The organism is Amycolatopsis sp. cmx-11-12 (assembly GCF_046269425.1).
GTDB lineage: Bacteria > Actinomycetota > Actinomycetes > Mycobacteriales > Pseudonocardiaceae > Amycolatopsis.
In genome coordinates this window covers 1-54,767 of record NZ_JADNQM010000001.1, presented here as the reverse complement: position 1 = coordinate 54,767, position 54,767 = coordinate 1, and the positions used below count along the sequence as shown (strand labels likewise).

Here is a 54,767-nt window from a genome sequence, read left to right as displayed (position 1 = left end):
CTCGAACGAAGCCGTCACTTCCAGTCCTTGTTCTTCCAGTCGCCGATCACCGGCGGTGCCACGATCTCGTCGGCGGCGAAGAAGGATGGGTCGTCGGATTCGACGTAGTCGGCGACCTTGTGCTCCTTGTCCTCCTGGCCCTGCCCCTTGCCCGCGCCGGGCGCCATGCCGCCACCCATCGGGCCCATGGCACCGGGGGTGCCCGCCTTGCCGGAACCGGAACCGGCCCCACGGGCCGCGGCCGCTTCGGCGTCCATCGCACCCGCGGCGCCGCCCATGCCGAGCGCGCCTGTCGACCTTCCGGCGCCGCCGAGACCGCCGGCGCCCGAGCCACCCGCACCGGTACCGCCGGTGCCACCGCCGCCGAAGCCGCTGGTACCACCGATTCCGCTACTGCCGCCACCGCCGGGGATGTTCGGCATGCCGATCTTGGGCGGGGTGTAGGGCGTGGGCTTGTACGACGAGCCGGTGTCCGGGAACGTGGGGCCGCCGAGCCGCTCGCCGATGCCACCAGGGCGCGGCATCGGCGGGATCTTCGGCATGACCGGACCCGGCCCGCCGTTGGGCCCCGGGATGTTCGGTATCCCGATGTTCGGCGGGGTGTACGGGAGACCGCCACCGGGCCGCGGACCGCCGACCTCGGGAAGGGGGATGTTCGGCGGGCTGAACGACGGCGGCGTCACGGACGGCGGCGTGTAGCCCGTGGTGCGCGTCCCGTCGTCGATCTTCGGCATGTTCGGGGAATAGGGCGACGACGACGTCCCGGGGCCGGGACCACCGCCTGCCGGGAAGTTCGGGGCGTTGATTTCGGGCCGGTACTGGTTCGAACCGGGCCCGCCACCGCCAGGGCCGCCACCAGGGAAGCCTCCGCCGGGAAAACCACCGCCGGGGAAACCGCCCGGTTGGCTGCCACCAGGGCCACCACCGGGAACGCCGCTACCAGGACCGCCGCTACCAGGAACGCCACCGGCGGGCCCGTTCGGCGAGTTGAACGGCGACACGCCGCCGGGTCCGCCCTGCGGCGTCCCATCCACCGAAGCGGCGATGCCGTCCGGACGCGTCCTGTCCGAGCCCACGTCGAAGGGGCTGGGCCGCTGCGTGCCGTCCGGGTTCTCGGGCGACTTCTTGTCGCGAAGGGTGTGGGAAGGCGAGCCCGCGCCACCGCCGCCGCCGGACATGGGGGTGCCCCGCAACATCGGGGTCGCCTGCGCCGTCGGCAGCTTCGGCGGAGCCGGGAACGCCGGGGTGGCGATCGCCGAGCCGACCGTGCCGTCGAAGTCGGTCATCACCTTCGCGGCCTGGTCGCGCGCGTCCTGCTGCTTCTTGAAGGTCTCGAGGTCCTTGCCGAGCTGCGACATGTACTGCTGCGGGTCTGTGATCGTCTGCAGGTTGGCGTTGGCCTCCTGCACGCTGAACGCCACCGGCGGGTTGGCCTTCATCAGCTTCTGCGTCTCGTTGAGGGTCTGCGAGTGGATCTGCTGCTGCCGACCGGTCAGCGTCGCGCCGTTCGCGGTCGAGCCGAGCCACTTGCCGACACCGGCGAGGTGCTCGCGGGCCGCGTCGCCGCCTTCACCCTCCCAGTTGGCCGTGCTCGCGTTGATCGCCTTCGCCAGGTTGCGCTGGTGCGTGGCCAGGTCATTGCCGACCCGGACCCATTCTTCGGAGGTCTCACCGACCGCGGCCGGATCCGCGTTGCCCGCGATCGCGGTCTGCATCTGCTCGTGGGTGGCGTTGCTCCACACCGTCGACGGCGGCTGGCCGGGCTTGCGGATCTCCAGATTCTTGTCGAGACCTTCGCGCGCCTTCTCCAGCTGCCCCTCGTACATCTTCTGGGTGAACTGGTCCTTGAAGCCGTTGAGCGCGGTGTCACCCCAGCCGAAGAGGCTGAACAGGACATCGGTCCCGACCGTGGCCCCGGCCCGGATCTCGTCACCGGACGCGGCCTTGTCAGCCAGCGGCCCGACGTAATACTCGGACGACGAGTCGGCCGTGACGTCGTAGTGCGGGTCGAGCTTGTCGTAGTCGGGCGAGCTGGGGTCGGAGACCTGCGTGGTCTTCTCCGCGGATTCGGTCACGGGTCTCTCCTCTAGATCTCGGTGTCGATCCGCTTCAGGTCGCGCTGGTTGTCTTCGTCGCGTTCACGGTAGTTCTTCTTGGCGAGTTCGATCGCCTCGACGTAGGTCGGGAACTCGGCGCGAGCCGCTTCGAGCTGTGTGAGCAGGCCCTGCGCGTCGGTCGCGGTGCCCTGCATGTGCTGGGAGACCCAGCGCGCGGTCGCGGTGTCGCTCATCTGCGGTGACTTCTGCAGCTTGGTCAGCGCGCTCCAGCGCTCTTCGAGGCTGTCGATCACACCCTGGAGCGAGCGGATCATCTCCTGGCCGGTGCTCTCGTCGACGGCGAAGCTGCCCTGCTTGGCCATCAGCTTCAGCTGTCCGCCCGCGAGCCCGACCTTTGCGGAGGTCCACTTCGCCGCCTTCAGTTCTTGTGCTTCCTCGGTCAACGGAGGCTCCTCTCACCGGGGGTCAGGAAGTTCAGTAGATGTCCGCGATGGCGTTCTTGATCGCGTTCGCCACGCCCGACTGACTTGCCGGGTCGTAGTGTCCGATCACGGCGCCAGAGGCTTCGTCGGTCTCGGTCCAGACCAGGTACCGGCCGTCTTCCGTGTCGAGCCAGCTCAACGGCGTCGACCGGAGCCGCTCGCCGTGGCGGCCGATACCGCTCACGATGATGTGCCCGCCGCCGAGGCGGGTCCCGGACAGCACCTTCTCCAGGACCTCGAGGTCGCTCTCGTCGTTGCGCGGGGCCGGAGTATCGGTCCTGGCCCGGACGACGCCGGTGAACTGGAGGTTGCCGAACGCGTCGGTCTCCTCCTCGTCGAACTCCGCCTCGGCCTGGCGGCGCGCGGCCATCGCGGAGACGGCGCGCTCCTCCTTCTGCACGATCTTGCGGCGGCCGGTCGACGCGGGCCGCATCCTCGGCAGGACACCGGACAGGACCTCGACCAGTTCTTCGTCCGAGAAGAGGGCGAACTGCAAGAGGTCTTCCCCGTGGGCCTGCGTGATGCCGAGCGCCTGCCTGCCGTCGGTGAGGGTGAGGACGGCGATGTCCTGGCCGATACCGTCGATGCCGTTGACCGAAACGGTGATCCGGTGGTTCGCGAGCAGTGCGAACGCGGTGCGGATGGCGGGGTTCAGCTCGCCGTTGACCGACAGGCGGCGCTGCTCGAGATCGGTGTAGACCTTCCGGATGACCGCGGTGTAGCGCTCCGGGTCGATCGAAGTGTTGCGGACGCGCAAGGGAAACAATCGGACATCGACGCCAAGCGCCTGCCCGACCACAGTCGCCTCTGCCGTCCCCAGCGCGAAATCGGCTCGTTCAGCCATGCTTCTGCGCTACTCCCTCACGGGGGTCGGACCCCGTCCCGATCGGCTGACCTGCATAGAGGGGGCCGACTTTGTTAATGGCCAAAACAAACTAGCACAGCGCATGACTGTACGGAACCATACGAACACCGCAGAACCCGATGGAATGGATCACCATGCCCGATCGGGCACTTTTCTTGCCCCTAAAGGAATAACGGCCGTTCACCGGGATGTTACCGGTCGATCGCCGCCGGTGCGTAGGTCGACATCCGGCGGGCCACGTCCGTCCGCGATCGGGCCCCGAGTTTCCGCAGGACTTTCGCGACGTGTTGTTCCACGGTGCGCGGAGAAAGGAACAGTCCGTCCGCTATCTCCCGATTCGTCCGGCCGTCGGAAAGCATCCGCGCGACCTCGAGTTCGCGGGGCGAAAGCTCCTGGCCGTAGCCGCGGCGCCCGCGTTGCGAGGGCGCCCACGCGCCGTGTTCCCGCAGCTGGTGGCGGCACCGGCCGGCGTCCCGGGTGGCGCCGAGCCGCTCGTAGGCCTCCGCGGCCGCCGCGAGCTCCTCGATCGCGGGGCGGTCATCCGCGGTGAGACGACCTGCGTTGAGGCGGCACAGCGCCGCCCGTTCCCGGGCGCCGATGGCCTGGTACGGCATCGGCAGCGCCTCGTAGCCCGCCGCCGCCTCGTCGAAAACCGTTGCCGCGGCGGGGTGTTTGCCGCGCGCGTCGAGCAGGATCGCCCGGCCGGCGAGCAGCGCGACCCGGGAGACCGGCGAGTCCTTGCCGTCGACGCCGCGGGCGAATTCCTCGACGACGGCGTCCGCCTCCGACCAGCGTCCGGCCCGCGTGTACGCCTCGGCCGCGGCGGGGACCAGCCCCGCCGCCCACACCCAGACACCTTTGCGCCGGGCCGCCGAGACGGCGTTGTCGGCCGCCGCGCACGCCCCGTCGACGTCGTCCGTCGCGAGGAGCACCCTGATCAGGACGCCCGCCGCCGAAAGGACGACGGGGATGGGCCCGTGTTCCGGGGCGTGCACGCTCGCCGCGGTCAGATGTCGTTGCGCGGCGGCGAATTCCCCGCGGACGGCGGCCAGCCCGCCGAGGACGAGCGAGGACTCCATGACGATCGGGCCGAGGTCGGGGTAGCTGTCGCGGAGCTGTTCGGTGGCCTCCGCGAGCCCGGACCAGTTGCCGCGCACCCAGTCGAGCCGGACCCTGGTGCCCTGCGCGAGCCCGGCGGCGTAGAGCGCGCCGGCGTCGGTCGCGCGGCGGATCCCTTCCGTGACCAGCTTTTCCGCCCTGCTCAGATGTCCGGCCCAGGACTGCGCGTCGGCGAGGTTGCACCACAGCCGCGCGAGCTGGACGCGTTCGGCGACACCGCTGCCCTGGTCCGGCAGTTCGGTGAACTCGGTCCACGCCGAGCCGTCGCCGATATGCGCCTGGGTGGAGATCCGGTCGCCGAGGAGCGCGAGCCGCAGCTCCGGGTCTTCGATCCGGTCGAAGACCTCGCGGGCGCGTTCCATCCAGACCTCGTGCCAGGACAACGGGGTCAGGCCGTCGATCGGCTGGGCGAGCAGGTTGATCCCGCGGGCGGCCAGTTCCGGCTCGTCGACCAGTTCGGTGATCGCCTGCTCCACCTCGACCCGGCCCCGGCCGAGCCGTCCGATCGTGCGGACCAGCAGCATCCCGAGGCTGAGCCGGATCGTCCCGCGCACACTCGGCCGCAGTTCGGTGAGGTCTTCGAGGATCCGCTCCAGTGTCTCGATGACGTCCGGGCGGAATCCGCGCAGCGCGACCTGGCTGAGTTTCGTGGCGAGCCGGGCGATGTCGTCCTCGCCGAGCCCGGCCTCGGCCAGGACGGACTGGAGCAGATCGATCGCGCGGGACGTGTCACCGTGGGCGATGGCCTCGTCGGCGGCGGCTTCGGCGTAGTGGCGCCACTGTTCGGTCCGCCCCGCCGCGCGGGAGTGGTTCGCCAGCAGGGTCAGCGGGGGAACCGGCTGCTCGGCGAGCACCTGGATGGCGCGTGAATGCAGCAAGGTCCGTTCCGGACCGCTGACGGTGTCGTAGACGGCCTTGCGGGCCAAGGGATGCCGGAAGCCGTAGCGATCGCCGCCGAGTTCGCCGAGGACGCCGCCGTCCAAAGTGGACAGCAGGGCCGAGCGGAGCGCGTCGCCGGTGAGGCAGGCGAGTTCGCCGATCACCGACGGTTCGGACGGGACGGCGAGCACCGCCGCCGCACGGGCCAGCCGGACCGCGGGTTCGGGCAGCCCTTCGAGTCGTTCGGTGATGGCTTCGCGCAGGGAGATCGGGACTTCGAGGCTCTCCAACAGCCGGTCCGAGAGTACGTCGCCGATCGGCAACCGTCCGGCCGCGTCGCGCAGCGCGCGCAAGGTCTCCTCGACCACGAACGGGATCCCGGCGGTGCTTTCGTGGAGTTTCGCGGTGAACGGCGCGGAAACCCTCGGCAGGTCCAGCAGTTCCTCCGCCAGCTTCCCGACGGCTTCGACGTCGAGCGGGCCCAGCGTCACGCGGGCGGTCTGGACGTTCGGCGGAGTACGGAACGGGATGCCCGCGCCGCCGTTCCTCGACGGTGAGCCGGTCCGGTAGGCCGCGACGACGGCGAGTTCGGCCGGCATGGCCGCGGCGAGGAACCGCATCAGGTCACGGGTGCCCTCGTCGGCCCACTGGAGGTCGTCGATCAGGACGAGCGCGGGCCCGCAGGCGATCAGGAGTTCGCGGACGGCGCGGAACTGGCGGTGCCGTTCCGCGCACGGGTCGGTGAGCGGTTCCGGTTGGGGCGGAAGGCTTTCCGCGAGTTCGGGCAGCAAGGGTCTCAGTACCCCGGCGACCGGGCTGAGCGGGCCGAGCGGCCGGTCACCTGCCGAACGCAGCGCTTCGAGCACCGGTCCGAACGGGAACGGTTCGCGCATCGGCTGGCAGGCGCCGGTGAGTACCCGGCCCGCCGCGAACTCACGGCGTCCGGCCAGCTCTTCGAGCAGCCTGCTGCGGCCCATCCCGGGTTCGCCTTCGATCAGCACGGCGGCGGGACGGCGCAGCAGGATCTTCACGATCGCCGAGACCTCGACGTCGCGGCCCACGAGTGCCGTCGATCCGGCGCGGACCGAAACCGAGGTCGGGCGAGGGGTGGCAAGCCACATCATGCGCTCCTCGGTTGGGAGTTCCCGCTGAGCCCGACACGATCTTGTGCGTTGTCCTGCGGAGCCTAAGCACTGCCTACCTGGTCGTAAACCACCCAACACGGACAGCACGGGCACCCCGTTAGGCCGTCCGCGAACGCACCGTCACCGGTTGGCTGACGGATCGTCGGTTGGAAAATCACTGGACGCCCGAAACATCGGCGAGAAACCCGATCCGGCGATTCATCCCACGTTCAGGGGGGCGCCATGACTACGCAAGGTATTCACAGGAATCCCTACTTACGGACGTGCCCGTACGGGTGCCGTCTCTAGGTGAGCGCCCTTGGAGCAGGGGATTCGGTCCCCGAAGAATGGGTATACCTATCCCGCGCCGACCCGGATTGCGGGCTTCGCCCGGTTCCAGAACTCTCACCCGTCAGGGGAGGCAATCGCATGGCGAACCGGAGCCGTGCGTGATGACGAGGGAGAAGCATGAAGATCACGAAGCTCCTCGGTGTGGCCGCCACGGCAGCACTGGCCACCGGCGCGCTCGTCACGGGTACCCCCGCGGCAGCGTCCTCGGACACCCTGCTCAACCAAGAGATGGTTCCCGCCCTGCAACGGGACCTCGGACTGACCGCCGGACAGGCACTCGCCAGGATCCAGAGCGAGACCGCCGCCGGCGCGCTCGAAGAGTCACTCGCCTCGGCGCTCGCCGGCAGCTTCGGTGGCGCGAGCTACAACGAGGCGACCGGCAAGCTCCGCGTCGGCGTCACGGACGCGGCGAAACTGGGCCAGGTCCTCGCCAGTGGCGCGGAAGCGGAACTCGTGCGCTTCTCGGAAACCCAGCTCGATTCCACTGTGGACAAACTGAACGCGGGTGAGCGCGCGGCGGACGGCGCGATCACCGGCTGGGGCGTCGACACCAAGACCAACCGTGTGACGCTGAACGTCCTGCCGGGCAAGAGCGGCGTCGTCGACTCCTACCTGGAGAAGACCGGTGTGGACAAGACCGCCGTCTCGGTGGTCGAGACCACTTCGGCGCCGACGCTGAAGTACGACGTCCGCGGCGGCGACGCCTACTACATCAACAACTCTTCGCGCTGCTCGATCGGATTCTCGGTCAACGGCGGCTTCCTCACCGCCGGGCACTGCGGCCCGGGCACGGTGACCGGCTCCAACCGGGTCGCGATGGGCTCGTTCGCCCGCGCCAGCTTCCCCGGCAACGACTACGGCCACGTCCGGGTCAACAGCAACTGGGTGCCGCGCGGCATCATCAACAACGGCACCCGGGTGAGCGGCTCGAGTGAGGCCTCGACCGGCGCTTCGGTCTGTAAGTCCGGTTCGACCACCGGCTGGACCTGCGGCACCGTCGGCGCCAAGAACCAGACCGTCCGCTACGCCGAGGGCACGGTCTACGGCATGACCGCCACCAACGTGCGTTCGCAGGCCGGCGACTCCGGCGGCTCGTTCATCGCGGGCAACCAGGCGCAGGGCATGTTGTCGGGCGGCAACAGCTCGGTGACGTACTTCTTCCCGGTCCGGCCGGCGTTGTCCGCGACCGGGACCTCCCTGGTCCTCGGCTGACCCTGAACACGACGAAGGGCGGGCCGAGTGCCTCCAGAGCACTCGGGCCGCCCTTCGTCTGTACCGCGGGAGCGGTGGCTAGACGTTGCTGATTTCTTCGATCAGCGCCTCGACGTCGAAGTACTCGCTCTCGGAGCCGAGCTGGACCAGCTCGAAGGTCGATCCGAGGAAGGACTCGACGTCCTCGCGCTCGAGCTCGAACGACGCATAACCGTCGGGTGACTCGATTTCCAGCGTCAGCATCGCCTCGTCCTCGGAGAGGTCGGGGCGGACGCGGACGTCGCCGAGCCCGGCGGGGTCGGTGAGACCGGCGGCGAGCAGCTCACGCGCGAAGGTCCACTCGACCCACCGGCCGCGCTCGGTCCGGAACGCCACGGTGACCGCGTACGGCTCCGCGACGTGGAAGGACAGGCGGGAGAGAACGGGCGTGCTGCTGTTGTTCAGCAGAACGAACTGGCTCTGGTGAATTGCGTCGGTGTGCACGGCCACTCCTCGGTGCTCGTGGTTCGCGCGGCGCGAACTTTTTCGTCTCGGCAAGGAGATGGCCGGGCTGACGTGGGATGACGCGACTGCGACGACGTTCACGCTATCGGCTGCATATGTCCATAGTGGTGTAACGCCGGGCACAGACCCCTTGCGTTCGGGCGGACACCGGTGGTGACGAGGTCCGGATGTCCTTTTTGGACGCCGGATTTCCCGGTCAGGGCTCCAGCGGCAGCGTCAGCCCCGTCTTGACCCGGTCCATCGCCACCGACGTCGTGAAGTGCCGCACGTTCGGGTTGTCGAAGAACATCCGCCGCGTGAACGCCTCGAAGCCCGCCATGTCCCGGCAGGTCACCACGAGCACGAAGTCGGCGTTGCCGGTGACGTAGTAACACTGCTGGACGTTGTCGTCCGCGAGCACCTGCCGCCGGAACCCGTCGAGGACCGCGAGGCTCTCCCGTTCCATCTCGACCATCACCACGAACGTCATCGACAGCCCGAGCGCCTGCGGCGACAGCACCGCCACCTCGCGTTCGATCACCCCGGTCTCGCGTAGCCGCTTGATCCGCCGCTGTACGGCGGCGGCGGACAGGCCCACCTTCGCGCCGATGGACTCGGCGATGGTGCGGGCGTCCGCTTGCAGGCAGGAGAGGATGGCGACGTCCATGCGGTCGAGGTCGGGTGTGTGCACCAGGTCAGGCTAACCGGGCGAGTCGTCCGAATGCCCGATCTTCGGTCGTGCCGTCACGCGGTGTGGATCACGCCACCCTCGAACCCGGTTCTGCCAGGTCAGTCGCTGGTGACGCCGGTCAGGCACAGTGCGCCGGGGAAAGGTGAGGATTCTTTGAATTGTGACCCGGAACACAACTGACGGGTCTACTGAATGGTAGCGCTTACAAGTGAATGGCAGACCCCTCTTTTTCCGCGCGAAAGGATTTCTTGGTGCCCTCATCTCAGGCGGCCGTTATCGCCGGTCTCGGCTCGTGGCTGCCTCCGCGCGTGGTGGGCAACGAGGAGATCGCCCAGCGGCTGGACACCTCCGATGAGTGGATCCGCTCGCGGACCGGCATCGCCGAGCGCCGGGTCGTCGACCCTGGGACGTCCACTGTGGACCTCGCGGTCGAAGCGGGGCGCCGGGCGCTGACCTCGGCCGGGGAGGGCGCCGCGGACGCCGTCGTGCTCGCGACGTCGACGGCCGACCAGCTGTGCCCGGCCAGCGCGCCGCAGGTCGCGACCAAACTCGGGCTGAACGGCGTCGCCGCGTTCGACGTCAACGCCGTGTGCAGCGGGTTCATCTACGGGCTCGCCACCGGCGCCGGGCTGATCGCCGCCGGCATCGCGCGCCGCGTGCTGGTGATCGGGGCGGACGTCTTCACCTCGCTCGTCGACCCGGACGACCGCGGCACCGTGCCGATCTTCGGTGACGGCGCGGGCGCCGTCCTGCTGCGCGCGGGCGAGGAAGACGAACTCGGCGCGCTCGGCCCGTTCGACCTGCACAGCGAGGGTGAGCTCGCGGAGCTGCTGTGGGTCGAGGCCGGTGGCGCGAAGAACCGCCGGTCGGACGACCCGCGTGACCACTACCTGGTGATGCAGGGCCAGACCGTCTTCCGCCACGCCTGCGCGCGGATGGCCGAATCGGCACGCGCCGTACTGGCGTCCGCGGGCTGGATGGTCGGCGACATCGACCGGTTCATCGGGCATCAGGCCAACATCCGGATCCTGCAGACCTGCGCGAAGCAGCTCGGGCTCGCGAACGACGTGATGTACTCGAACATCGAAAAGGTGGGCAACACGAGCGCGGCGTCGATCCCGATCGCCCTGGCCGACGCGGCCAAGGAGGGCGCGCTCCAGCCGGGGAACCGCGTCGTGATGGGGGCCTTCGGCGCCGGGCTCACCTGGGGCTCGACGCTGCTGCGCTGGCCGGACGTCATTCCGGGCTGAGCGCGCTCGCCTCCCAGGCGTGCGTCGGCTCCTGGCGCCCGCGCAGCTCGAGTTCCGCGTACGGCTCCCAGTGCGAGCGCTCGCTCTCCAACGCGGCCTTGAGCACCGCCTCGCTCGCCAGGATCCGGCCGTCCGCGGCTTTCGCGTACTCGGTCAGGCGCGCGGCCTCGTTCACCGCGTCGCCGATGACGGTGTACTCGAACCGGCTGCTCGTACCGAGCTGACCGGCGAAGACCCGTCCGCTCGCGACCCCGATGCCGAGGTCCAGCTCGCCGGTCTTCTGGACGGCGTCCCGGATCGCCCGCGCGGCCGAAAGCGCCGCCGTCGGCGCGTCCGCGAGCCGCGTCGGCGCGCCGAAAACGCAGAGCGCGGCGTCACCCTGGAACTTGTTGACCAGCCCGCCGCGTGCCCCGACCGCGTGCACCACGCTGGTGAAGAACCGGTTGAGCATCGTCACCAGGTCCTCGGGCGGGGTGCGGCCCGCCAGTGCCGTCGAATCGACGACGTCGACGAACAGGGCCGTCACCTCGCGCACGTCACCGGACAGGGAGGCGCCGTACTCGAGCGCGTGCCGGGCGACCTCGTCCCCGACGTGCCTGCCGAACAGGTCCCGCATCCGCTCCTGCTCGCGGAGCCCGGCGGCGAGGTCGTTGACCGAGGTCTGGAGCAGGCCGATCTCACTGGAGTCGTCGACGTCGACGACGATCTCCTTGTTGCCGCGCGCGATCTCGTCGAGCGCGACCCGGAGCCGGTGCAACGGGGTCGCGACGGCCTTCGCGAGCAGGCCCGTCCCGATCGCGCCGACGCTCAGCCCGATCACCGAAAGCATGATCAGGCTCGCGACGTGGTCGCCCTGGCCGAGGTCCGGCGGCGTGGCCACCAGGAGCACGCCGAGGAACGGGACCCCGCTCGCCAGCGACCAGGTGACGACCACCCTGGTCCGCACGGTGACCCGGAGTGTCCCCGTCGGCGGCGTCACCTTGAGCGCGATCGTCATCACCGGCCGCGCGACCCACTCCGCGGCGAGGTAGGTGAGGCCGACCGTGGTCAGCCCGCCGAGCCCGATGACCAGCGCCATCCCGAGGGCGTCCATCCACGACCCGAGCACCCTGGCGAGTGAGCCGAGCACGATCGTGCCGATCAGCCAGAGCGTCCCGCTCACGATCCCCATGTCGACCGGGAGCCGGAGCGCCCGCGCGGCTTCGGCGCCGGTCGGCGGGCGGCCGAAGACGAACCAGACCGCCGTGCGCCGCTGCAACCACGCCGTCCACAGGGTGCCGACCACCAGCGACAGCGCCACGATCCCGGCCGCGGTGACCCCGAGGATCCAGCCGCGGTCGCCGACCTCGCTCGGCAGACCCTGGAAGAGCAGCAGCAACGCCACCACCCCGGCGCCGCACACACTGGAGCCGATGCCGAGCGCGGCGAAACCGAGACTGGTCCTGAGCACCAGCCGGAACCGGCTCGACATCGTCTTCCCACGCACCCGGTGATCGTATGACCTCCGCCGGAAAACGGTTCGCCAGTTCTCGCGTGCGATGGCTACCGTGCCGGTATGGAACCGCTGGGCCAGGACGAGATCAGGGCGTCCTTCGTGAACTGCACGCGTGGCTGATCGTCAAGGTGCCCACCCACCGGACGAGATCCCTTGGGAGAAAAGGGAATTCCTCGGCTGGCGCGATCCGAAGGCCGCCGCGCGGGCGTATCTCGTGCTGCCCTATCAAGGGGAAACCGTCGGACTGTCCCTTCGCGCCGCGCCCCGGCCGAAAGGCCGTGTCCTGCTGAGCAACATGTGCGGCCTGTGCACGACGACACATCCGCTGTCCGACATCGCGCTGTTCTCCGGCCGCCGCGCGGGGAAACCCGGGCGGGAGGGGAACACGCTCGGCATCTACGCGTGCGCGAACCTCGCTTGCAGCCAGTACATCCGCGGCGAGCTGAAGTCGGACGTGCCGCAACCGTTCGAGTCCTTGACGCTGGAGGAGCGGGTGTTCCGGCTGGAGGAGAAGCTGCACCGGTTCGTGGAGCGGGTACTGGAATCCCGCTGACGCACCCGGTCCCGCTCGCGTTTAGCCCGCTAAACGCGACGGCGCCTAGAACCGGAATCGCAGGATCCGCCCCATCTTCTTGAACGCCGGGAACAGCCCCGCGAACCACAACTGCGCCCGCATCGACCCCGAAAGCCGGTCCTTCACCTCAGGCGTCGCGTAATCCGTCGAGTCGAGCTTCGAGACCAGCGTCAGCCCGAGCCGTTCGAGCTCGGCGATCTCGTCGATACCCCAGTACAACGTCGCTCCGGCCTTGCGCACCACGGGATTCAGCTTCTGCAGCTTGATCCCCAGCCTGCTGAAGATGTCGAAGACCATCTCGCCGCCCTGCGGGAAACGCGCGATCAGCCGCCGCAGCAATTCCTCGCCTTCGGACGGCTGGAGGTACATCGTCAGCCCCTCGGCGATCACCAGACCGGGTTTGTCCGACGGGATCTCGTCGATCCAGCCGAAATCCGTCACCGAAGACCCGATGGTCCGGTATCCGTCCCGCGCGGGGTAGATCCGGCCGCGCAGGTCGACGACCTCCGGGTAGTCGACGTCGAACCACCGCACCGACGGTGGCGGGTCGAGGCGGTACACGCGGCTGTCCATCCCGCAGCCGAGTTGCACGACGGTCGCGTCCGGGTGTTCCCGGAGGAAGGCCACGGCCCACTCGTCCATCGGTTTGGCCCGCAGGGCGACGGTCAGCCCGAGCTGGCCGTCGACGCCGAGCGAACCGAAGTCGTAGTCGATCCGCTTGACGGCCTCGTCGGCGGCCTTGTCGCCGAGGATCGGCCGGTCACTGCGGGCGTCGAGCGCCCGGCCGTACAGCGTGGCCAGCATCGTCGCCTTCTCTTCGGTGAACCGGACCTTCTCCACCGCACACCCCCATCAGAAGTTTCACAACCTTCTGAAAAGAATACTCGCGCCGAACCGGTCCCGCCGTCAAGGAAACGTCAATCCCGTGAGGTGTAGTCGTGGACGTAGGTCTTGGCGTCGAGCAGATGCCGCCGGGTGATCTCCCGTGCGGCCGCCGCGTCCGAACGGCGGATCGCTTCGAGGATCGCGCGATGTTCGTCGACGGCCTTGCGGATCTGCCCCGGCAGCCGCAACGCCGCCCGCCGCTCCTCGCCGACCAGCGAGAGCACCGAACGCAGCAGATCGGTGACGTCGTCGTTGCCCGCGTTGCCGGCGATCACCCGGTGGAATTCCGCGTCGGCCGCGATCACGCGCAGCATGTCGTCGTCGGCCGCGGCCTGATCCATCTCGTCGACGGTGCTCTCCAGCCGCTCGAGCACCCGCGGCGTGTGATCGAGCGCGAGTCGCTCCGCCAGGGTCGGCTCGACGATCGTCCGCAGGTCGAACAGCTTCTCGACCAGCTGCTCGTGTTCGGAAAACCAGCTGCGCAGCGGCTTCTCGTCGATGTTCTCGCGGACGTACGTGCCCGAACCCGGCCGCACCTGCACGTAGCCGATGGAGTCCAGCACCCGCAACGCCTGCCGCAGCGAACCGCGGCTGATCCCGAGCTGTTCGCAGAGCGCCCGTTCGGCGGGCAGCCTCGACCCGGCGGGGAGCCTGCCCGAGTCGATCATCGCGCGCAGATGATCGACGGTCGCACTCCACACCTGCTCGCGCTCGTCGTCGGCCACCGCCCCATCCTCGCAGGTCCGCCCGCCCGCCCGGGATTGTCGGTGGCCGGTGTCATCATCGGGTGATGACTGGGGTGGCAGGACTGATCAAGGCATGGGTGCACGGGTGGGCGCTTTCCCGCGGCGTCGGGCTACCGGTGGCCGAACCGGACGGCTACCGGCTCGACGTCGGGCGTCCGGGGCATCGCGTGAGATACGTGCTGGCGGACGCCGGATCGGTGGCGCGGCGGGCTCGCGCGCTCACCGAACCCGGGACGTGGCTGAAGGTGAGCGGTTCGCGTGAAGAGGTGGCGGAGACGGTCCCGCCGAACTGGACGGTCGGCCCGCCGGAGTACCTGATGAGCACACCGCTCGCGATGCGGCCCGTCATGGCCGCGCCCGAGCCGTACCGGGCGGAACTGGTCGGTGATGGCGTCGTCACCGACGTCGTGGTGCGTGCGCCCGACGGTTCGCGCGCGGCCACCGGCCGGGTCGCGATCGCCGGCGGTACGGCGGTGGTCGATCAGGTCGTGACAGAGCCCGAGCATCAGCGGCGCGGGCTTGGCCGGTTCGTCATGCGCCGTCTCGACGAGGTGGCGGTCGCCGCCGGGGCGGACAAAGCGGTCCTGGTCGCGACGGAAGAGGGGCGGGCGCTGTACCTGGCGCTCGGCTGGACGGTGGACGCGGAGATCACCGCGGCCCACCTGCCAGAGGCCGAAAAAGACATAACGGTCAGTTGAATGTTCGACTAGACACATCCAGAGCGCGAAAGGAGGTAACGGTGCTTAGGGTGCCGAAGTGAGCGCTTTATGACGTGGTGGCACGCGATCCTGATCTTCGTCGCGGGGCTCTGGGCGGGCACCATCAACACGGTCGTCGGCTCGGGCACGCTGGTGACCTTCCCGGTACTGGTCGCCCTCGGCTACTCGCCGCTGACGGCGACGACGTCCAACGCGATCGGCCTCGCCCCCGGCACGGTCAGCGGGGCGATCGGGTATCGCCATGAGCTCAAGGGCTACTGGCCCGAGGTCGCCAGGCTCGCCGTGGCGTCGTTCCTCGGCGCGATCTGCGGGACGATCCTGCTGCTCTCGCTGCCGAAGGACGCCTTCGAGACCATCGTGCCCGCGCTGGTCGGGCTCGCGGTGGTGCTGGTGATCGTCCAGCCGCGAGTGGCGGGCTGGGTCGCGAAGCGCCGCGAGGAGAACGGGAAGGTCCACAAGATCGGGCCGCTCCTGCTGTTCCTGATCTTCCTGATCGGCATCTACGGCGGATACTTCACGGCCGCGCAGGGCGTGATGATGGTCGCCGTGATGGGCATGCTGATGTCCGAGTCGCTGCAACGGCTCAACGGCGTCAAGAACGCGCTGTCGGCCGTCGTGAACATCGTCGCCGGCGTGATCTACGCCTTCATCGCGCCGGTCAGCTGGCCCGTGGTCGCGCTGCTCGCGGTCGGGTCGACGATCGGCGGCCAGATCGGCGCGAAGATCGGCCGCAGGCTTTCGCCGAAGGTGTTGCGGGGCTTGATCGTCGTGATCGGTCTCGCCGCGATGGTGCAGCTGCTCCTCAAATAGCGCGTGAAGGCGCCGGATGGGCGTGGGTCGGGTAGTGCGGACCCGCCGTTCCCAGAAGTGTGCCGGTCGCCGGGGCTGACGATGAAGGAATTGGGACGTTGCGTGTCCCAATTCCCTCATCGTCGCGGGGTCGCACCGGGGGTGAAGCTTGATCAACGGAGGATCAGGGACTATCACCCAGAACCCGGCGCTCGGCCCTTGCAGGCGCAAGTAGGTGCCTAAACGCGGGTCCGCCCTAACGACGGTTCGCGTCAGCGCGGGAAATCTCCGGCCGCTTCGAGAAAGAGGTCGTTCTCCTCGGGTGTCCCGATGGTCACGCGCGCGCCTTCGCCCGCGAACGGGCGCACGATCAGCTTCCGCTCCAGCGCGTGCTCGGCGAACTCCGCCGTCCGCTCGCCCAGCGGCAGCCAGACGAAGTTCGCCTGCGTCTCCGGAACCTCGTAACCCAAGGCCACCAAGGCATCCCGGACTCGGGTCCGCTCCGAGATGATCTCCTTGCAGCGCTCCAGCAGTTCACCGGCCGCGTCGAGCGAGGCGATGGCCGCCACCTGGGCGATCATGTTCACCGAGAAGGCGACGTACACCTGCTTCAGCGCGACGGTGATCGGTTCCGGCGCCACCGCGTAGCCCACGCGGAGACCGGCGAGGCCGTACGCCTTCGAGAACGTCCGAAGCACCGCGACGTTGTCCCGGCCACGTGCCAGTTCGACGCCGTCCGGCACCTCGACGTCGGTCACGAACTCCTTGTAGGCCTCGTCGAGCACCACGAGCACGCCCGCGGGCACGGCGTCGAGGAAACGCTCCAGTTCAGCGCGCCGCACGACGGTCCCGGTCGGGTTGTTGGGGTTGCACACGAAGACCAGGCGCGTCTTCGGCGTGATCGCGGCGAGCATCGCTTTTAAATCCAACCCATGTCCAGCTGTCAGCGGCACCTTCACGCTGACGGCGTTCGCGACCTGCGTGACGATCGGGTACGCCTCGAACGAACGCCACGGGAAAATGACCTCGTCACCCGGGCCGCACAGGGCCTGGATCATTTGCTGGCAAAGGGAAACCGAGCCGCAGCCGATGGCGATCCGCTCGGCGGGCTCGCCCAGTTCGCTGGCCAGCCGCTCGACGAGCGCGGACGCCGTGATGTCCGGGTACCGGTTGATGCCCTGTGCCGCTTCGACTATGGCCTGCGCCACACTCGGCAGCGGGCCACCGGGGACCTCGTTACTCGCAAGCTTGATCGCGCCCTGGATTGTCCGGCCAGGGACGTACTTCGGCAACGATTCGAGATCCGCACGCGGCGAAACAGGGGACATCTTCGGCGCTCCTACGTCTGGGGGACGGCTCCGACACCGTATCCTCCCGCGCGACGGCAAGCCCCGAATATTTACCTAAGAGTGGTCTGATGGAGGAATGACCCTGACGACCACCGTGGAACACCAGCACGCCGACGGCCGCACGTCGCGTTTGACCTTCGCCGAACCGGATGGCGTCGTCCGTGGCGGGCTCGTGGTGTTGCATGAAGCGGCCGAAGAGGTCGAAGAGGGTTTGAGTCTGCTTCTCGCGGGTCTCGCCGGCGAAGGCTGGCTCACCGTCACCCCGCACCTCGATCGCGACAACCTCACGCAGCAGGATCTGCTCGAAGCCACCGACGCGACGCTCGCCTGGCTCGCCGAGCGCGGTGTCGAGGCGGATCTCGTCGGTGTCGTCGGTTTCGACCTCGGCGGGACGGCGGCCCTGGTCGTGGCGTCGAACCGCAGGCTGGGCGCCGCGGTCAGCGTCGGCGGGCAGGGGGTCACCGAGCTGCCGGTCCTGGTCGAGATCGCCGGACGCCTCACCAGCCCGTGGCTCGGCATGTACGGCGACTCCGGCGACGAGGCCGGAGGCGCCGAGGTCGAACAGCTGCGTGACGCGGCGGCGACGGCGAACGTCGCGACGAACGTCGTCCACTATCCTGGCGCCAATCACCGCTTCGACGCCGACCCGGCCGCGGCCGCGGAGGCCTGGCAGCGCACGCTGAATTGGTTCGACGCCCACCTACGGTGATTCCATTCGCGCTAGCATTCCCCCTGAGATGTGACAGGGGAGGGTCAAATGGCACAGTCACCCAAGGTGCCCGTGACGCCACAAGCCGCTTTCGGAGCCTCGGCTCCGGCACTGGCTCCGGTGGCGGGTCAGATCCGGAACACCAAGACCGATGCCAAAAAGGGGACCGTCAAGGTCACCGAGGACGCCGCCAAGAAGCTCATCGACGCGCTGATGAAAGCCCGTCAAGAGCTCAACGCGCTGATCAAGGATTCGACGGAGTTCAAAGCACCCTTGAAACTGGGCGACAACTTCGTCGGGCACACGATGAGCGATCGTTTCCAGGGTGCCGCGACCGAGGGGACCGAGGCCGCCGTGCCCGTCCTCAAGGACTTCGCCGTGGTGCTCAAAGACCTCCAGCTCACCGTGATGGCGGCACGGAAGATGTACGTCGCCACCGATGAGGAGGGGCAGGAGCAGCTCGAACGGGTCGCCCGCCGCTTCGACATGGAAGACATCGTCGAAACCGAGCGGAAGGACGAGCACTGATGCGCATCCTGCCCACGCCGTGGCCGCCGCCCGAACCCGAGCCCCAACCCGGCCCCGATCACCTCACCGCCGACATCGACTGGATGAGCTACTCGCACCGCGAGCTCTACGAGATGGTCCACAACGAGCTGGACCTGGCGGGCGCGGAAGCCGTCGCCGCGCAGTGGGCGAAGATCAGCAGCTTCCTCGACCGGGCCGGTTCCGAGCTCAGGGCGGCCATCGTCGCCACCGCCGACGGCTGGACGGGCGAAGGCGCGGACAGGGCCCGTGACGCCGCGATCAAGCTCGTCGACTGGGCGGGCGAGACGGGCTGGCGCGCGGAGAACGTCGCGAACTGCGTACGCCGCCAGGCGGACATCGCCGACACCGCGCGGCGCGTGATGCCCGAGCCGCCGGGCTTGGCGCCCCGCCCCAAGGTGCCTGAGCCGCCGAAACGCCGCCCGATCCCGGTCTCCGATTCGACGCAGGCGATGTCGACGTCGGCGCCGCCGAACTCCGGTTTCGCCGAGGCAGGGCGGATCGTCGCCGAACCCACCGACGAGAGCTCGCAGGACCTGCACCGCCAGGCCGCCGACGTGATGACGCGGATGCAGCGGAACTCCGGCGAGGTCTACGAAAACGTCCCTCGCTTCACGTCGTACGGCAAGCAGCCGCGGATCCTCGAGACACCCGAAGAACCGGAGCCGAAGCCGAAGCCCGAACCAGAGCCGGTACCGGAGACGCCGCCGGACGACTCGACCCGCAGCAGCGGCGTCGACGATGCCGCCCCGATCCAGGTGCGGGAGCCGGTCGAGGCACCGCGCACGCCCGGCGCGAGCAGCGGCGCCTTCGTGCCGCCGCCGCCCGGCGCCGCCGGCGGAACCCACGAGCAGCTCGGACAGGGCGGCCGATCCGGTGTCGGCGGCTTCGGGCCGTCGGGGCAGCCGGGCCAGGTGGCCGGGACCCGGGCCGCGGCCGCGGGCATGGGCGGCTTCGGCGGGATGCCGATGGGGATGGCGCCCCAGCAAGGGCGGCAGGACGAGGAAGGACACAAGGCGCCGGACTACCTCGTCGAGGATTCCGACGTCTGGGGCCTCGGCGGGCAGGTGACCCCGCCGGTCATCGGCGAAGACCCGAGGGACGGCCGCTGATGGACTGGATCCGGTTGCACATCGGCGAGCTGTTCCTGCTGTGGTCGGCGCACGGACGCGACGAACTGCCCGCGGTGCTGGAGGTTCCGCACGTCGGGCGGACACCCGAGTTCCGGGCGGAACTGGTCGCCACGGCGAGCGGGACGCTGTCCGAGCGCGGCCTCGGCACGGTGGAGGCCCCCGCGCCGGAACTGCTGGGTTTGCTGCACACCCTCGCGAACAGCGAACTGACGCTGGACCTGCGGCTCGACGGCGATCCGGCGTACCGGGCCGTCGGCTGCGTGTCCGATCGGGGCGCCGTCGCGATCGGGGTCGCCGGGACCGATGTCGAGCTGTCGGCCTTGCGGGAACCGCTCGTCGCCGCGACCCTGCTGCAGGCGTTACCGCCGTGCGAGCAGGGGCGGGGTCTCTCGGTCAACCTGCGCGTCGACGACTACACGGCGGCGTGCGAGGCGGGGGAGCGCGGCGGGCAGCCGGCGTTCTCCGACGTCCTGCGCGACGCCGGGCTGCGTGAACCCGAGGTCATCGTGCTGGTGCGGATCGCGACGCAGCGGGTTGGCAGCGGGCGGCTCGGGGCGGCCAGGAAGTCGTGGGAGGGCCGCTGGGTACGCGGCGAGGGCACGCTGACCTGGGTGGACACTCCTGATGGCCGATACGGGCTTCGCCGCGACCGAGGCTGGCTCACCGTTACTCCGCTTGACGCAGGGCGCCTGAAGACGATGGCGTACGAGCTGTTCACGGGGGCTCGCTAAGTCGGTTACGGGGTCGATCAGCAAGTACGAAGTACTTTCCGTTGAGGGTGGTGGCGGGGCGGGGAGGGTTAACATCGCGGGGTGACGCACACCGCCGACGCCCCAGAAGTGCTCTGGCGCCCCGAGCCGAGCCGCCTGTCCGACACCAAGATCGAAGCGTTCCGCCAGTGGCTGCGCACCGAACGCGGCGTGGAAGTCGACGACTACAACGAGTTGTGGGAGTTCTCCGTCCAGCGCGTGCCGGAATTCTGGTCGGCCGTCGGCGAATTCCTCGGCCTGCGCTGGCACGACCAGCCCGGTGAGGTGCTCACCGGCGAGATGCCGGACGCGCGATGGTTCGAGGGCGGCACGCTGAACTACGCCGAGCACTCGCTCATGCCCGGCGTCGCGGGCGCCGCGAAGGCCGACGACGAGGTCGCCGTGATCTTCCACCGCGAAGACGGCCTCTCCTCACAGCTGACGTACGGCGCCCTGCGTTCCGCCGTCGCCTCCGCGCGCGAAGGGCTGCGGAAGCTGGGAGTGTCCAAAGGGGACAGAGTCGCCGCACTGGCGCCGAACTGCCCGCAGACGCTGATCGCCTTCCTCGCCACCGCGAGCCTCGGCGCGATCTGGTCGTCGTGCTCGCCGGACTTCGGGGTCCGCGCGGTCAGCGACCGCTTCGCGCAGATCAAGCCGAAGGTGCTGATCGCCGTCAACGGCTACGTCTACAATGGACGGTGGTTCGACAGCCGGTCGACGGTGAACTCCCTGCGGGACGAGATCCCCACGCTCGAAGCGACCGTGCTGATCGACTACGCAGGTGGCCGCCTCGACGGCACCCTCGACTGGGACACCCTGCTCACCGACAACGCGGGCGCGGAACTAGCCTTCGAACCGGTCGAATTCGGCCACCCGCTGTGGGTCCTGTACTCCTCGGGGACCACCGGCCTGCCGAAGGGGATCGTCCACGGGCACGGCGGGATCACCCTCGAACACCTCAAGTCTCTTGCCCTGCAAAGCGATCTCGGCCCGGGTGACCGGTTCTTCTGGTTCACCACCACCGGCTGGATGATGTGGAACTTCCTCATCTCCGGGTTGCTGACGGGCACCACGATCGTGCTCTTCGACGGCAGCCCGGGACATCCGGACCTCAACGTGTTGTGGCAGCTGGCCGAACAGCACCGCGTCACCTACTTCGGCACGTCGGCGCCGTTCATCCAGAGCTGCCTGAAGGCCGGGATCAAACCGGCGGAGCGGTACGACCTCACCGCGTTGCGCGCCTTGGGTTCCACCGGTGCTCCGCTGAGCGTCGAGGGCTTCCGGTGGATCGTCGACGAGGTCGGCAAACGCGTCCAGATCTGCTCGGTGTCCGGCGGCACGGACCTGTGCGTGGCGTTCGTCGTCGCCGCCCCGGACGTCCCGGTGTGGCTTGGCGAGCTTTCGGTCCGCGCGCTCGGCGCCGCCGTCGCCGCGTTCGACGAGGCGGGGAAGCCGGTGGTGGAGACGGTCGGCGAACTGGTGATCACCGAGCCGATGCCGTCGATGCCGGTGTTCTTCTGGAACGACCCGGACGGCTCACGGCTGCGCGAGGCGTATTTCGAGATGTACCCGGGGATCTGGCGGCACGGCGACTGGATCCGGATCACCGGGCGCGGCTCCGCGGTCATCTACGGGCGCAGCGACTCGACCTTGAACCGCGGCGGCGTCCGGATGGGCACGGCCGAGTTCTACCGGGTCGTCGAGGCCTTCGACCAGGTCGCGGACTCGCTGGTGATCGACACGTCGGCGGCGGGGAACGAGGACGGGCAGCTGTTGTGCTTCCTCGTCCTGGCCGAGGGCGTCTCGCTCGACGAGGTCGAGCCGGCCCTGCGCAAGGAGCTGCGAGGGGCCCTCTCGCCGCGGCACGTGCCCGACCGGTTCGTCCAGGTGACCGAGGTACCCCGCACGCTCAACGGCAAGAAATGCGAGGTTCCGGTGAAGAAGATCCTTTCGGGCGTTTCACCTGACCGCGCCGTCAGCCGGGATGCGCTGCTGAACCCCGACGCCCTTGTACCGTTCGTGGAGCTGGCGAGGAGCTGAACGTAGGGGCGGGACTTGGCGGGCGCGTGGCGGGTGGCGGGTGCCACCTCGGTGGTGGTGGTCACCTGGGTGACGAGGCTGGCCGGACTGCTGACCCTGGTCTCGGTGCTGGTCCCGGCCGGGCGGCGCACCCTGCGCGGTCACGTCGCCGAATGGCTGGAACTGCCGCACGAGGCCACGGTCGGCGCGGCGACGGTCGCGCTGGTGACCGGTGTCCTGCTGGTGCTGCTCGCCGCCGGCCTCAAACGGCGGAAGCGGCGGGCCTGGCAACTCGCTGTCGCCGCCGCCGTGCTGCTGACGGTGTCGCACCTCGGGCTGCGGCACGTCCTCGGCGCCGGTCTCGTGTCGCTCGCGCTGCTGATCGCCCTGATCGCGACGCGGCGCTACTTCATCGCGCTCCCCGATCCGGTGACCGGCCGATGGCGCGCGGTCCGGGTCTTCCTCCAGCTGACGGTCGCGGGCGTCGCGATCAACTTCGCGCTGTTGTCGTTCGCGCCCGTCGCCGTGAGTGTCGGCGACCGCCTGGTGCAGTCGATGCTGGCCCTGATCGGCGTGAGCGGTCCGGTGGTGTTTCCCGCGCTGTGGCTGGAGGACCTGTCGGCCGCGGTCGGCCTCCTGTTCGGCATCGGCGCCGTGCTGCTGGCGGCGTACTTTCTCCTTCGCTCGGCCGAACCCGCGCCCGAGCTGTCCGACGACGAGGTCGAACGGCTCAGGGCGCTACTGGACGAGCGTGACTCGCTGGGGTACTTCGCCCTGCGCCGGGACAAGTTCGTCGTCTTCTCGAAGTCGGGGAAGGCTGCCGTGACGTATCGCGTGATCGCCGGTGTCGCGCTGTGCTCGGCGGACCCCCTCGGTGACCCGGAAGCGTGGCCAGGCGCGATCGAGGAGTACCTGGACGTCTGCCGCCGGTACGCGTGGACCCCGGCGACCATGGGCTGCTCGGAACTGGGTGCGACCGTCTGGGCACGCTTCGGCCTCGAAGTCCTGGAGATCGGCGACGAAGCCGTCGTCGACACGGAAACCTTCACCCTCGACGGCCGCGTCATGCGCGGTGTCCGCCAAGCCGTCTCCCGCACGAAACGAGCCGGCTACACCGTCCGCGTCCGCAAAGCCGAAGACCTGACCGCCGCGGAACTCGACGAACTCCGCACCCTGGCCGCCACCTGGCGCGGCACAAACACCGAACGCGGCTTCTCGATGGCGCTCGGCCGGATGGGCGACCCGGGCTCGGTCCTGGTGACCGCCGAGCACGAGGGTCGCGTTCGCGGCCTGCTTCAGTTCGTCCCCTGGGGCGAGAAGGGCCTCTCGATGGACGTCATGCGCCGCGACCGGACCGCCGACAACGGCGTCAACGAGCTGATGATCTCCGACTTGCTCCTGACGACCCCCGCACAGCACGTCTCCCTGAACTTCGCCGCCTTCCGCGCCGTCCTGGAACAAGGCCAACGCATCGGCGCCGGCCCCGTCGCCCGCCTGTCCGCCCGGACACTGCGATTCTTCTCACGCTGGATCCAGATCGAGACCCTCTACCGCTTCAACGCGAAGTTCCAGCCCCGCTGGGTCCCGCGCTACCTGGCGTACCCCGCGGCCCGCGACCTACCCCGCGTCGGCATCGCCGTCTTCGAAGCCGAAGGCCTCGGCGGACGCTCTCCGCTGCTGCTCAGAGCGTTGCAACGGATCTAAGGGGGGTCCCTTTCGCGAGGGTCCGCGGGGTGTGTAACCTATCTGGGCAGTGGTCGTTCGACCTGGGAGGCTTCGCCTAGTCTGGTCTATGGCGCCGCACTGCTAATGCGGTTGGGGGTAACCCCCCCTCCCGGGTTCAAATCCCGGAGCCTCCGCTGGCCCCTGTTTCGGCAGGTGCTAGATTGATAACTGAACAAGCGCCCGTAGCTCAGCTGGATAGAGCATCTGACTACGGATCAGAAGGTCAGGGGTTCGAATCCCTTCGGGCGCACGTCTGGTTGAGACAGCACTAAGGCCCTCCCGTCCGCGGGAGGGCCTTTTTGTCTGTCCTTTGTGGACGGTTACTTGCTGGACTGCGCGGCCTTACGGTGGAGTTCGGCTGCCCTGGCGCGGAAGTGGCGTTTAAGCGCCGCTCGATTGAGCCCTCGGGTCTTTGCGGCGTGGCAGTTGGGGCACAGCGCGATCATGACCTCCGGGTAGTCAAGTCCCTTAAGCGCGAGGTCGTCGACGTGGTCCACTTCGAGGATCGCTTCGCCACTGGGTGTGGTGTCAGGAGGCATTCCTGTGCAGCTGTCGTTTTCGCACCAGCCGTCCGCGCGGATAAGCACCGCGTCGCGCACGCGGCGGCTGCGAGGGTACACGTTGCGTGTTCTTTTAGTTGGCTCGTTCTTAGTGCTGCCAGTGTCCGGTGTCTCGCCGATGCCCTGAAGGTAATCCTGGTACGTCTTCCGCCGGTCATTTTTAGTAGCGCCCTGCGCCGGTGGTGTGGGCGGAGGAGTGTCTTCGATCTTCTTGTCATCGATCAGGTCATCCACGTGAGGCGGCCATGTGTCTAGCTCGGGACCCGGGACCGCCATCATCTGGAACGTGTACTCGAGACGCAGCTTCTTGTTGTCGTCTAGTGACCACACCTGTGCTCGGCTGAGAACCGCAACCCACATGGCGAACTTGAAGGTGCCACCGGCGGGCCGGTACCAGTACCGCACCGCTCGGCGCTCTCGGCGAGCCCTATCGAGTCTCTTATTGCCTTTGATGGTCAGCAGTTGATTGCCATACCTGCCCTCGCCGCGGTACTCGAACGGCTTGAGTGGATTTGGCGGTTCGTCGGCGTATGGCCCTTCCTCATCTGAGAAGGCGTTGACGACTTCATCGCGAGGGAATCGGATGATCCCAGCAACTTTGTCGCCGCCATAGGCGTCGTAAACGGCAGTTCGGCTGGGGTACTCATCACCCAGGTTGGGTGGCCACAACTTGGCCGTCGTGGTGATCATGAATCCGAGCCGCTCGAGGAGACGTGCGGTGTCTGCGGAATTCTTGCCAAACTTGGAGGCAGGAAGGGTGCCGCGGTCGGGGTGCTGAACTCCGTAAGCAACACCGGCGACGTTCTTGGCGTGGTAGTGCTTGCCGTCAACCTCGAGGACGTAGTCGCGAGCGGGGCCAAACCCGGGCACGGATGTCTCGAGATCGATGACATCGCACTGCTGCACCGCATCGATCACCGCGTCACGACTCGTGAGCTCCTGCAGCGACATCAAGACCCCCTATTCGAACGTATGTCCGAATGTAGCGCATAGGCTTGCGGCTGTGGAACTCTGTCGCCGCGCGCGCAAGCGTGTCGACCATTCGTGGAGGCGTTCGCTGCCGAGGCGTCTGGGTAGAAATACTCAATCAGGCGTAAGTACAACGCTCTGACCTGCTGCTTTCTCCTGAATCTTGGTGCTCAAGTTGTTGAATCAGCCTGCTCCGCTCCCGTAGTGTGACCACTTGACTACCAGGGCAGGGGAGGGCTCATGGCTGGCTATGACGTGGTGATCGGGAAGATCAGAGGGACCGGCCAAGCGGCGGCGCGGGTCGCGGACGGGCTGCGTGGGGCGAAGTGCTCAGCGACGGTGCCGGCAGGGGACGCCGGTATGCCGGGAGCGCGGTGCGTGGGCAAGCTCGCCACGGTCAAGCAGACACTGCAAGACCGTGAGCAGGAATACGAGCGGCGTCTTGATGCACATGCGTCGAACATGGCGAAGGCTGCCGATCTCTACAGCAGTCGCGAGGATGCCGCGAAGGCGGATCTGTCTGTCCCCGTTCAGCCCACGGGTGGGCGGAAGCCGGTCTGATGGTCACTTGGGCTGAGGTCACTCGATGGGATTCCGCACCCCTGCAAAGCGCGGTCGGTGAGGTCAACGCGGCGTACAACAAGGTCATTGCCTGTTCGGATGACCTGCGCGGTATCAACACGGCCGATGGCTGGCATGGCACTGCGGCTGGCGCCGCCGCGACCGAGGTCAACCAGGTCATCGACGACCTGGAAGAGTACGCCGCCGAGGTCGCCTCGTTGCGCCGTAGCGCGGGCGACGTCGGGGACGCGATCGGCGGTGTCATGAGCGGCGTCAAGGAAGTCGAGGGGCTTGCTCGCGCGCACCACTTCACCATCGGTGGTGACGGGGGGATCGTCGACAACGGGCCGCCGCCGGATACTCCTGAGGATCAGAAGAAGGCCGTCGCCCGCGAACGGGCGACGATCGCGGCGGAGCTGCGCGATCGTGTCTCGGAGGTCCTTAAGAGCGCCACCGATATCGATGACGACTTCTGTCTCGTGCTCGATCGGATCGTGTCCGGACAGACCATCGACGCGACGGGCAATGACAACGAGAACACGTCGTTGGCTGCGGCCGGTAACTCCGGTGCAGCCATGGGGTCGCTCAGCATTCCGGCGCCGCCGCCCGAGGGAGCGACCGCGACACAGAACGCCGCCTACTGGGCGACCCTGAGCGAAGCACAGCGAACGCGGCTGGCGATGGATCGGCCGGAACTCGTCGGACCACGAGACGGCTTCTCCGCAAAGCAACGCGATATCGCCAACCGCGAGCTGATCGGCCGCGAACGATCGCGTCTCCAATCTGAGCGCGACGAGCTGCAAAAGAAGATCAACGAGTTCCCGCGAACCGGCGGCGGAGGTATCAAACTCAATGACCAGCGCGAGTTCGACGCCTTGAACGCCCAGCTCGGCGAGCTGGACAAGAAGATCAAGGGTGTCGACAATCTTGACGCCATGATCAAGCAAGACCCGGCGACCCCTGAGAATCAGAAGTACTACTTACTGGGTATCGACGGTCACGATGATGGCAAAGCCATCTTGGCGAAGGGAAATCCGGACACTGCGGCACATGTAGCGTCCTATGTCCCTGGAACAACGGCTGACCTCGCCACCTTTAGCGACGAGGCCGCCCGAGGTGACAGGATGCACCTGGCCGCGACGCGAGCAGGCGCCGACTCTGCTTCGGTCATCACTTGGCTGGGATACGACGCGCCTGACACTCTCTTGAACGCTGGCAGTGTGAGTTATGCGGACGATGGCAAGCAGGCGTTCGACAACTTCCAGGACGGTTTGCGTGAGAGTCACACGGGAGCCCCTTCGCATAACACGGCCATTGGCCATAGCTACGGTACTACGCTCGTTGGGCACGCGGCACGAGATGGTGGTCTCGCCGTCAACGACATGGTCTTCGTGGCGAGCCCCGGTGTCGGCGTCGGCTATGCGCACCAACTGAATATCGCGCCCGACCATGTGTACTCGACGACGGCTGAGAAGGACGTCATCAACGTCACCAACTTCCCCCGTATGCCAGGCGGAGAAGGAATGTCCATCGACCCACTCGGACCCAACCCCGTGGACCCCCAATTCGGGGGCAAGACTTTCGAATCCAATCGTGGAACCACAGTCGGTGGACCAGTCGAGTTGCCGAGCGTTGAAGCTCATGGAGAATACTGGGAACGGACCAGTCCGTCTCTGCGCGGAATGGGAAGTATTATTGCAGGTCAGCAGCCATGAGGTTCGGGAAGTTGATGAATGTTGGTGCGAGAAAAGCCATCGTCGTGACAGCAATCGCGACCCTATTATTGGCGGCCTGCGGAGTGGACTCCCCAGGCGAAGGAGGGAACGTGGAGTCAACAATCACTCTTGCAGACGCTGCTCGCAAGGTAGACGTTTATGCTGAGCAAGCCAGGCAAGCCTTGGGGGCTGACGTCAAGTTCATCAACCCGTACAAGGATTACGACTTTCCATGCTCTAATGCTGATGGTAGCCCATCGAAGAACCGGCGTGAGGCGACCGTCGACTATCGGCTTGAGGGGGTCGCTTCTGACCAAATCCCGGTCTTTTTTCAGAAGATTCGTGTTCACTGGGAAAAAACTGGATTCGCGATTACCGACGATGACAAGAAGGGGTCCTTTTTGGCGGCAAAGAACAATGTGGATGGTTTCAAGATGGGAATGCAGGCTAACCATCTGAATGAGATCTCCCTCAGTGTTTCGTCGCCCTGCGTCTGGCGTAACGGCACACCAGAGCCGAACAGCTAACGTCGACGCGCAAGAGCCCCACTCGCGGGCAACGACAGTGATATCGTCGACGTACGCACCAGCACTGGTGGGCCCGCGCAGGACCTTCTCAGCCTTGCTGTCCGAGGCGCCGAGCACGAACACCTGCCGACCGAGAATTCAGCCGGACGGCGCGTCCGCGTGTAGGGGACGTGGTCGGCGACCGCATCGAACAGGGTCGGGTCTTGAAGTGGCGCGAACACGTTGCGCGCGACCGAGTCGCGGGCGCGCCCGACAACGACGAGTTGCCCGCCGCGGGGCGCGTGCGCTACGTAGATCAACCGGCGCAAAAGACTCGCGATGGTCTTGCCTGACCGGATGCGCCCGACCAGATATTCACCCGGGCACGCGACTCGCGCATCGACTCGGCTTGCGCTGATGACAACGGGAGGTTTGACGCGAGCATCCCCCCGCAACTGTCGGTGTTCGATCATGTAATGACGGGCGGCTGTCTGGTGATGCGCCTGCTGTGGAAACTACGAACGGAGTCGTGATGTTTAGGGACCGTGATGGCAACGACCTTAAGATCGGTGACTCGGTAACGGTCGAACGATCTAGTCGACGCCGGTTTGTCGAGGGCAGTCACGGAACGGTCGAGAAGTTCGGTACGAAACTCGTCCACGTGAGACTGACTCGCGCGAGGATGGACCTCGACGACGGCGTTGTGTGTGGCTTTGAACCCGACGAGTTGCGGAAGGGGCATCACGGACGCCCGCGGCATCCCGAGGGGACAGGAGGAGAGATGCGTGAGGCAATGCTCAAATTCCGAAACGAGTCGTTCGACGCGTTGATCACGAAGGCTGTAGAGCGCGGCGTGATCACACCTGACCAGGGAGAAGCTATGAAGCCGCTTTACGGCGAGGTGCTCTGACCCTCTCGGTACTGCCCGGTGCCAGCACTAGTTAGGCCTTTGACGGTGGGTTGGATTCCGAGCGCGACGGCGAGCCCGCCGAGCATCGACCGGAAGCCCTCTGCGCCGGTGTCGACCTGCTCGAGCTTGGCCGCGGCGTCGGCGCCGGCACGTGGTCGGGCACCTTGGACTCAACGCCGTTGATCGTGGTCACGGTGAACGTGTATCGGTCGACCTTGAGGCGGCCGAGGATGAGCTCGGCGCGGCCGTAGAGCCGTCCGACGATGTCGGTGAGGCGGGCGCGGTTGTCGACCTGGCCAGGCGTGCGTTGCGGCGGCAGTGGCCGAACTGTCGAAGGACAGGCCGAGCGCGCGGGCGATGCCGGTCACCGTGGACGGCGAGCGGTTGATCTCCCGGGCGATGTCGTTGCGGGTTCTCCTCCAGCGTGCAGCTCGCGGACGCGATCCCGGTCGGCGGTGGTGAGAGGTTGCCAGGGGAGATGTCCCCTCGTGCAGCGCTTTGAACAGGAGGGCTTCTTGGTACTGCCAGGACGTACTTGTATGGCTAGTTGGCATGTCCCCCCCGAAGCCCGGCCATCTTGCTTCAAGGCACGATCGCCGATTTCGATGTAGACACTGGCGCGCTGCGTCTGGCGTAGCGGGACGTGGCCGAGAGTAATCGGCGGTCTACTTAGCATTCCAGCGAGCATGCCTTCCATTCTCAATCAGGGTGCTCCACGCTGAGTCTGTGTCGTCAGGTGAGTCGAAGCTACCGACGATCTGCAGCCGTTCGGGCTCGTCGGCGACCACCCAAAATGGAAAATGTGGCTCGTAAACTGATTTGGCGACGGCTTTGAACCAAATCAAGGGACGCTTCTCCTGCCAAGCGCGGCGAAGCGCAACGTTCGCAAAGAGACCAGGTTCAGTTCCTCGATACTTATATCGAACTAGACCGTCTTTGCCTACTTCATCTTCATAAGGCCGCTTCTTTTGTGGTGATGTGTAAGTGGTCCTAATTGAAAGTGCTACATCAAGCTGCCGTGGCTTCCAGATACCCTGTTGATCAAGAAGTGGAAAGTCTTGACCGTTGAAAGTGAAACCTTTGATCTTCCGAGAAGGGAGGTTACGCCCTTCGGTCCTAATTAAGTCGGTAAGCCAGCTGAACGCATTCCAGCGAAGCTGGGTATCGAAGTCAAAATTCTCAATATTAGGGGGGAGTGTCAGTGGATCGGGGAGCTCATCCGTATCGAAAGCGAGCTGAACTCGCTTTGTAACGGCTGGCGTCGCACGCGCTAGAGCTGCAGTGCTAGGTGACGCCCCGAGGTGATCGAGGTGCACTGCAGAACGCAGCGCTGCTACTACTCCCGGTGTGAAGTAGTTGTCAAACAGAACGTCAGCCGCTTTGAAGATGACCCATGGCTCGTCAAGAAGGTCAACGACCTCAGGTCGAAGGGTGCCGCGCACACTATGCTTCCGAAGCCATGATCCTGAGCGTGACGGGCTGTTGGCGACTTGAGTATGACCGTCCGCCTCCACAGTCCAGAGGGTGCGCTCCAGGTGTACGAAGGGCATCGCCGCGCGGTCGGTTCGCTGCAAGGCGCCTCCGCCGAAACGCTCGATTAGCCCTCCTACGGGGCCTTCTGCGACGTCGTAGGCGACCGCTGTGGAACGTTCGTTGAGGTATCGGCCCAGGAGCCAGAGCAGCAGGAGTGGTTTGTGTGGCATCCGTTGGCCACCCGCCTCGGCGACGCGAAGGTGCCGAAGCTGCTCATACAGGCCGTCCTCGTCCAAAACTCCACCCCTCCGTGTGACGTGCGTACTGAGTGTAGCTGTGCGAAGGCTGCGTACGCCTGCTTCGTGCACCCGCGCATGTCAAGTTTTCAGAGAGTAAACTTGGTTGTGCGGAGGCGTGTGGCGGTGAGGCTCGGCGCTCGAGGTGGTCGGTACCGTCAGCTCTCATGACTGAGCCGTCGAAGTTGAAGCCTGCTGAGCTACTTGAGTACGGCATGGCGGGTGTTGATCTCGATTCCCCTAGCGGTACGAAATTTTTTCGCCTCGAGTACTTGCTCGCATCTGTGGCAGGGGTCAAGTCAACGAAGGTCGCAGCTATTCAGGTAAGCAATGCTGCAGAATTGGGTGCCCAGCTGGAGCATTCTAATAGGGTAGCAAATACTGATCTTGCGATTGTTATAACAGATTCAATCGAAAATGATCTGATGGTCGAGGCGTTGCGTGACTATCTGGGGTTGGGAGTGTCGCGAACCGTCTTGGTTATCGGTAAGCATGGTAGAGCTTGGAGCGTTCAATGGATTGGCTATCAAGGGGATAGTAAGTCGGCGATGGCGGAAGGGCTTGCCCGTCGCTTTGGGGTGGCGGTGGATAAGGTCAAGACGTCGGCTAATTTCCGTCGAAAAGTACCCGACCATCCACTTGTTATTGATGACCGTGTGCGTCGTATGCTGCGCCTTTCAGTGAAATCTCGCCAGGCTGTCATGCTTGTTGGCCCGCCTGGGACAGGCAAAACTCAGTTGGTCGCCGAGATTACCGACGAGATCGCCAAGGATCCGCAATCGTACGGGATGACGACGATTCATGACCCGTTGTTCGTGACGCCAGATGAATCCTGGACTACTCGTGAGCTTGTTGGCGGCGACACTATTGATGACCAGAGTAAGATTCGCTTCAGTCCGGGACATGTTCTGGAAGCTATTGAACAAGACCGTTGGTTAGTTCTCGACGAGGCGAATCGCGCGGATCTCGATCGTATTTTTGCTGGTCTCCTGACCTGGTTGTCCGGGCAAGCGGTAATTGTGGGTCGTGCCAGCGCAGATCCGCGGTCAAGTCCAATTATTCTAGATTGGAGTACAAAACCTTACAGTGAAGTTGTGGGCCGCGATCGACTGCGTGGCAAGTATGTTTCACCTGAGCCGATAATTTACAAAGCTGGTAGAGATTGGCGTATGCTAGGCACCTATAATGCCGTCGATGCTCAGCGCGTTTTTCGATTTGGGCAGGCGCTAGGTCGACGATTTGGACACGTGCCTGTCGGAGCTCCGGACAGTGTGTCCTTCTCTGTTGCACTGCGATCCCGAATCGCCAAGTCTAAATGGCCGCTTGGCGAAGAAGATGCAGCTCGCATACATGATATCCTCGGGATAATCTATTCGGCGCATTCTGAGTACTTGGATCCCATGGGCCCGGCGGCACTTCTTTCCATTCCAGACTATGTATCTGCTGGTCTTCAAGAGGCGTCTGGAGCAGAAATACCTCAATTGATAGCTGAGGCCTACTTGGCGGGTATGGGATCATGGCTTGCTCTTTATGATCGAGACGACAGGATGGAAGATGTTGCTGCCGCAGTTGGTTCGGAGGACGCCTTGGGGGGTGAATGGGAGTGGCTTCGGATTCAGCTAAAGACTCTTCGGTAGAGAGCGTTTTGTCCTTGCCTTGGGAAGGTATGCGCAAGCTATTTCATAGTTGGTCCGGGAAGGGGCAGCTCTTTTCAGGTCTGTCAGCGGTCCTAAGTGACGATGGTTACGAATGGACGGCAGACGATATAGCAAAGAGGGCTCATCTGGTGTTGTTTGAGCAATGTCGCAGGAATATGATGCAGCTCCCAGTTAGGTTAACGGACTGGTGGAACCTCATGCCAGTGGCTTCTGAAGCTGAGACTGTTGTAGGTAGATCGCTGCGCGGCGCAGTAAATTGGTCTAAAACGCGGCGGCAAGGATGGCCTCCGGTCGAATTTACTGGACGTGTTCGCCGAAGGAGTCCTGACGATGAACTATTGGGCTGCTTTCGCTGGACCGTCGACCGATTGCTGCTCGTGTATCTTGATGCCAAGAAGTCGCGTTCTGCGGTGGGAGACGGATTATCTCCCCAGCTGGATACTTTGAAAAAGCTGGCGCATAGTGCGGAACTAAAGGCTGTTGAGCCAGTATTTCCGGATCTTGCAACTCTTGATTCTTTGAGGCGTCTTGGGTCTACATGGCGGGCCGTGGCCGATCTTGCTGAAAGGTTGAGGAGGGAGGATGCAGGGGACCTTTGGAGGCTTGCGATTGAGCAGCTTGCTCCAGACGATACTATCGCTTGGCGCCTATTTCATCTCGGAATTCTGGGTACTGTTCTGGGAGTTCTAGAGGAGTTGGGGTGTCGGACTGTAAGTCGACGCCCTCTTGCTGGTCGTTCTCGCGGCCCGGCTTACCGGGTGGAAATTCCAGGTGCTTCGTCATGGGATTTGTGGTTTGAGGCTGGGGATGTTTGGAGTTCGCGAGATATTGTGGAACCTTATGTGCTGGCGACAGGCGGACTGGCGCGGCGGGGGCGTACCAAAGGTGCAGATCTTTTCTTGGTCGACCATGAAGGTCGATACGGGTTAATAATTGAATGTAAGTACACTGCTGATGGCGACTACTTGCGGCGAGGATATGAGCAAGCGCTCACCTATTTACTTGAAGCAAGAACAGAGTTCATCGATAAAGGTGAAGCCTTCGTGGTAGCGCCTATTGAGGCTGCTCCGAATGTAGGTGTCGGGCGCACTCTTGCAGGGCCGCTGACATTCTGTTCACCGGAACACCTCAGGAGCCTACTGGTTGATGCTTTGGGTTCTGTACTTCCTGGTGGGGGTGGGTAGGACGTAGGATCTAGGTGCTTTTTGTCTCCCTGAACACGCTGTCCAGCGCCTGTCGGATCAACCCCGCCAGGTCACCCTCCCCGTCCGTCTCAGCCCAGCGGATCAGCGCCACATGCGCCGCTCCCAGGCAAGCCATAGCCGTAGCTCGCACCCGAAACTCCTCCTCGGGCTCCGGAGAAGACCCGCAAAGGGCCAGGACGATCGCATCGGTCGTCGCGTACTGGCTGTCCAGATGCCGCGCCCGCAGCGACGGCACCGAGATCATCAGCCGCAGCCGCGCCAGTAGAAACGCCTTCTCCGACAGAGACCCGGAAGCGGCGGTCTCCTCAAGCGCGCGCCCGATCCGCGAAGGCAAAGGACCAGCAGGCTGAGCGGCAACAGCGGAAGCGGTCAGCGGGTCGTATTCGTCGTAGAGGACCAGGTCCTCCTTCGTCGGGAAGTGCCGGTACACCGTCATCGCCGAGACGCCGGCGGCCGCGGCGACGTCGTTGACGGTGGTCGCGTCGTAGCCGACGTCGCTGAAGAGGCGGATCGCGTGAGTCTGGATAGCGAGCCGGGTTTCGGCGCGCTGGCGGTCGCGGAGGTTCACGTGGTAGACACTATCAAAGTGTTAGTCACTAACATCTGGGGTGCGTATGAAGACTGCATTGGTGACGGGAAGCTCGCGCGGGATCGGGGCGGCGATCGCGCGGAGGCTTGAGAGAGACGGCGTCAACGTCCTGAGGCACGACAGCGATCAAGCGGACCTGGCACAGATGGAGGGTGTCGACAAAGCCCTGGAAGGCATCGAAGCGCTCGACATCCTGGTCAACAACGCGGCCGCGCCACCGGCGGGGCCGATCGAGACGGACACGCCCGAGAGCTTCGATCACCTGATGGCGGTCAACGTCCGTGCCCCGTACTTCCTCATCCAACGAGCACCGATCAACGACGGCGGCCGCATCATCAACGTGTCCTCGGTCGCCACCAGGATGGCCAACCCGGCGCAGACGTCCTTCGCGATGACCAAGGGCGCGCTCGAGACGATGAGCCGCACGCTCGCCCAGCAACTCGGCCCGCGCGGGATCACGGTCAACGTCGTGGCGCCTGGCGCCACGAAGACCCCGGACAACCGAGAGATCTTCACGCCGGAGCTGGAGGCCGCGATCGCGAGCCTCACCGCACACCAAAGGCTCGGTACCGCGGACGACATAGCGGACGTCGTGGCCTTCCTCGCCTCCGACGACGCGCGTTGGGTGACCGGGCAGGTCCTCGACGCGAGCGGCGGGTTGTTCCTCGGCCCGCGGACCTGAGGGGGTTCAATGGGCCGGTGACGTGGTTCAGCGAGGACGATCTCCGCAGGCAAGCCGGTGACGTGTCGTTCGCGCGCGGGGCCAAGTACCTGGAGGCGGTCGAGACGCTGGACGACGTCGCGGGCGGGGTTGCGGCGGTGGTCAGCGGCACCGACCGGTACACGGTCCGGTTGCGCAACGTCGACGGCGAGCTGGTCGGCGAGTGTTCCTGTCCGCACGCGGCGGACGGGTTCTTCTGCAAGCACTGCGTGGCCGTCGGCCTGCTCGTCCTCGAGGGAGTGGCGGACGGCGGCGCGGCCGACATCCGCGGGTACGTCGAAACCCTCGACCGAGCCGAGCTGATCGAACTGCTCGTCGAGCACGCGAACGAGGACCCCGTCCTGTTCCGCAAACTCTCGCTCAAGGCCGGCCGCGAAGACCTCGACGCGTTGCGGCGTCACATCGAGGGCACCTTGCGGTTGCGCGGCTTCGTCGGCTTCCAGGGCACGCTCGCGTACACCGAGAAGGTCCGCGAGGTGCTCGCCACCGCCAAAGAAGTGATGGACGGGCCGTTGCTGTGCCGCATCGTCGAGCTGGTGGTGGAGGCGCTGGACTTCGCCGAGGACTCGTTCGGCGCGCTCGGCGAAGAGGTCCGCGCGGCGCTCGCGTTGTACGCGGAAGCTTGCGCGGACTCGCCGCCGGAGCCCAAGGAACTCGCGGAGTGGTTGCTACGTCTCGATCTCGACGGTTCGGGGCGCGTCGACGTGAGCATCGCGGACTTCACCGGCGGGCTCGGTTTCGAGGGGCTCGCGGTGTTCCGCGCGGGCGTCGAGGAGCGGTGGCGGCTCGACGAGGGCGAGGACCCGTACCGCAGCCGCAAACTCCAGCGGCTGCGCGAAGGGTTCGCGGCGATGAGGAACTGGAAAGCCTAGAACTGCTGGCGGTGCCGGGCGCCGGCGTTGCGGTACAGCTCGTCCAGATCCCGTTGCCCCGCCTGATCACCGGTGTCGGCGGCCGCGCGGAACCAGTGCTCGGCCTCCTGGAAGTTCCCGTGTTCGGCGGCGAGCCTGCCGAGGTTGGTGTACGCGGGGACGCTGCCGAGTTCGGCGGCCTTCCGGTACCAGGCGGTGGCTTCGCCGGGGTCGTTCCGGTCGTTGGCGAGCACGCCGAGGTTCGTCATCGCCGCGGCGTCGCCCCGTTTGGCGGCCTTGAGGTACCAGCGTTCGGCGGCGTCGAGTTCGCCGCGCCGGTGCAGCACCAGGCCGAGCCGGACGGCGGCTTCGGGAGCCCCGGCGGCCGCGGCCGCGTGGTAGCAGCTTTCGGCGCGCGCGAGGTCGTCCCGTTGTTGGGCCTGGTGGCCGAGTTTGCACAGCGCGGCCGCGTCGCCCTCTTCACCCGCCCGGCGCCACCACGGTTCCGCTTCACGCGTCCGCCCGGTGTCGCACAGCAGCGCGCCGAGCGTGATCATGCCTTCGACGTTGTCGGCCTCCGCGGCCTGGCCCGCCCAGTGCTCGGCCTCCTCGAGTTCGCCGCGCCGGTGCAGCAACCGCCCGAGTTCGGCCATCGCCTCGACCCGGCCCTCGGCGGCGGCCCGCCGCCACCAGTCCTCGGCGTCGTCGAGACTTCCCCGCCCCGCGCAGAGATTTCCCAGATGCGCCATGGCATGCGAATCACCGGCCGTCGCCGCTTCGCGATACCAGCGTTCGGCCTGTTCAGGCGCGCCGCGTTCGCGCAGGAGGTGCGCCAGGGTGCCCATCGAGGCCCGGTCCCCGCCGGCGGCGGCCTTGCGGAACCACGCCTCGGCCTCGTCGAGATCGCCGCGCTCCAGCGCGGTGGATCCCATCCGTGCCATGGCGATCACGTGCCCGCGCTCCGCGGCCTTCCGGTTCAGATAGTCGTCGACCCTGGTGTTCCATTTGCGTTTTTCGGCGCCCACAAGCCCGCTCCTTCCGGCAGCGTCCCTGGGGTAGTCGCAGATCAGGGCCCCGATGTGACAACAACTACCTGCTGTCATCGTCGTGTCGCACCCGGTTTCCTCACGCGGTATGGCGATACTTGGTCGCTTCCCATCCCCGTCGAGAGGAATCGCGCGGTGGCCACGCGTACCCGGCAGATGACCACGGCTCAGCGGCTGCTTCTGCTGATCACGCTCGCCGCCGTCGTCCTCGCGGTGTTCTGGTTCGTGAGCGGCAAGGGCGACGCGCAGCAGCCGACGCCGTCGAACCCCGCGAGCGCCGCCGACGCGCGCAAGCAGCTGGACGAGCTCACCGTCGCGCCGCGCGGGCCGATGGACGGCTACGACCGCAAGAAGTACCCGCACTGGGACAGCCAGGGGAACAACTGCAACACGCGCGAGTTCGTGCTCAAACGCGACGGCAAGGACGTCAAGGCCGGTTCCGACTGTGCCCCGACCTCCGGCAGCTGGACCAGCATCTACGACGGCGAGACCTGGACCAAGCCGACCGACATCGACATCGACCACATGGTCCCGCTCGCCCAGAGCTGGGTCAGCGGCGCGAAATCGTGGAACGACGAGAAGCGGCGCCAGTTCGCGAACGACCTGACCCGGCCGCAACTGTTCGCCGTCACCGACAACGTCAACCAGGAGAAGAGCGACAAGGCGCCGGACCAGTGGAAGCCGCCGCTCGTGTCGTTCTGGTGCACCTACGCCACCGACTGGATCACCGTCAAGCACTACTACGGCCTGACGATCACCACCGCGGAGAAGACCGCGCTCGGCGACATGCTCGGTCGTTGCTGATCTCCCCGGCTTCGGCTTAGCTGGGGCGATGGCGACCTTCGTACTGATCCACGGCGGTGGCGGCAGCGCCTGGGACTTCCACCTCCTCGAGGCGGAACTGACCGGCCGCGGACACGACGTCGTCGCGGTGAACCTGCCGATCGAGGACGAGAAGGCGGGCTTCGCCGAGCACGTCGACACCGTCACGAAGGCGATCGGCGACCGTGACGACCTGGTCGTCCTCGGTCATTCCTACGGCGGTTTCACCGCGCCGCTGGTCGCCGGGAGGCATTCGGCGCGGTTGCTCGTGATGCTCACGCCGATGATCCCGAAGCCGGGTGAGACACCGGGGGACTGGTGGGGCAACACGGGTTTCGAGGACGCCAAGGACCTCAGCGACGAGGAGAAGTTCTACAACGGCGTCCCCGCGGACATCGTCGCGGACGCTGGCTCGCACGGCCGGAACCAGGTCAGCGCCGAATGGGGACAGCCGTGGCCGCTGGAAAAGTGGCCGGACGTCCCGACGAAGGCACTCATCGCGCGCGAAGACCGCTTCTTCACGCCTGAGTTCCAACGCCGGGTCGTCCAGGACAGGCTCGGGTTCGCGCCCGACGAGATCGAGGGCCCGCACTCCGTGCCGTTGAGCCACCCCAAGGTCTTGGCGGACCGGCTGGAGTCCTACCTCACCAGCGATCCAGGCGCATGACCTCTTCGAGCGGCTGACGCGCGGCGGGCTTGAAGGTGTCACCGGTGTAGAACGCCGTCGGGATGAGCGCGGCCTGGTGCACGTTCTCCGGCAGGCCGAGGATGTCCGCGGCCTCCTTCTCGTACGCGAGGTGCAGCGTCGTCCACGCGGTGCCGAGGGTGACCGCGCGCGCCGCGAGCATGTAACTCCACACGGCGGGCAGCAGGTTCCCCCACAGCCCGGCCTGGTTGCCGGCGGGCAGCTCGGCGGTCTTCGTCTCCAGGCACGGGATGACGTGCACCGGCACCTCGCCCATCTTGTCGGCCAGGTACTCGACACTGGTGCCGACGCGCTTCTGCACCTTCGAGCGCGCGGGGTCGTCCGCGAACAGTTTCCCGGCCGCGTTCGGGGAATCCAGGTACTCGCGGCAGGCCCGCTGATAGAGCTTGCCGAGTTCGGCCCGCTGCCCGGGATCGGTGATCACGAGCCAGTGCCAGCGCTGGGTGTTCGACCCGCTCGGCGCCTGCAGCGCGACCTGCAGGGCGTGTTTCACCAGTTCGAGGGGAACCGGCCGGTCCAGGTCCAGTCGTTTACGGACGGTCCGGGTGGTCGTCAGCAGCTCTTCGGGCGTCATCCGGCGATTATGTCGTTATCTGCCTGTTGGTGAACCCGCGGCCGCGATCGACGTCGGCAGGGCGCTCGCTGGTCGAGCAGGTCACGGTGAGTGGGCAGGACGCCCTGCCACCGCGATAGCGGGGCTTTCGGCCGGGCGGCTTCACCCGTCTGGGCACTTTTCCGGGTCCAGCTCAGCTCCGCCGATATGTCGTTATGATCCGCTGGTGGGGAGGCCGCCGCGCGAACGAGGGATGGGCACACTGCTCAGACATGTCCTCGAATTGACCGAGGCGGACGTCTCCGCGTTCTTCGAAGACATCGGGCTGGGGGACTACCGCCCGCGTTTCACCCCGATCGTCCGCGCGATCGTCGCGCGCGGGCCGCTGCCCATCCGCGATCTCGCGGCCGAGGTCGGGGTGACGCATTCCGCGGCGAGCCAGACCGTCGCGCAGATGGCACGCCAGGACCTCGTCTCGCTCAGGCCAGGGTCCGACGCCCGGCAGAGGATCGTTTCGCTGACCGAGAAGACACGAAGGCTGATGCCGACGCTCGAGGCCGAATGGGCGGCGACCGCCGCCGCGGCCGAACAGTTGGAAGCCGAACTGCCGTACCCGCTCAGGGAGGTGCTGGTCGCCGCCGTCGAGGCGTTGGAGCGGAAATCGCTTCGGGAGCGCATCGCCGAAACGGACGCCGCGCTCAGGCTCGAGCGTCGGCCCGCTGAAGGCTGAACACGGCCCAGACGTACTTGCCGCCGTCACACGGCTCGTGTCCCCAGTCGTCGGACAACGCGTGCACCAGCTGGAGGCCGCGGCTGCGCGCCGCCATCGGCGAGGGTTCCTTCAACCTCGGCCGGCCCGAGCCGGAATCGAAGACCCGCAGGGTGAGCCTGCCTTCGGCGTACTCGACATCGAGCCTGTCCGGCTTCTCGCCGTGTTCGAAGGCGTTCGTGACCAGTTCGGAGGTCGCCAGCAGGATGTCGTCGGCGGCCAGATCATCGAAGCCGAGGCTCGCCAGAGTCGCCCGCACCGCTTGCCGCGCGACGGCGGGGGCCGTCACATCGACCGGCAGGGGCAGGGAGACAACCGGCAACGAGGCCTCCGATCGCGTCTTGGACATCGTCATGGTTCCGTACCTCCCCTCGCGAGAGACTCCCAGATCCGCTGTTCGCCTCTCAGGTACCCACAAGGGTGAGGGTCGAATCAGACTCCGTCCGTGAGTTCCGTCTCGGTCAATCCTTCACGCAATTTCTTGAGTGTGGCGGCGAGCAACCGGGACACCTGCATCTGGGAAACCCCGACACGGCGCGCGATATCCGACTGGCTCATCCCGGACCCGAACCGCAGCGCGACGATCTTGCGCTCGCGATCGGGCAGCCGTTCCAGCATCGGCCGCAGCGCCTCGCGGAGCTCCGCCTGGCTCAGGTTGGCGTCGGACTCGCCGAAGCGGGTGTGCGCCGAGTTCTCCAGGAGATTGTCCAGCGAGGCCCCGTACCGGCCCTGGCCGGCGCGGAGGCCTTCGAAGACCTCGTCGACGGGGACGCCGAGATGGGCGGCGATCTCACTGGGCTTCGGCGCGCGGGAGAGCCGGACCGTCAGCTCCTCGCGCACGGCCGAGATGTTCGCGTTCAGCTCCTTGAGCCGCCGCGGGACCCGGACCGACCAGCTGTTGTCGCGGAAGTGGTGCCGCAACTCGCCGGAGATGGTCGGGACCGCGAAGGCGAGGAAGTCGCTGCCCTGCGTGGGATCGAAGCGGTCGACGGCGTGGATCAGCCCGATCGTCGCGATCTGGACCAGATCCTCCATCGACTCGTCCCGGTTGCGGAACTTGCGCGCCAGGTTGCGCGCGAGCTCCAGATGCGCGCGCACGAGCTCGTCCCGCAGCCGTTCACGTTCGGGGGCTTCCTGCGGCAGCGCGCACATGCGCTCGAACAGGGCCGGTACGTTCGCGCCGTCTTGCTCGACGGGTTCCGTCACGGCCGGGCCGCCTCGCTCTCCCGGATGAGTTCCACCCTGGACAGGTAGCCGCCGTCGGCCGGGACGACACTGCGCCGCGCGGACGTCGCGAGCGCGGTGAGCAGCTGCCAGGACAGACCGGTCTCGTCGTCGGGTTCCGGGGAATCCGAAAGCACCGAGACGGTCACCTCGATCCGCCCGTCCTTCCACGAGAAAACACAGGTCAGATGCCCGTCGGAGGCCGAAGGGAGCAGCATCGAGCAGGCCTCGTCCACCGCCATCCGGAGATCCTCGACCGCGTCCAGGTCGAAGTCCTGACGCATCGCGATGTCCGCGACGATCGTCCGGAGTGTCGGCACCACATGCGGTACCGCGGCCGTGCGTACCTCGATGAGTTGAGCGCCCTCCCCGCTGGGCGGGGTGTTGTCCACCACGTGTGTTCCTCTCTCAAGCTGCACTGCCGACCCTCACATGCCCTGAGTGTGAGCAAACCAAACCCACGTTTGACTCGCACAGGCGGCGGGCATGTAACGGGCGACAAACGATCTCCTGGAAAGGGCGGGGACCGACATGGCTGACGTGAGCCGGCTGCCGAACGTGGTGGCGGAAGAGTGGGACTGGCAGCTCCGTGGGTCGTGCCGAGGCGCCGACAGCAGCTTGTTCTTCCACACGGACAACGAGCGCGGTTCGGCCCGTGAGCGGCGCGAATCGCGCGCCAAGGCGATCTGCCAGACCTGCCCCGTGCTGGCACAGTGCCGTAAGCACGCGTTGGCGGTCCAGGAGCCTTACGGCATCTGGGGTGGCCTCGGAGAGATCGAGCGCCGCGAGCTGTTCCTCCGGGAACGCCGCGCCGGGCGCAAGGCGTTGACCGCGCACTGAGCGCGCCCCGGGCACCGGTCGGCGACGCGCATGACGGCGATCGTGGCGCCTTGTCCGTACTGGGTTAGGGTTGGGACTGTCGTTGCGGGGACAGCCACGCCTACCCGCCGAAGAAGAGCGTGCGTCCGTGTCCGGACTGGGCGCGGCCGAAGCTTGAGACCACAGGCGAGCGCCGGCGTTGAGCGCCGGTTCTCACCTGATGAGGAGAATGTGCATGCCCGCAGCGGAGCAGAACACCACGCCGCCCGGTTTCAGCATCACGCTGGACGTCGACGCGCCAACGCCGCGTGTGGTGGTCACCGGTGAGCTCGACCTGCTGACGAGCCCGCAGCTCCAGGAGACCCTCGGGGCCCTGATCACGGACAAACCGTCGGGCCGGGTCGTCGCCGACCTGACCGGCGTGACCTTCTTCGACTCCTCGGCGCTGAACGTGGTGCTCCAGGCGCAGCGTCAGGCCGCCGAGAAGGCTGTCGAGCTCGAAGTGGTCCCCAGCCCCCAGGTGAGCCGAGTGATCGAGCTCACCGGCGTCGCCGAGCACCTCAGCGTGTCGGAGGAGCCCCCCGCCTGATCCCCCGCTACGGTCGTGGGCTCGTGATCCGCGACATCTGGGGGACGCAGCACGATGATGGGGCGGACGCATGCCCTGACCGGCTGGTGCGCGGGCCTCGCGGTCGCGCCCGTCGTCGGAGCGGGCACGGTGCACCAAGCGGTCGTTTTCGCGGCGACCACGGCCGGTTTCGCCCTCCTGCCCGACCTCGACCACCCGGGCGCCAGCGCGTCGCGGTTCCTCGGCTGGTTCACGGGCGCGATCTCCTGGTTCCTGCGCCGGGTCTCGGCGGCCCTCTACGCGCTGACCAAAGGACCCCGTGACGAGAAGGTCACCGGTAAGCACCGGCACCTCTCGCACACCGTGCTGTTCGCCGTCGGCCTCGGCTTCCTGACCTCCTGGGGTACCACCGAAGGCGGACCGTGGGCGGTGTTCGGCGTCGTCGTCCTCGGCCTGCTGCTCGCGGAAGGCGCGCTCGGCGACTGGCTGCTGCCGGTCAGTGGCGCCGCGGTCGGGTGGTGGGTGTGGACCGCGCCGCCGGACAAGGCGGCGCAACTCGCGGAGATCTCCGGCTGGCTCGGCATCGCCGTCGCGGTCGGCTGTTTCGTGCACTGCCTCGGGGACGCGCTGACCGAGTCCGGCTGCCCGTTCCTGTTCCCCATCCCCATCGCGGGGGAAACCTGGTACGAGATCCGGCCGCCGAAGGCGCTGCGGTTCCGGACCGGCAAGAAGGTCGAGAACCGGCTGATCTTCCCGGTGTTCGCGGTCGCCGCGGTGGTGCTGATCCCTGGCGTCTGGGAGTACCTGTTCAGCACCGTGCAGGGGTTGCTGACGCCGGACGGGACACAGACCGCCGTGCAGTGAGCTTTGGTGGCAGTCGAAAGTCCGTGAAGGCCTCCTTCCCTACCTTGAGGGTCAGGGTCCCGGCAAAGTCGCAGAGCTGCTGATCAGCGCTGCTCTTGGTAATCCGGGCTTGATATCGCTAGTGCCCTCAAGGGGGCTCCGCAACCGGTGTGACCCGTGACGATGAAGGAATGGGGACACTGAACGTCCCGATTCCTTCATCGTCAGCCTCACGCAGGCGGCGAATAGCCGCCTGACCTGCAAGATCTCGACTTTGCCGGGACCCTGACCTTGAGAGTAGGGAAGGAGGCCTTCACGGAGTGCCACGGATCTCTCGGCTGCTGGAATGCCCCCGCCACCGTCGGCGTTGAATCGGAACGCCGGACCCGGTTGAGGAGGGGAACAGTGGACAAGCCCGTGCTGCGCGCCGACGCGCGACGCAACCGAGCGAAGGTGCTCGCGGCGGCCGAAGAGGCTTTCGCCGTCGACGGCCTCGCCGTCCCCCTCGACGAGATCGCCCGCCTCGCCGGTGTCGGAGCGGGCACGGTCTATCGGCATTTCCCCAGCAAGGAAGCACTCTTCCAGGCCGTCGTGCTGGAGCGCATCGAGCAGTTCGCGCAGGAAGCACGCGACCTGCTGGCCGCCGAAGACCCCGGCTCGGCCTTCTTCGACTTCTTCAAGCGCGTCGTCAAGCAAGCGTCCCTCAACCGGGCCCTTTGCGACGCGCTCGCCGAGACGACGGGGCTGGGTTTCAAAGCGAGCGCGGGCACCGATTTCCGGGCGGCGCTGGAGGCGCTGCTGTCGCGGGCACAGCTCGCGGGCGCGGTGCGCGAGGACATCGACGGCGACGATCTGCGCGCCCTGATCGCCGGCTGCCTCGCCGCCGAACGGTATTCACTCGAAGATCGTCATCTGGTCCGCGTCGTGGTCGATGGCCTGCGCAAAGCCGCTTGAGCACATTCCACTCAAGTTGCACGCTGCGTAACAAAACGTAAGATCAACGCGAGAAGTCCTCGTACCTGCGCTTCGCATGGCGAGGGGGTGCCGGATGTCCAGTCAGGGTCCCACCACCGGTTCCGTCACGGTCGCGGCTCTCGCGGGCCTCGCGATCGGACTGCTCGTCGCCGCCCTTCTCGTGGCCGGGCGCGCTCCGCGGCCCCGCGTCCACGAAGTCGGCACGACCCCTTCCCCGGCAACGACTTCCCACTCGGTCGGCCCGGTGACGGTGACCGTGCCGGGCATCGTGCCGGAACCACTCACGATCACCCAGACCAGGACGCCCACGCCGCGCACGGTGACCAGGACCGTGACGCCGTCGACCACTTCGACGTCGTCGACCCCGCCGACGACGCTCCCGCCCGCGTCGAGCACGGGATCCCGGATCGATTGATGCCGTGAAGGCCGCCCTCCCCGGCGGGCGGCCTTCACGGTTTCCCCTTGGCTAGCCGACGTCGCGACGCCGCCAGCCCATGAGCCCGGCCGCCAGCGCGACCACGGCCACCCCGGTGAGCCAGAGCAGCGGCGCCGCGGTGAACTCGGCGGCGGGCAGTTTCGGAACGTGCGAGAACGGCGAGGCGTCCACCAGCGCCTCCGGCAGGTTCAGCACCGGGCCGAACAGGCTGAGCAGCAACGCCAGCCCGGCGATCGCCCAGCCCGTCGCCGAGAACTTCGGTGCCAGGCCGAACACCGTGACGGCGAGGCCGACGATCACCCACACCGCCGGGAGTTGCGCCAGCGAAGCGACCGTCATGTCGCCGATCGACCCGCCGACGTCACCGGCCCGCGCGCCGTTCGACAGTCCTAAGAGGACACCGCTGACGACCATCATCAGCGCCGTGCCGCCGAACGCGAACACGAGGTGGCTCCCCAGCAGCCGCAGCCTGCCCACGCCCGTCGCGAGCAGCGGCTCGACGCGGATCGCGGTCTCCTCGGCGCGGATCCGCAACGCGGCCTGCACCCCGTAGAGCGCGATGACCATGGCGAACAGGCCGGTCATCGCCGCCATGAAGGCGTCGATCAGCCCGTCCGTGCCGCCGAGGCGCTGGAAGATCTCCTTCGCCTGCTCGCTCTGCCCGACGACGTCGCCGATCCCGCTCGCGACCGAACCGAACACCGCGGCGCAGACCGCCGTGCCGATCAGCCAGCCGAGCAGCGGACCCCGGTGCAGCCGCCACGCCAGCGCGAACGGGCTGCGCAGCGACGTCGCCGCTTCGGCGGGCCCGGGACGCGGCGGGATGATGCCGGTGCCGACGTCACGCCGCGGGAGGAGCGCGTAGCCGGCGGCGCCGACGACCAGGGTCGCGGCCAGCGGCAGTAGGAACACCCACCAGCGCTCGTCGGCGAACGGCCGGATCTGCTGCGTCCAGCCGATCGGGGACAGCCACGAGACCCAGGTCGCGTCCGTCGTCGAGTCGCCGACCGCGCGCAGCAGGAACGCGACACCGACGGCGGTGGCGCCGATCCCGTTGGCCGTCCTCGAATATTCGGCCACCTGGACGGCGACCGCCGCGACCGTCGTGAAGACCAGCCCGGTCGCCGCGGTGGCGCCGCCGAGCGCGAACGAACCCGCGACGGGGAGTTTCGCGCCGATCATCAGCCCGGTCTCGACGAGTCCGATGAGGACACTCGCCCCGGCGGACACCAGCACCCCCGCGCTCAGCAGGGCGTACCGGCCGACCACCGCGGACGCCAGCAGTTCCGCGCGACCGGTGTCCTCCTCGGCGCGGGTGTGCCGGGTGACGGTGAAGACCGCCATCAGCGCGACGCCCAGTGCGAGGAACCCGCCGAGCCGCCACGCGGTGAACCCGCCCGCGGTCGAGAGGTCGAAGGCCGGGCCGTAGATCAGCGAAAGCGACGGGTTGGCGCCCATGCTCGCGGTGAGCCCGGCCCGTTCGACGGCCGTCGGGTACAGCGTTTCGAACGTCCCCGACGACGTCGACGGCATGATCCCCAGCAGGACGATCCAGATCGGCAGGACGATCCGGTCCCGCCGCAGCGCCAGCCTGGTCAGCTGCCAGGTACCGGCCAATCCGTGCGACGGCCCGGAAACGGCCGGGCGGTCGAGCGTCGCGGTCATTTCGCGCTCGCTTCGCTGGTGTAGTGACGGAGGAACAGTTCCTCCAGTGTCGGCGGCTGGCTGGTCAGGCTGCGGACACCGACCTGGGTGAGCTGACGCAGCGCGTCGTCGAGGGAACGGGTCTCCACGTCGAAGCGGACCCGGTTGCCCTCGACCTTGAGGTCGTGGATGTTCTCCAGTTTCGTCAGCCCGTTCGGCGGGCCGGCGAGTTCGGCCGAGATCGACGTCCTGGTGAGGTGCCGGAGTTCGGCCAGCGTCCCGGTTTCCACGGTGTGGCCGTTGCGGATGATGCTGACCTTGTCGCAGAGCGCCTCGACCTCGGCCAGGATGTGGCTCGACAGCAGTACCGTGCGGCCCTGCTCGCGCTCCTCCTGGATCGCGTACTGGAAGGTGGCCTCCATCAGCGGGTCGAGGCCGGAGGTCGGCTCGTCGAGGATCAGCAGGTCCACGTGCGAGGCCAGCGCGGCCACGATCGCGACCTTCTGCCGGTTGCCCTTGGAGTAGGTGCGCCCCTTCTTCTTGGGGTCGAGATCGAAGCGTTCGACGAGGTCCTTGCGGCGGCGCTGATCGAGCCCGCCCCGCAGCCGCCCCAGCAGATCGATCACCTCGCCGCCGGAGAGGTTGGGCCAGAGGTTCACGTCGCCGGGGACGTAGGCGAGGCGCCGGTGCAGGCTCGCCGCGTCCTTCCAGGGGTCGCCGCCGAGCAGGCGGACGTCGCCCGAGTCCGCGTGGAGCAGGCCGAGCAGGACCCGGACGGTGGTCGATTTCCCCGCGCCGTTCGGGCCGAGGAAACCGTGCACCTCCCCCACGGGTACCTGCAGGTCAAGGCCGTCCAGAGCCTTGGTCCGGCCGAAGGATTTGTGGAGGCCGGAGATGGAGATGGCGTTTTCCATGCGACTGAAGGTACAGTGATTTCATGAAGTTGTGAAGTTAAGAAAACGTATGGATGGTGTGATCGTTCTGGGGGTTGTACGAGAGGATGTGCCCATGACGACGACGCCTGAGAGTGCTTCGAGCACCCAGAGAGACGAGGACGCCGTCCGCCGTTACGTGGAGCACCTGGGCCTCACGCTGTCCCAGATCGGGATGCAGCGCATGCCCGCGCGGGTGTTCGCCGCGTTGATGACCACCGACGCCGGCCGCCTGACCGCCGCCGAACTGGCCGAACAGCTTTCGGTGAGCCCGGCGGCGATCTCGGGGGCCGTCCGCTGGCTGGAGCAGATCGGACTGGTCGCCAAGGAACGCGAGCCGGGCTCGCGCCGCGACCATTACCGGCTCTTCGACGACCTCTGGTACGCCACCTTCATGAAACGCGACCGCATGATCACCCTGTGGCGCGACGCCGCCGACGAGGGTGTCGCGGCGCTGGGCTCGGACACGCCGGCGGGCGAACGGGTCGCCGAGATGCGGGACTTCCTGAGCTTCATGGTCAAGGAACTCAACGACATGTACGCCAAGTGGCACGAGATGCGGGCCGAAAAGGGCAAGTGAGCGGGCGGGGTGTCGCGAAAGCCACTTTCGGGACATCAGACGTCGCGAAAGTGGCTTTCGCGACACGGCCGCTGGGCATCACGGAGTCCGTGACCGAACCAGCGTGACCACCAGCGTCGCCGCGAGCCGTTCCGCCCATTCGCCCAGTTCCGCTTCGGACGGTTCGCGGTCCTCGAAAGACGCCAGGAACGCGTACTGGAAACATGCCCCGAGCAGCAGGGATGCCGACGCCTCCAGATCCGCGTCCTCGCGTATCCGGCCGAGCCGGACCTCTTCGCCCAGGTACTCGACGACACGCGCGAGCGGGACGTCCGGCCCGCCCCGCCTGCTCGTGACCCGGTCCCGATGGGTCGCGAGCAGCTCCCGCGAGGAGAACAGCGACACCGCGATCGGGAAGCTCTCCAGGTAGAACGACAGCGTGATCCGCGCCAGCCGGGCGAGGTTCGCCGTGAGCGGGGTGTCCGCCGCGGCTTTCATCAACTCGTCCAAGGTCGTCCCGAGCGCGGGCAGTTGCTCGGTCAGCACGCTCATGAAGATCTCGGTCTTGTCCTTGAAGTGCTTGTACAGCAACGCTTCGGAGTAGCCCGCGGCCCGCGCGATGGCCTTGGTGGTGGCGTGCGCGTAGCCCTGCTCGCGCATCACCTTCGCCGCCGCGGCGACGATCTCCTCGCGGCTTCCCATGTTCGCTCCTGAGGGCTTCTCAGCGTCCGCTCGACAAGTGGTTAGTGAACACTCACCATAGTGGGTGAGTGTTCACTAACCCAGGAAGGCGTGACCATGAAGCTCACTGTTCTCGGTGCCACGGGCGGGGTCGGTTCCGAAGTCGTCAAGCAGGCGCTGGCCGCGGGGCACCACGTCACGGCGGTCGTCCGCGACCCGTCCCGGCTAGACGTCCGGGGTGAACTGCTGGAGGTCGTCGTCGCCGAGCTGTCCGAGCACGGCGCCTTGACCGAAGCCGTTTCGGGGCGCGACGTGGTGATCTCGGCCCTCGGCACCCGCGACCGCAACCCGACGACCGTCGTCACCGACGGCGCACAGGCCGCGCTCGCCGCGATGCGCTCCGCGGGGAACCGGCGGCTGCTGCTGGTGAGCGCGAGCGGCGCGTTCGTCGACGGCGACACCTTCTTCACCAGGAACTTCGTCAAACCGATCCTGGGCAGGATCCTCCGGCACGCGTTCACGGACATGATCGCCGCCGAGCGGATCGTGCGCGCGAGCGACCTCGACTGGACGATCGTGCGCCCGCCGCGGCTGCTGAACGGGCCGCACACCGGCGCGATCGCCGCCCGCACCGACGGCAACGTCCGGGGGAGCTACAGCATAAACCGCGCCGACGTCGCCGACTACCTGCTTCGCGCGGCTTCGGACGACTCGCTCATCCACCAGACGGTCTCGATCGCCCGCAAGTAGTCCTCTACTCGCGGTTGTTGCGTGCGCGACGATCGCAACCAGAGGACGAAACGCGGAAGTAGAGTCGCCCGGTGATCAGTCGTGCGGTGATGCTCGCCCCGATCCTTCTCGCGCAGGCGGTCCGGGTGCGCCGCACGACGCCGAGGCTGCCCGGCGCGACGGGGCCGGTCAGCGGCCTCGTGCGGGGCGAGGGCCGCCCGCTGCGGCTCGCGGTGCTCGGCGAGTCCACTGTGGACGGCGTCGGCGCGGCGACACACGCCGAGGCACTGACCGGACGGCTCGCGGACGAACTCGCGCACGACGGCCGCGCGGTCGCCTGGCAGGCCGTCGGCCGGACCGGGGCCAACGCCAGGGTGGCGCGCGAGGACCTGCTGCCGCTGCTCGAACCCGCCGACCTCGTGGTGATCGCGCTGGGCGTCAACGACACGATCGAACTGCATTCGGCCACGCGCTACCGGCGTGACCTGCTCGACCTGATCGTCTCCCTGCGACGCCGCGCCGGGCACGTCCCGGTGGTACTGGCAGGCGTGCCGCCGATGGGCCGGTTCCCCGCCCTGCCGCGTCCGCTGCGGGACGTCCTCGGCGCGCGGTCGGGCGCCCTCGACGCCGCGGCCGCCCGGCTGGGGTTGCTGCCCGGCGTCGTCCACGTCCCGATGCCCGCCGCGATGCTGGACCCCGCGACCTTCGCCGAGGACCGCTTCCACCCCGGCCCCGAGGGCTACCGGCGCTGGGCCGAGCAACTCGCGGACGTGAGCCGCCAACTACTCAGCGACACAATTCAGCCGGAAAACCGCTGATCAGGTCACCCGCCTGCCACAGATTGAGAAATATCCGCGAAAAAGCTGGCTCTGCGTGTATCTGATGGCAGCCTCGTTGCGTCCTATGGAGCAGTCGAGGAAATGAGGGATGCCCGATGACGACCGAGACCAACACCGCGCCCGTCGAAGACGAGGCCACGGCCACTGAGGACCTCGAAGAAACCCCGAAGCCGGGCCCGTTCACGGCGCCGGTCCCGCCCCGTCCCGGCACGAACCCGGACGGCAACTGGGAACCGCACGGCACCAAGCCACCGGTGAACTGACTGACTGACACAGACGGGTGATGTCCGGAGGCCGAGGGGGCCTCCGGACATTGCCTCCGGGTGCTCCCTCGGGGGAGGGGGACGCCCGGACGCGGGCCCGTTGGGGAGCGGGCCCGGGGGGAGGGAAAAAAGGACCGGCCGGTGCGCAGTCCACACCTACTCGCGCCGGCCGGTGCCTTTGTCTCTCACACGACCGACCGGATCCCGACAAAAAAGTTAGTGACTTGATGTATCCCAGAGCCTCTTGCACGCTCCTTTTCCCCGAAGGGCCCGCGATACTGCCAGCGCCGACACGAAGACACGTCCGAAGTGGGGCAGATACGGTGACCGACGTGCAAACGACCGAGGTAGACCCGCCATGGGAAGGACTGACCGGTGCCGACCTGCATGCCGCTTGCATGCGCGCGGCGCGGGCCGGTGACCGCCAGGCGATGGACAGACTTGTGCTCGAGCTGACCCCGCTCGTGTGGCATGTCGCGCGTGCGAACGGGCTCGATCGCCTGACCGCCGAGGACGTAGTCCAGACGGTATGGCTCGCCCTGTTCAGCCAGCTCGACAAACTTCGTGACCCCAAGGCGCTCGCCGCCTGGTTGATCACCACCACCAGACGTGAAGCACAGCATCCCTTCGGCCGCCGCGCTCAGCCTGTTCCGCTGACCGACGAGCTGGCCGAAAGCATGGAGAGCACCCACCCGGCTCCCGAGGAGGAAGCCGTCCGCGCCGACCGGGATCGCCGGGTCTGGCGCGCCTTTCTCCGCCTGCCGCACCGCTGTCAGCAGCTCCTTCGGCTGACGGTGCTCGCCGGGCGGGCCGAATACCAACTGGTCGCCGAAGCACTCCGCATGCCGCGCGGAAGTGTCGGTCCGACCAGGGGCCGTTGCCTCGAATCGATGCGCGACCTGCTGGCCCACGAAGGGGGAAGCCGATGAACGACCTCGGGACGCCGGGGGAGATGACCTCCCCGGGCGATGAGGCCCTGCTCGCCGATATCGGGCGCTTCATGGACGAATTGGACCCGCCACCGGGAGACCTGGTGCAGCGGGTTCAGTTCGCGCTCGCGCTCGAAAACCTCGACGTCGAGGTGGCCCGCTGGGAACGGATGGACGCCACGGCCGGTGTTCGCGGCAGCGACACCGGCACGATCACCTTCACCGTCAGCGACCTGACCGTGATGATCAACCTCACCAAGATCGGCAAGAAGCACCGGATCGATGGCTGGCTCGTGCCCGCCGGAGAGTACGGAGTGGAGGTTCGCGTCGCGGAGCACGGGACGAGTTCCACCACCGCCGACGAAGGTGGCCGGTTCGTGCTGGACAACGTTCCGCAGGGAACCACCCAGATCGTGATCCACCTCGGCGACGTGACGTGCCGGCGGACCGTCGTGACCCCGACAGTGGTGCTCTAACCGGACGGCTGTTCCGTTATGCGGCGTGGGTGTGCTCCCATAGTGCGTGTGCCCGCGCCGTCTCCGCCTGTCTCTGATCCCGTAGCCGAAGAGGCGGCCGAACTTTATACGCGGGCGAAGGCCGCCTTCGCCGATCATGGGCTCGGCAGGCCGATCCGCATGCTCCGGCGTGCGCTCGTCCTGCTCGGCCCGGTGGACACGGATCTGGTCGCCCGCTTGGAGATCCGGGTCCGGATCCTGATCAGCCTGGCGGCGGCCGAGGCGGAGATCGCGTCCCAAGAGGACGGTCTCGCCCGGCTGGCCGAGGCGGAACGCATCCGGCTGCTGCTGCCGGACGGCGACGTCCGCCACGAGCTGCGCTTCGTGGTCGGGCTCCAGCGCGCCGTCGTGCTGATGCGAGCCGGTCGGCTGGAGGAGTCGCTCGCGCTCAACAACGCCTTCCTGCCGGGGCTGGCCGCCGAGGGCGCCAAACACAGCCTGGTGCTGACGCGATCCTTGGTGAACCTCGCGTGGCTGCACCTGGAGATGAGCAATCCGGACGCCGCGTACCAGGATCTCGTCCGTGCGCTGGAGTTGGCCGTCGAGCACGGATACCGGCGGCTGGAAGGGAAGATCCGGCACAACCTCGGTGATCACGCGCAGCTGCTCGGCGACATCCCGGAAGCGCTGCGGCACTACGAACAGGCCGCGGCGATCTTCGTGACCGACGGTTCCGGTTCGCTGCCGCTCGTCCGGCTCGATCAGGCGAAGGCGCTGCTCACCGCGGGACTCGCCGAAGAGGCGGCGCGGCATCTCGACGACGCGATCCCGGAATTCCAGCGCAACGGCGCTGTGCATCTCGTCGCCGAGGCCCAGGTCGCCAGGGCCGGTGCCGCCATCCTGGAGCGCGACTACGCGCTGGCGAAGAAGCTCGCGGCGTCCGCGCGGCGGAGTTTCCTGAGGCGCGGCAAGGGACGCTGGGCGGAGATCGCCGCGTTGACGAGGCTGCGCGCCGACGCGGTGAAGGTCTTGGCGGACCGGGAGAAGAAGCCGTCCGCGAAACTGCCGGACCACCTGGCCGACCTCGCCATCCGGCTGGCCGAACTCGGTCTGCGCGACGAAGCGGGCGCGGCCAGGATGTTCGCGGTGCGGCTGCTGATCCGTCGCGATGAGACGGCCGCCGCGCAGGGACTCCTCGCGCAGGTACCGAAACCGCGGCAGACCACGCCGATCGACCACCGGATGCTGTTGCGGTTGTGCCGGGCCGAACTCGCGGTGGCGTCCCACCGGCCGCGGTCGGCGCTCGCGCAGGCGCGGGCCGGGCTGGCGGAACTCGGGCAGATCCGCGACCGCATGGGCGGGCTCGACCTCGTCTGCGGGACGGCGGCGCACGGTGAAGAACTGGGCAAACTCGCGCTGACGCTGGTGCTCAAGAAGGCGAGGCGCAGCGGCGCCGGTGCGAAAAGCCTGTTCGCGTGGCTGGAACGCACGCGCGCGCAGGTGTACCGGTACGAGCCGCTCCCGGTCATCGAGGATCCCGCGCTCGCCCGGCACATCAACGAAATGCGGCACGTGCAGGGGACGATCCAGGCGCGGCGGCTGTCGGGCGAACCGGTCGGGAAACTCGAGGAGCGCTACGACCGGCTTCAGCAGGAGGCGACCCGGCTCGGGTGGTACACCAGCCAATGGGGTCGTCCGCGGCCGGTCTCGGCGCCCGAAGAGGTGGTCGAGCGGCTCGGGGATCGTGTGCTGGTCAGCCTGATGGGGTACCGCGACACCTTGTACGCGGTGGTCGTCGACCGCGGCCGGTTCCGGCTCGTGAAGCTGGGGCCGCTCGCGGAGATCGTCGAGACCGCGCGGCAGTTGCACGCGGACCTCGACGCGCTGGCCCCGGACAACCTGCCCGCGCCGCTGGTCGAGGTCGTCACCGGTTCCGCGCGGCGCCGAGCGGACAAACTGGACAAACTGATCTCCGCGTCGCTGGCGAAGACGCTGGAGAACCGCGAGCTGATCATCGTGCCGATCGGTTCGCTGTACGCGTTGCCTTGGGGCGCTTTGCCGTCACTGCACGGACATCCGGTGTCGATCGCGCCGTCGGCGACGGCATGGGTGACCGCGTCCGGACGGCGGAGCGAAGGGCCGGTCCTGCTCGCAGGCGGGCCAGGGGTGCCGGGTTCGGTCGGTGAGGTGCGGAACCTGCGCGCGGTGTACCCGCAGGCCCGGCTCGTCGACGGAAAGGACGCGACCAGCGAAGCCGTACTGTCCGCTTTGGACGGTTCCGGGATGGCGCACCTGGTCGCGCACGGCGCGCACGAACCGGCGAACGCGCTGTTCTCGCGGCTCGAACTCGTCGGCGGCCCGTTGTACGCGCACGAAACCGCCCGGCTCGCGAACCCGCCGGAACGGGTGGTGCTGGCCGCGTGCGAACTCGCGATGAGTCACATCCGGCCCGGCGAGGAGGCGCTCGGGTTCGCCGGGACGCTGCTCGCCAGCGGCTCGCGGACGGTCATCGGCGCGATCGCGCGGGTCGGCGACAAGGCCGCCGCCGACGCGATGTCCGACCTGCACCGGCGGCTGGCTTCGGGAACCGCGCCCGCTTTGGCGCTCGCCGAAGCGATGGCCGCGGATCCCTTGCGGCGCCCGTTCTTGTGCCTGGGCGCGGGCTGACGTTTCGGGCGCGGCGCCGATCCGTGACTGTCGTGTCCGGGCATGTCGCGAAAGCCACTTTCGGGACATCAGACGTCGCGAAAGTGGCTTTCGCGACGTCGCAGACCGCCCAGGCGGTATTCCACAGGAGTTGTCCACAATCACCGTCACCTGTGGACAACTCCGCTGACCAGCCGTTCCCGTCCTCCACCCCCGGTAGACTGGACTCGGGGTCGCCCCCCTGGGACCAATGCCACTTACTTAGCATTTCCGCAGGTAGGCGAGGGTGCTGGAGGCTGTTCCAGTCCACTTCGGGCACGGATTGTGATGACTGGTGGCGTGTCGTAGCGGGTGCTGGCTGGGC

General features: G+C 67.4%; 57 protein-coding genes and 2 tRNA genes (1 of these 59 running past the window's edge). 37 read left to right on the top strand and 22 right to left on the bottom strand.

The genetic code is table 11. The annotated features are described in order from the left end of the window. The 5 genes from ACLARN_RS00295 to ACLARN_RS00275 all read right to left on the bottom strand — a co-directional run. Window positions 1-18: the 5' end (the start) of a type VII secretion target gene (locus ACLARN_RS00295; RefSeq protein WP_409489262.1), read on the bottom strand. The gene continues 312 nt to the left of window position 1, outside the view; 18 of the gene's 330 nt are visible here — the first part of the coding sequence; the start codon lies at window positions 16-18; its stop codon lies off the left edge, out of view. Beyond that, window positions 15-2,075 carry a hypothetical protein gene (locus ACLARN_RS00290; protein ID WP_409489261.1) on the bottom strand — a complete coding sequence of 687 codons (2,061 nt, stop codon included), beginning with the start codon at window positions 2,073-2,075 and terminating at the stop codon, window positions 15-17. Before ACLARN_RS00290 ends, ACLARN_RS00295 begins: the two co-directional genes overlap by 4 nt. A gap of 11 nt (window positions 2,076-2,086) precedes the next feature. Then, window positions 2,087-2,500, bottom strand: a complete 414-nt coding sequence (locus ACLARN_RS00285) for a hypothetical protein (protein WP_409489260.1) — start codon at window positions 2,498-2,500, stop codon at window positions 2,087-2,089. A 31-nt stretch (window positions 2,501-2,531) separates the two neighbouring features. Next, window positions 2,532-3,383: an ESX secretion-associated protein EspG gene (locus tag ACLARN_RS00280; protein ID WP_409489259.1), complete on the bottom strand. Its 852-nt coding sequence runs from the start codon at window positions 3,381-3,383 to the stop codon at window positions 2,532-2,534. A 212-nt stretch (window positions 3,384-3,595) separates the two neighbouring features. Then, complete coding sequence (locus ACLARN_RS00275) at window positions 3,596-6,523, bottom strand: helix-turn-helix transcriptional regulator (protein ID WP_409489625.1); 2,928 nt, start codon at window positions 6,521-6,523, stop codon at window positions 3,596-3,598. 471 nt (window positions 6,524-6,994) lie between these two features. Here ACLARN_RS00275 and ACLARN_RS00270 point away from each other — a divergent pair, with 471 nt between their 5' ends. Beyond that, entirely contained in the window at window positions 6,995-8,089 is a 1,095-nt protein-coding gene (locus ACLARN_RS00270; protein WP_409489258.1) for a S1 family peptidase, read from the top strand. Window positions 8,090-8,167: 78 nt separating this feature from the next. Here ACLARN_RS00270 and ACLARN_RS00265 read toward each other — a convergent pair whose 3' ends face one another. Together ACLARN_RS00265 and ACLARN_RS00260 are read right to left on the bottom strand one after the other, a co-directional pair. After that, window positions 8,168-8,572: an SsgA family sporulation/cell division regulator gene (locus tag ACLARN_RS00265; RefSeq protein WP_101613663.1), complete on the bottom strand. Its 405-nt coding sequence runs from the start codon at window positions 8,570-8,572 to the stop codon at window positions 8,168-8,170. A 217-nt stretch (window positions 8,573-8,789) separates the two neighbouring features. Beyond that, the gene (locus tag ACLARN_RS00260) at window positions 8,790-9,263 is read right to left on the bottom strand and encodes an Lrp/AsnC family transcriptional regulator (RefSeq protein ID WP_409489257.1); all 474 of its coding nucleotides are present in this window, start codon (window positions 9,261-9,263) and stop codon (window positions 8,790-8,792) included. 251 nt (window positions 9,264-9,514) lie between these two features. On the opposite strand from ACLARN_RS00260, the gene ACLARN_RS00255 reads away from it, so the two are divergent. Then, window positions 9,515-10,513: a beta-ketoacyl-ACP synthase III gene (locus ACLARN_RS00255; protein ID WP_409489256.1), complete on the top strand. Its 999-nt coding sequence runs from the start codon at window positions 9,515-9,517 to the stop codon at window positions 10,511-10,513. Here the strand turns inward: ACLARN_RS00255 and ACLARN_RS00250 are convergent. After that, complete coding sequence (locus ACLARN_RS00250; RefSeq protein ID WP_409489624.1) at window positions 10,500-11,984, bottom strand: adenylate/guanylate cyclase domain-containing protein; 1,485 nt, start codon at window positions 11,982-11,984, stop codon at window positions 10,500-10,502. The genes ACLARN_RS00255 and ACLARN_RS00250 overlap by 14 nt on opposite strands. Before the next feature lie 136 nt (window positions 11,985-12,120). Between ACLARN_RS00250 and ACLARN_RS00245 the strand changes: the two genes are divergently transcribed. Next, on the top strand, window positions 12,121-12,561 hold the full coding sequence (locus ACLARN_RS00245; protein ID WP_409489255.1) for an FBP domain-containing protein: 441 nt from the start codon (window positions 12,121-12,123) through the stop codon (window positions 12,559-12,561). A 45-nt stretch (window positions 12,562-12,606) separates the two neighbouring features. Here ACLARN_RS00245 and ACLARN_RS00240 read toward each other — a convergent pair whose 3' ends face one another. Next, a complete protein-coding gene (locus ACLARN_RS00240; protein WP_409489254.1) occupies window positions 12,607-13,422 on the bottom strand; it encodes a class I SAM-dependent methyltransferase in 816 nt (271 codons plus the stop codon). Between the two features lie 77 nt (window positions 13,423-13,499). Further along, entirely contained in the window at window positions 13,500-14,192 is a 693-nt protein-coding gene (locus tag ACLARN_RS00235) for a FadR/GntR family transcriptional regulator (RefSeq protein WP_409489253.1), read from the bottom strand. A 74-nt stretch (window positions 14,193-14,266) separates the two neighbouring features. On the opposite strand from ACLARN_RS00235, the gene ACLARN_RS00230 reads away from it, so the two are divergent. After that, window positions 14,267-14,911, top strand: a complete 645-nt coding sequence (locus ACLARN_RS00230) for a GNAT family N-acetyltransferase (protein ID WP_409489623.1) — start codon at window positions 14,267-14,269, stop codon at window positions 14,909-14,911. Window positions 14,912-14,980: 69 nt separating this feature from the next. After that, window positions 14,981-15,742: a sulfite exporter TauE/SafE family protein gene (locus tag ACLARN_RS00225; protein ID WP_409489252.1), complete on the top strand. Its 762-nt coding sequence runs from the start codon at window positions 14,981-14,983 to the stop codon at window positions 15,740-15,742. A 251-nt stretch (window positions 15,743-15,993) separates the two neighbouring features. On the opposite strand, the gene hisC is transcribed toward ACLARN_RS00225, so the two are convergent. Continuing rightward, the gene (gene hisC, locus ACLARN_RS00220) at window positions 15,994-17,049 is read right to left on the bottom strand and encodes a histidinol-phosphate transaminase (protein WP_409489251.1); all 1,056 of its coding nucleotides are present in this window, start codon (window positions 17,047-17,049) and stop codon (window positions 15,994-15,996) included. A gap of 97 nt (window positions 17,050-17,146) precedes the next feature. Between hisC and ACLARN_RS00215 the strand changes: the two genes are divergently transcribed. The 8 genes from ACLARN_RS00215 to ACLARN_RS00180 all read left to right on the top strand — a co-directional run bounded on the left by ACLARN_RS00215 (window position 17,147) and on the right by ACLARN_RS00180 (window position 24,201). Then, window positions 17,147-17,779, top strand: coding sequence for a dienelactone hydrolase family protein (locus ACLARN_RS00215; RefSeq protein ID WP_409489250.1), 633 nt, complete (start codon window positions 17,147-17,149; stop codon window positions 17,777-17,779). Window positions 17,780-17,827: 48 nt separating this feature from the next. After that, window positions 17,828-18,307 (top strand): hypothetical protein, encoded by a 480-nt coding sequence (locus ACLARN_RS00210; RefSeq protein WP_409489249.1) that lies wholly within the window; start codon window positions 17,828-17,830, stop codon window positions 18,305-18,307. Then, window positions 18,307-19,437, top strand: coding sequence for a PPE domain-containing protein (locus ACLARN_RS00205; RefSeq protein ID WP_409489248.1), 1,131 nt, complete (start codon window positions 18,307-18,309; stop codon window positions 19,435-19,437). The genes ACLARN_RS00210 and ACLARN_RS00205 overlap by 1 nt, the downstream gene beginning before the upstream one ends. Further along, window positions 19,437-20,189, top strand: coding sequence for an ESX secretion-associated protein EspG (locus ACLARN_RS00200; protein ID WP_409489247.1), 753 nt, complete (start codon window positions 19,437-19,439; stop codon window positions 20,187-20,189). Before ACLARN_RS00205 ends, ACLARN_RS00200 begins: the two co-directional genes overlap by 1 nt. An 81-nt stretch (window positions 20,190-20,270) precedes the next feature. Further along, window positions 20,271-22,247 (top strand): acetoacetate--CoA ligase, encoded by a 1,977-nt coding sequence (locus ACLARN_RS00195; RefSeq protein WP_409489246.1) that lies wholly within the window; start codon window positions 20,271-20,273, stop codon window positions 22,245-22,247. Between the two features lie 33 nt (window positions 22,248-22,280). After that, on the top strand, window positions 22,281-23,930 hold the full coding sequence (locus tag ACLARN_RS00190; RefSeq protein WP_409489622.1) for a phosphatidylglycerol lysyltransferase domain-containing protein: 1,650 nt from the start codon (window positions 22,281-22,283) through the stop codon (window positions 23,928-23,930). Window positions 23,931-23,995: 65 nt separating this feature from the next. Then, window positions 23,996-24,085, top strand: a tRNA-Ser gene (locus ACLARN_RS00185). 42 nt (window positions 24,086-24,127) lie between these two features. Then, a tRNA-Arg gene (locus ACLARN_RS00180) sits at window positions 24,128-24,201 on the top strand. A gap of 70 nt (window positions 24,202-24,271) precedes the next feature. On the opposite strand, the gene ACLARN_RS00175 is transcribed toward ACLARN_RS00180, so the two are convergent. Further along, on the bottom strand, window positions 24,272-25,462 hold the full coding sequence (locus ACLARN_RS00175) for a hypothetical protein (protein WP_409489245.1): 1,191 nt from the start codon (window positions 25,460-25,462) through the stop codon (window positions 24,272-24,274). Between the two features lie 258 nt (window positions 25,463-25,720). Between ACLARN_RS00175 and ACLARN_RS00170 the strand changes: the two genes are divergently transcribed. The 5 genes from ACLARN_RS00170 to ACLARN_RS00150 all read left to right on the top strand — a co-directional run bounded on the left by ACLARN_RS00170 (window position 25,721) and on the right by ACLARN_RS00150 (window position 29,423). Further along, on the top strand, window positions 25,721-26,041 hold the full coding sequence (locus tag ACLARN_RS00170) for a hypothetical protein (protein ID WP_409489244.1): 321 nt from the start codon (window positions 25,721-25,723) through the stop codon (window positions 26,039-26,041). Beyond that, on the top strand, window positions 26,041-27,756 hold the full coding sequence (locus tag ACLARN_RS00165) for an alpha/beta hydrolase (protein WP_409489243.1): 1,716 nt from the start codon (window positions 26,041-26,043) through the stop codon (window positions 27,754-27,756). Before ACLARN_RS00170 ends, ACLARN_RS00165 begins: the two co-directional genes overlap by 1 nt. Continuing rightward, complete coding sequence (locus tag ACLARN_RS00160) at window positions 27,753-28,283, top strand: hypothetical protein (RefSeq protein ID WP_409489242.1); 531 nt, start codon at window positions 27,753-27,755, stop codon at window positions 28,281-28,283. Before ACLARN_RS00165 ends, ACLARN_RS00160 begins: the two co-directional genes overlap by 4 nt. A gap of 511 nt (window positions 28,284-28,794) precedes the next feature. Beyond that, window positions 28,795-29,172, top strand: coding sequence for a hypothetical protein (locus ACLARN_RS00155; protein ID WP_409489241.1), 378 nt, complete (start codon window positions 28,795-28,797; stop codon window positions 29,170-29,172). A 50-nt stretch (window positions 29,173-29,222) separates the two neighbouring features. Then, on the top strand, window positions 29,223-29,423 hold the full coding sequence (locus ACLARN_RS00150) for a hypothetical protein (protein WP_409489240.1): 201 nt from the start codon (window positions 29,223-29,225) through the stop codon (window positions 29,421-29,423). Window positions 29,424-29,837: 414 nt separating this feature from the next. Here ACLARN_RS00150 and ACLARN_RS00145 read toward each other — a convergent pair whose 3' ends face one another. Then, the gene (locus ACLARN_RS00145) at window positions 29,838-30,941 is read right to left on the bottom strand and encodes a hypothetical protein (protein WP_409489239.1); all 1,104 of its coding nucleotides are present in this window, start codon (window positions 30,939-30,941) and stop codon (window positions 29,838-29,840) included. 167 nt (window positions 30,942-31,108) lie between these two features. Here ACLARN_RS00145 and ACLARN_RS00140 point away from each other — a divergent pair, with 167 nt between their 5' ends. After that, window positions 31,109-32,578 carry an AAA family ATPase gene (locus ACLARN_RS00140; protein WP_409489238.1) on the top strand — a complete coding sequence of 490 codons (1,470 nt, stop codon included), beginning with the start codon at window positions 31,109-31,111 and terminating at the stop codon, window positions 32,576-32,578. Between the two features lie 389 nt (window positions 32,579-32,967). Beyond that, window positions 32,968-33,783: a hypothetical protein gene (locus tag ACLARN_RS00135; protein WP_409489237.1), complete on the top strand. Its 816-nt coding sequence runs from the start codon at window positions 32,968-32,970 to the stop codon at window positions 33,781-33,783. Window positions 33,784-33,793: 10 nt separating this feature from the next. Here ACLARN_RS00135 and ACLARN_RS00130 read toward each other — a convergent pair whose 3' ends face one another. Beyond that, entirely contained in the window at window positions 33,794-34,372 is a 579-nt protein-coding gene (locus ACLARN_RS00130) for a TetR/AcrR family transcriptional regulator (RefSeq protein WP_409489236.1), read from the bottom strand. A gap of 46 nt (window positions 34,373-34,418) precedes the next feature. Here ACLARN_RS00130 and ACLARN_RS00125 point away from each other — a divergent pair, with 46 nt between their 5' ends. Then, window positions 34,419-35,075 carry an SDR family oxidoreductase gene (locus ACLARN_RS00125; RefSeq protein ID WP_409489235.1) on the top strand — a complete coding sequence of 219 codons (657 nt, stop codon included), beginning with the start codon at window positions 34,419-34,421 and terminating at the stop codon, window positions 35,073-35,075. A 17-nt stretch (window positions 35,076-35,092) separates the two neighbouring features. Next, the gene (locus ACLARN_RS00120) at window positions 35,093-35,986 is read left to right on the top strand and encodes an SWIM zinc finger domain-containing protein (RefSeq protein WP_409489234.1); all 894 of its coding nucleotides are present in this window, start codon (window positions 35,093-35,095) and stop codon (window positions 35,984-35,986) included. Here the strand turns inward: ACLARN_RS00120 and ACLARN_RS00115 are convergent. Then, window positions 35,983-36,990 (bottom strand): tetratricopeptide repeat protein, encoded by a 1,008-nt coding sequence (locus ACLARN_RS00115; protein ID WP_409489233.1) that lies wholly within the window; start codon window positions 36,988-36,990, stop codon window positions 35,983-35,985. The genes ACLARN_RS00120 and ACLARN_RS00115 overlap by 4 nt on opposite strands. Window positions 36,991-37,146: 156 nt before the next feature. On the opposite strand from ACLARN_RS00115, the gene ACLARN_RS00110 reads away from it, so the two are divergent. Together ACLARN_RS00110 and ACLARN_RS00105 are read left to right on the top strand one after the other, a co-directional pair. Continuing rightward, window positions 37,147-37,815 (top strand): HNH endonuclease family protein, encoded by a 669-nt coding sequence (locus ACLARN_RS00110; protein ID WP_409489232.1) that lies wholly within the window; start codon window positions 37,147-37,149, stop codon window positions 37,813-37,815. Between the two features lie 28 nt (window positions 37,816-37,843). Beyond that, the gene (locus tag ACLARN_RS00105; RefSeq protein WP_409489231.1) at window positions 37,844-38,500 is read left to right on the top strand and encodes an alpha/beta fold hydrolase; all 657 of its coding nucleotides are present in this window, start codon (window positions 37,844-37,846) and stop codon (window positions 38,498-38,500) included. On the opposite strand, the gene ACLARN_RS00100 is transcribed toward ACLARN_RS00105, so the two are convergent. Next, the gene (locus ACLARN_RS00100) at window positions 38,478-39,113 is read right to left on the bottom strand and encodes a nitroreductase family protein (protein WP_409489230.1); all 636 of its coding nucleotides are present in this window, start codon (window positions 39,111-39,113) and stop codon (window positions 38,478-38,480) included. The two genes, ACLARN_RS00105 and ACLARN_RS00100, sit on opposite strands and share 23 nt — an antisense overlap. Before the next feature lie 232 nt (window positions 39,114-39,345). On the opposite strand from ACLARN_RS00100, the gene ACLARN_RS00095 reads away from it, so the two are divergent. After that, the gene (locus tag ACLARN_RS00095; protein WP_409489621.1) at window positions 39,346-39,822 is read left to right on the top strand and encodes a MarR family transcriptional regulator; all 477 of its coding nucleotides are present in this window, start codon (window positions 39,346-39,348) and stop codon (window positions 39,820-39,822) included. Here ACLARN_RS00095 and ACLARN_RS00090 read toward each other — a convergent pair. From ACLARN_RS00090 to ACLARN_RS00080, 3 genes are all read right to left on the bottom strand, one after another. Continuing rightward, entirely contained in the window at window positions 39,791-40,216 is a 426-nt protein-coding gene (locus tag ACLARN_RS00090) for an ATP-binding protein (protein ID WP_409489229.1), read from the bottom strand. The two genes, ACLARN_RS00095 and ACLARN_RS00090, sit on opposite strands and share 32 nt — an antisense overlap. A 77-nt stretch (window positions 40,217-40,293) precedes the next feature. Beyond that, window positions 40,294-41,067: a SigB/SigF/SigG family RNA polymerase sigma factor gene (locus ACLARN_RS00085; RefSeq protein WP_409489228.1), complete on the bottom strand. Its 774-nt coding sequence runs from the start codon at window positions 41,065-41,067 to the stop codon at window positions 40,294-40,296. Further along, window positions 41,064-41,480 (bottom strand): anti-sigma factor, encoded by a 417-nt coding sequence (locus ACLARN_RS00080; protein WP_409489227.1) that lies wholly within the window; start codon window positions 41,478-41,480, stop codon window positions 41,064-41,066. Before ACLARN_RS00080 ends, ACLARN_RS00085 begins: the two co-directional genes overlap by 4 nt. A gap of 136 nt (window positions 41,481-41,616) precedes the next feature. Between ACLARN_RS00080 and ACLARN_RS00075 the strand changes: the two genes are divergently transcribed. The 5 genes from ACLARN_RS00075 (at window position 41,617) to ACLARN_RS00055 (ending at window position 44,705) form a co-directional block, all read left to right on the top strand. Next, window positions 41,617-41,925 carry a WhiB family transcriptional regulator gene (locus ACLARN_RS00075; RefSeq protein WP_037315146.1) on the top strand — a complete coding sequence of 103 codons (309 nt, stop codon included), beginning with the start codon at window positions 41,617-41,619 and terminating at the stop codon, window positions 41,923-41,925. A gap of 214 nt (window positions 41,926-42,139) precedes the next feature. Further along, entirely contained in the window at window positions 42,140-42,493 is a 354-nt protein-coding gene (locus ACLARN_RS00070; RefSeq protein ID WP_364033986.1) for an STAS domain-containing protein, read from the top strand. Between the two features lie 57 nt (window positions 42,494-42,550). Then, on the top strand, window positions 42,551-43,336 hold the full coding sequence (locus tag ACLARN_RS00065; protein WP_409489620.1) for a metal-dependent hydrolase: 786 nt from the start codon (window positions 42,551-42,553) through the stop codon (window positions 43,334-43,336). Window positions 43,337-43,720: 384 nt separating this feature from the next. Next, entirely contained in the window at window positions 43,721-44,269 is a 549-nt protein-coding gene (locus tag ACLARN_RS00060) for a TetR/AcrR family transcriptional regulator (protein ID WP_409489226.1), read from the top strand. Between the two features lie 94 nt (window positions 44,270-44,363). Further along, window positions 44,364-44,705 (top strand): hypothetical protein, encoded by a 342-nt coding sequence (locus ACLARN_RS00055; RefSeq protein WP_409489225.1) that lies wholly within the window; start codon window positions 44,364-44,366, stop codon window positions 44,703-44,705. A gap of 51 nt (window positions 44,706-44,756) precedes the next feature. On the opposite strand, the gene ACLARN_RS00050 is transcribed toward ACLARN_RS00055, so the two are convergent. Continuing rightward, entirely contained in the window at window positions 44,757-46,391 is a 1,635-nt protein-coding gene (locus ACLARN_RS00050) for an ABC transporter permease (protein WP_409489224.1), read from the bottom strand. Further along, the gene (locus ACLARN_RS00045; RefSeq protein WP_409489223.1) at window positions 46,388-47,284 is read right to left on the bottom strand and encodes an ATP-binding cassette domain-containing protein; all 897 of its coding nucleotides are present in this window, start codon (window positions 47,282-47,284) and stop codon (window positions 46,388-46,390) included. Before ACLARN_RS00045 ends, ACLARN_RS00050 begins: the two co-directional genes overlap by 4 nt. 94 nt (window positions 47,285-47,378) lie before the next feature. Between ACLARN_RS00045 and ACLARN_RS00040 the strand changes: the two genes are divergently transcribed. Continuing rightward, window positions 47,379-47,882 (top strand): GbsR/MarR family transcriptional regulator, encoded by a 504-nt coding sequence (locus ACLARN_RS00040; RefSeq protein WP_409489222.1) that lies wholly within the window; start codon window positions 47,379-47,381, stop codon window positions 47,880-47,882. A gap of 78 nt (window positions 47,883-47,960) precedes the next feature. On the opposite strand, the gene ACLARN_RS00035 is transcribed toward ACLARN_RS00040, so the two are convergent. After that, on the bottom strand, window positions 47,961-48,563 hold the full coding sequence (locus ACLARN_RS00035; RefSeq protein WP_409489221.1) for a TetR/AcrR family transcriptional regulator: 603 nt from the start codon (window positions 48,561-48,563) through the stop codon (window positions 47,961-47,963). A gap of 96 nt (window positions 48,564-48,659) precedes the next feature. Here ACLARN_RS00035 and ACLARN_RS00030 point away from each other — a divergent pair, with 96 nt between their 5' ends. The 6 genes from ACLARN_RS00030 to ACLARN_RS00005 all read left to right on the top strand — a co-directional run bounded on the left by ACLARN_RS00030 (window position 48,660) and on the right by ACLARN_RS00005 (window position 54,424). Continuing rightward, a complete protein-coding gene (locus ACLARN_RS00030; RefSeq protein ID WP_409489220.1) occupies window positions 48,660-49,292 on the top strand; it encodes an NAD(P)-dependent oxidoreductase in 633 nt (210 codons plus the stop codon). A 71-nt stretch (window positions 49,293-49,363) separates the two neighbouring features. Then, a complete protein-coding gene (locus ACLARN_RS00025) occupies window positions 49,364-50,089 on the top strand; it encodes an SGNH/GDSL hydrolase family protein (protein WP_409489219.1) in 726 nt (241 codons plus the stop codon). Between the two features lie 116 nt (window positions 50,090-50,205). Next, window positions 50,206-50,373 carry a hypothetical protein gene (locus ACLARN_RS00020; RefSeq protein WP_409489218.1) on the top strand — a complete coding sequence of 56 codons (168 nt, stop codon included), beginning with the start codon at window positions 50,206-50,208 and terminating at the stop codon, window positions 50,371-50,373. Window positions 50,374-50,696: 323 nt separating this feature from the next. Then, entirely contained in the window at window positions 50,697-51,302 is a 606-nt protein-coding gene (locus ACLARN_RS00015; RefSeq protein WP_409489217.1) for an RNA polymerase sigma factor, read from the top strand. Continuing rightward, window positions 51,299-51,778, top strand: a complete 480-nt coding sequence (locus ACLARN_RS00010) for a hypothetical protein (RefSeq protein ID WP_007030725.1) — start codon at window positions 51,299-51,301, stop codon at window positions 51,776-51,778. The genes ACLARN_RS00015 and ACLARN_RS00010 overlap by 4 nt, the downstream gene beginning before the upstream one ends. Before the next feature lie 159 nt (window positions 51,779-51,937). Next, entirely contained in the window at window positions 51,938-54,424 is a 2,487-nt protein-coding gene (locus tag ACLARN_RS00005; protein WP_409489619.1) for a CHAT domain-containing protein, read from the top strand. Window positions 54,425-54,767 lie beyond the last annotated feature (343 nt).

What these genes read in the sequence shown, in the direction of transcription:
- ACLARN_RS00065 (WP_409489620.1), top strand. Translation starts at nt 42,551, where the DNA reads ATGGGGCGGACGCATGCCCTGACCGGCTGGTGCGCGGGCCTCGCGGTC.
- ACLARN_RS00170 (WP_409489244.1), top strand. Translation starts at nt 25,721, where the DNA reads ATGGCTGGCTATGACGTGGTGATCGGGAAGATCAGAGGGACCGGCCAA.
- ACLARN_RS00045 (WP_409489223.1), bottom strand. Translation starts at nt 47,284, where the DNA reads ATGGAAAACGCCATCTCCATCTCCGGCCTCCACAAATCCTTCGGCCGG.
- ACLARN_RS00125 (WP_409489235.1), top strand. Translation starts at nt 34,419, where the DNA reads ATGAAGACTGCATTGGTGACGGGAAGCTCGCGCGGGATCGGGGCGGCG.
- ACLARN_RS00030 (WP_409489220.1), top strand. Translation starts at nt 48,660, where the DNA reads ATGAAGCTCACTGTTCTCGGTGCCACGGGCGGGGTCGGTTCCGAAGTC.
- ACLARN_RS00040 (WP_409489222.1), top strand. Translation starts at nt 47,379, where the DNA reads ATGACGACGACGCCTGAGAGTGCTTCGAGCACCCAGAGAGACGAGGAC.
- ACLARN_RS00160 (WP_409489242.1), top strand. Translation starts at nt 27,753, where the DNA reads ATGAGGTTCGGGAAGTTGATGAATGTTGGTGCGAGAAAAGCCATCGTC.
- ACLARN_RS00200 (WP_409489247.1), top strand. Translation starts at nt 19,437, where the DNA reads ATGGACTGGATCCGGTTGCACATCGGCGAGCTGTTCCTGCTGTGGTCG.
- ACLARN_RS00100 (WP_409489230.1), bottom strand. Translation starts at nt 39,113, where the DNA reads ATGACGCCCGAAGAGCTGCTGACGACCACCCGGACCGTCCGTAAACGA.
- ACLARN_RS00205 (WP_409489248.1), top strand. Translation starts at nt 18,307, where the DNA reads ATGCGCATCCTGCCCACGCCGTGGCCGCCGCCCGAACCCGAGCCCCAA.
- ACLARN_RS00095 (WP_409489621.1), top strand. Translation starts at nt 39,346, where the DNA reads ATGGGCACACTGCTCAGACATGTCCTCGAATTGACCGAGGCGGACGTC.
- ACLARN_RS00250 (WP_409489624.1), bottom strand. Translation starts at nt 11,984, where the DNA reads ATGTCGAGCCGGTTCCGGCTGGTGCTCAGGACCAGTCTCGGTTTCGCC.
- ACLARN_RS00055 (WP_409489225.1), top strand. Translation starts at nt 44,364, where the DNA reads ATGTCCAGTCAGGGTCCCACCACCGGTTCCGTCACGGTCGCGGCTCTC.
- ACLARN_RS00035 (WP_409489221.1), bottom strand. Translation starts at nt 48,563, where the DNA reads ATGGGAAGCCGCGAGGAGATCGTCGCCGCGGCGGCGAAGGTGATGCGC.
- ACLARN_RS00280 (WP_409489259.1), bottom strand. Translation starts at nt 3,383, where the DNA reads ATGGCTGAACGAGCCGATTTCGCGCTGGGGACGGCAGAGGCGACTGTG.
- ACLARN_RS00275 (WP_409489625.1), bottom strand. Translation starts at nt 6,523, where the DNA reads ATGTGGCTTGCCACCCCTCGCCCGACCTCGGTTTCGGTCCGCGCCGGA.
- ACLARN_RS00005 (WP_409489619.1), top strand. Translation starts at nt 51,938, where the DNA reads ATGCTCCGGCGTGCGCTCGTCCTGCTCGGCCCGGTGGACACGGATCTG.
- ACLARN_RS00225 (WP_409489252.1), top strand. Translation starts at nt 14,981, where the DNA reads ATGACGTGGTGGCACGCGATCCTGATCTTCGTCGCGGGGCTCTGGGCG.
- ACLARN_RS00050 (WP_409489224.1), bottom strand. Translation starts at nt 46,391, where the DNA reads ATGACCGCGACGCTCGACCGCCCGGCCGTTTCCGGGCCGTCGCACGGA.
- ACLARN_RS00165 (WP_409489243.1), top strand. Translation starts at nt 26,041, where the DNA reads ATGGTCACTTGGGCTGAGGTCACTCGATGGGATTCCGCACCCCTGCAA.
- ACLARN_RS00010 (WP_007030725.1), top strand. Translation starts at nt 51,299, where the DNA reads ATGAACGACCTCGGGACGCCGGGGGAGATGACCTCCCCGGGCGATGAG.
- ACLARN_RS00090 (WP_409489229.1), bottom strand. Translation starts at nt 40,216, where the DNA reads ATGACGATGTCCAAGACGCGATCGGAGGCCTCGTTGCCGGTTGTCTCC.
- ACLARN_RS00155 (WP_409489241.1), top strand. Translation starts at nt 28,795, where the DNA reads ATGTTTAGGGACCGTGATGGCAACGACCTTAAGATCGGTGACTCGGTA.
- ACLARN_RS00210 (WP_409489249.1), top strand. Translation starts at nt 17,828, where the DNA reads ATGGCACAGTCACCCAAGGTGCCCGTGACGCCACAAGCCGCTTTCGGA.
- ACLARN_RS00175 (WP_409489245.1), bottom strand. Translation starts at nt 25,462, where the DNA reads ATGTCGCTGCAGGAGCTCACGAGTCGTGACGCGGTGATCGATGCGGTG.
- ACLARN_RS00070 (WP_364033986.1), top strand. Translation starts at nt 42,140, where the DNA reads ATGCCCGCAGCGGAGCAGAACACCACGCCGCCCGGTTTCAGCATCACG.
- ACLARN_RS00020 (WP_409489218.1), top strand. Translation starts at nt 50,206, where the DNA reads ATGACGACCGAGACCAACACCGCGCCCGTCGAAGACGAGGCCACGGCC.
- hisC (WP_409489251.1), bottom strand. Translation starts at nt 17,049, where the DNA reads ATGTCCCCTGTTTCGCCGCGTGCGGATCTCGAATCGTTGCCGAAGTAC.
- ACLARN_RS00270 (WP_409489258.1), top strand. Translation starts at nt 6,995, where the DNA reads ATGAAGATCACGAAGCTCCTCGGTGTGGCCGCCACGGCAGCACTGGCC.
- ACLARN_RS00075 (WP_037315146.1), top strand. Translation starts at nt 41,617, where the DNA reads ATGGCTGACGTGAGCCGGCTGCCGAACGTGGTGGCGGAAGAGTGGGAC.
- ACLARN_RS00140 (WP_409489238.1), top strand. Translation starts at nt 31,109, where the DNA reads ATGACTGAGCCGTCGAAGTTGAAGCCTGCTGAGCTACTTGAGTACGGC.
- ACLARN_RS00215 (WP_409489250.1), top strand. Translation starts at nt 17,147, where the DNA reads ATGACCCTGACGACCACCGTGGAACACCAGCACGCCGACGGCCGCACG.
- ACLARN_RS00105 (WP_409489231.1), top strand. Translation starts at nt 37,844, where the DNA reads ATGGCGACCTTCGTACTGATCCACGGCGGTGGCGGCAGCGCCTGGGAC.